Annotated in this window: 48 protein-coding genes and 1 pseudogene (1 of these 49 only partly in view); 13 read left to right on the top strand and 36 right to left on the bottom strand. The window is 64.0% G+C overall.

Annotation, left to right across the window (positions count from 1 at the left end; genetic code table 11):
• The 3 genes and pseudogenes from HNO82_RS13415 to HNO82_RS13425 form a co-directional block, all read left to right on the top strand.
• Positions 1-646: pseudogene (locus HNO82_RS13415) on the top strand (peptidoglycan DD-metalloendopeptidase family protein); the annotation flags it as partial.
• A complete protein-coding gene (locus HNO82_RS22275; RefSeq protein WP_241822716.1) occupies positions 643-1245 on the top strand; it encodes a hypothetical protein in 603 nt (200 codons plus the stop codon). The pseudogene HNO82_RS13415 and the gene HNO82_RS22275, both read left to right, overlap by 4 nt.
• Positions 1246-1341: 96 nt before the next feature.
• A complete protein-coding gene (locus tag HNO82_RS13425) occupies positions 1342-1950 on the top strand; it encodes a hypothetical protein (protein ID WP_241822715.1) in 609 nt (202 codons plus the stop codon).
• 109 nt (positions 1951-2059) lie between these two features.
• Here HNO82_RS13425 and HNO82_RS13430 read toward each other — a convergent pair whose 3' ends face one another.
• From HNO82_RS13430 to HNO82_RS13470, 9 genes are all read right to left on the bottom strand, one after another.
• On the bottom strand, positions 2060-2836 hold the full coding sequence (locus HNO82_RS13430) for a class II aldolase/adducin family protein (protein WP_175344062.1): 777 nt from the start codon (positions 2834-2836) through the stop codon (positions 2060-2062).
• 38 nt (positions 2837-2874) lie between these two features.
• Positions 2875-3957 (bottom strand): ketopantoate reductase family protein, encoded by a 1083-nt coding sequence (locus HNO82_RS13435; RefSeq protein WP_175344063.1) that lies wholly within the window; start codon positions 3955-3957, stop codon positions 2875-2877.
• Between the two features lie 25 nt (positions 3958-3982).
• Positions 3983-4732 carry an ABC transporter ATP-binding protein gene (locus tag HNO82_RS13440; protein WP_175344064.1) on the bottom strand — a complete coding sequence of 250 codons (750 nt, stop codon included), beginning with the start codon at positions 4730-4732 and terminating at the stop codon, positions 3983-3985.
• A complete protein-coding gene (locus HNO82_RS13445) occupies positions 4722-6629 on the bottom strand; it encodes a branched-chain amino acid ABC transporter ATP-binding protein/permease (RefSeq protein ID WP_175344065.1) in 1908 nt (635 codons plus the stop codon). Before HNO82_RS13445 ends, HNO82_RS13440 begins: the two co-directional genes overlap by 11 nt.
• Positions 6626-7660: a branched-chain amino acid ABC transporter permease gene (locus HNO82_RS13450; RefSeq protein ID WP_175344066.1), complete on the bottom strand. Its 1035-nt coding sequence runs from the start codon at positions 7658-7660 to the stop codon at positions 6626-6628. The genes HNO82_RS13445 and HNO82_RS13450 overlap by 4 nt, the downstream gene beginning before the upstream one ends.
• A gap of 132 nt (positions 7661-7792) precedes the next feature.
• Complete coding sequence (locus tag HNO82_RS13455; RefSeq protein WP_008326727.1) at positions 7793-8968, bottom strand: ABC transporter substrate-binding protein; 1176 nt, start codon at positions 8966-8968, stop codon at positions 7793-7795.
• Positions 8969-9062: 94 nt separating this feature from the next.
• The gene (locus HNO82_RS13460; protein ID WP_008326726.1) at positions 9063-9806 is read right to left on the bottom strand and encodes an SDR family NAD(P)-dependent oxidoreductase; all 744 of its coding nucleotides are present in this window, start codon (positions 9804-9806) and stop codon (positions 9063-9065) included.
• Positions 9807-9808: 2 nt separating this feature from the next.
• Positions 9809-10180, bottom strand: a complete 372-nt coding sequence (locus HNO82_RS13465; protein ID WP_008326725.1) for a hypothetical protein — start codon at positions 10178-10180, stop codon at positions 9809-9811.
• 50 nt (positions 10181-10230) lie between these two features.
• Entirely contained in the window at positions 10231-11391 is a 1161-nt protein-coding gene (locus HNO82_RS13470; RefSeq protein ID WP_008326724.1) for an acyl-CoA dehydrogenase family protein, read from the bottom strand.
• A gap of 227 nt (positions 11392-11618) precedes the next feature.
• On the opposite strand from HNO82_RS13470, the gene HNO82_RS13475 reads away from it, so the two are divergent.
• Together HNO82_RS13475 and HNO82_RS13480 are read left to right on the top strand one after the other, a co-directional pair.
• Entirely contained in the window at positions 11619-13196 is a 1578-nt protein-coding gene (locus HNO82_RS13475) for a PAS domain-containing sensor histidine kinase (protein WP_175344067.1), read from the top strand.
• A gap of 338 nt (positions 13197-13534) precedes the next feature.
• Positions 13535-14593 (top strand): porin, encoded by a 1059-nt coding sequence (locus HNO82_RS13480; RefSeq protein ID WP_175344068.1) that lies wholly within the window; start codon positions 13535-13537, stop codon positions 14591-14593.
• Positions 14594-14717: 124 nt separating this feature from the next.
• Here HNO82_RS13480 and HNO82_RS13485 read toward each other — a convergent pair whose 3' ends face one another.
• Positions 14718-15647, bottom strand: coding sequence for a LysR family transcriptional regulator (locus tag HNO82_RS13485; protein WP_008326720.1), 930 nt, complete (start codon positions 15645-15647; stop codon positions 14718-14720).
• A gap of 349 nt (positions 15648-15996) precedes the next feature.
• On the opposite strand from HNO82_RS13485, the gene HNO82_RS13490 reads away from it, so the two are divergent.
• The 4 genes from HNO82_RS13490 (at position 15997) to HNO82_RS13505 (ending at position 20037) form a co-directional block, all read left to right on the top strand.
• A complete protein-coding gene (locus tag HNO82_RS13490; protein ID WP_175344069.1) occupies positions 15997-17163 on the top strand; it encodes an amidase family protein in 1167 nt (388 codons plus the stop codon).
• A gap of 67 nt (positions 17164-17230) precedes the next feature.
• Positions 17231-18517, top strand: a complete 1287-nt coding sequence (locus HNO82_RS13495) for an aromatic ring-hydroxylating oxygenase subunit alpha (protein WP_175344070.1) — start codon at positions 17231-17233, stop codon at positions 18515-18517.
• A 5-nt stretch (positions 18518-18522) separates the two neighbouring features.
• Entirely contained in the window at positions 18523-19023 is a 501-nt protein-coding gene (locus HNO82_RS13500; protein WP_034349976.1) for an aromatic-ring-hydroxylating dioxygenase subunit beta, read from the top strand.
• Positions 19024-19074: 51 nt separating this feature from the next.
• Complete coding sequence (locus tag HNO82_RS13505) at positions 19075-20037, top strand: PDR/VanB family oxidoreductase (RefSeq protein ID WP_008326711.1); 963 nt, start codon at positions 19075-19077, stop codon at positions 20035-20037.
• A 143-nt stretch (positions 20038-20180) separates the two neighbouring features.
• On the opposite strand, the gene hpaC is transcribed toward HNO82_RS13505, so the two are convergent.
• On the bottom strand, positions 20181-20738 hold the full coding sequence (hpaC, locus tag HNO82_RS13510) for a 4-hydroxyphenylacetate 3-monooxygenase, reductase component (protein WP_175344071.1): 558 nt from the start codon (positions 20736-20738) through the stop codon (positions 20181-20183).
• 316 nt (positions 20739-21054) lie between these two features.
• On the opposite strand from hpaC, the gene HNO82_RS13515 reads away from it, so the two are divergent.
• The gene (locus HNO82_RS13515; RefSeq protein ID WP_008326707.1) at positions 21055-21687 is read left to right on the top strand and encodes a response regulator transcription factor; all 633 of its coding nucleotides are present in this window, start codon (positions 21055-21057) and stop codon (positions 21685-21687) included.
• Positions 21688-21811: 124 nt separating this feature from the next.
• Here HNO82_RS13515 and HNO82_RS13520 read toward each other — a convergent pair whose 3' ends face one another.
• From HNO82_RS13520 to HNO82_RS13580, 13 genes are all read right to left on the bottom strand, one after another.
• On the bottom strand, positions 21812-23359 hold the full coding sequence (locus HNO82_RS13520) for a methyl-accepting chemotaxis protein (protein WP_175344072.1): 1548 nt from the start codon (positions 23357-23359) through the stop codon (positions 21812-21814).
• A 545-nt stretch (positions 23360-23904) separates the two neighbouring features.
• Complete coding sequence (locus tag HNO82_RS13525) at positions 23905-24318, bottom strand: hypothetical protein (protein WP_175344073.1); 414 nt, start codon at positions 24316-24318, stop codon at positions 23905-23907.
• 172 nt (positions 24319-24490) lie between these two features.
• On the bottom strand, positions 24491-26038 hold the full coding sequence (locus tag HNO82_RS13530) for a dynamin family protein (protein ID WP_175344074.1): 1548 nt from the start codon (positions 26036-26038) through the stop codon (positions 24491-24493).
• Positions 26035-27306 carry a GTPase gene (locus HNO82_RS13535; protein ID WP_175344075.1) on the bottom strand — a complete coding sequence of 424 codons (1272 nt, stop codon included), beginning with the start codon at positions 27304-27306 and terminating at the stop codon, positions 26035-26037. Before HNO82_RS13535 ends, HNO82_RS13530 begins: the two co-directional genes overlap by 4 nt.
• A gap of 17 nt (positions 27307-27323) precedes the next feature.
• Positions 27324-28493 (bottom strand): benzoate/H(+) symporter BenE family transporter, encoded by a 1170-nt coding sequence (locus HNO82_RS13540; protein WP_175344076.1) that lies wholly within the window; start codon positions 28491-28493, stop codon positions 27324-27326.
• Between the two features lie 104 nt (positions 28494-28597).
• Entirely contained in the window at positions 28598-29965 is a 1368-nt protein-coding gene (locus tag HNO82_RS13545) for an MFS transporter (protein ID WP_008326697.1), read from the bottom strand.
• Between the two features lie 110 nt (positions 29966-30075).
• Positions 30076-30486, bottom strand: coding sequence for a RidA family protein (locus tag HNO82_RS13550; protein ID WP_175344077.1), 411 nt, complete (start codon positions 30484-30486; stop codon positions 30076-30078).
• 34 nt (positions 30487-30520) lie between these two features.
• Positions 30521-31309: a benzoate diol dehydrogenase BenD gene (benD, locus tag HNO82_RS13555; protein WP_008326695.1), complete on the bottom strand. Its 789-nt coding sequence runs from the start codon at positions 31307-31309 to the stop codon at positions 30521-30523.
• The gene (gene benC / locus HNO82_RS13560; RefSeq protein WP_175344078.1) at positions 31306-32331 is read right to left on the bottom strand and encodes a benzoate 1,2-dioxygenase electron transfer component BenC; all 1026 of its coding nucleotides are present in this window, start codon (positions 32329-32331) and stop codon (positions 31306-31308) included. Before benC ends, benD begins: the two co-directional genes overlap by 4 nt.
• A gap of 21 nt (positions 32332-32352) precedes the next feature.
• Positions 32353-32847: a benzoate 1,2-dioxygenase small subunit gene (gene benB / locus HNO82_RS13565; protein ID WP_175344079.1), complete on the bottom strand. Its 495-nt coding sequence runs from the start codon at positions 32845-32847 to the stop codon at positions 32353-32355.
• Complete coding sequence (locus HNO82_RS13570) at positions 32844-34220, bottom strand: Rieske 2Fe-2S domain-containing protein (RefSeq protein WP_175344080.1); 1377 nt, start codon at positions 34218-34220, stop codon at positions 32844-32846. Before HNO82_RS13570 ends, benB begins: the two co-directional genes overlap by 4 nt.
• A 114-nt stretch (positions 34221-34334) precedes the next feature.
• Entirely contained in the window at positions 34335-35270 is a 936-nt protein-coding gene (gene catA, locus HNO82_RS13575) for a catechol 1,2-dioxygenase (RefSeq protein ID WP_175344081.1), read from the bottom strand.
• Positions 35271-35319: 49 nt separating this feature from the next.
• On the bottom strand, positions 35320-36513 hold the full coding sequence (locus tag HNO82_RS13580) for a muconate/chloromuconate family cycloisomerase (protein ID WP_175344082.1): 1194 nt from the start codon (positions 36511-36513) through the stop codon (positions 35320-35322).
• A 144-nt stretch (positions 36514-36657) separates the two neighbouring features.
• Here HNO82_RS13580 and HNO82_RS13585 point away from each other — a divergent pair, with 144 nt between their 5' ends.
• The 3 genes from HNO82_RS13585 to pcaD all read left to right on the top strand — a co-directional run bounded on the left by HNO82_RS13585 (position 36658) and on the right by pcaD (position 38936).
• Positions 36658-37611: a LysR family transcriptional regulator gene (locus tag HNO82_RS13585; protein WP_008326689.1), complete on the top strand. Its 954-nt coding sequence runs from the start codon at positions 36658-36660 to the stop codon at positions 37609-37611.
• A 174-nt stretch (positions 37612-37785) separates the two neighbouring features.
• A complete protein-coding gene (gene catC, locus HNO82_RS13590) occupies positions 37786-38073 on the top strand; it encodes a muconolactone Delta-isomerase (RefSeq protein ID WP_008326688.1) in 288 nt (95 codons plus the stop codon).
• A gap of 77 nt (positions 38074-38150) precedes the next feature.
• The gene (gene pcaD / locus HNO82_RS13595) at positions 38151-38936 is read left to right on the top strand and encodes a 3-oxoadipate enol-lactonase (protein WP_175344083.1); all 786 of its coding nucleotides are present in this window, start codon (positions 38151-38153) and stop codon (positions 38934-38936) included.
• Between the two features lie 37 nt (positions 38937-38973).
• On the opposite strand, the gene HNO82_RS13600 is transcribed toward pcaD, so the two are convergent.
• From HNO82_RS13600 to bcsA, 12 genes are all read right to left on the bottom strand, one after another.
• Entirely contained in the window at positions 38974-40233 is a 1260-nt protein-coding gene (locus tag HNO82_RS13600) for a toprim domain-containing protein (protein WP_249777003.1), read from the bottom strand.
• Between the two features lie 11 nt (positions 40234-40244).
• Positions 40245-43058, bottom strand: a complete 2814-nt coding sequence (locus HNO82_RS13605; RefSeq protein ID WP_175344085.1) for an ATP-binding protein — start codon at positions 43056-43058, stop codon at positions 40245-40247.
• Positions 43058-43771 carry a DUF4194 domain-containing protein gene (locus HNO82_RS13610; RefSeq protein ID WP_175344086.1) on the bottom strand — a complete coding sequence of 238 codons (714 nt, stop codon included), beginning with the start codon at positions 43769-43771 and terminating at the stop codon, positions 43058-43060. The genes HNO82_RS13605 and HNO82_RS13610 overlap by 1 nt, the downstream gene beginning before the upstream one ends.
• On the bottom strand, positions 43764-45101 hold the full coding sequence (locus HNO82_RS13615) for a hypothetical protein (RefSeq protein WP_175344133.1): 1338 nt from the start codon (positions 45099-45101) through the stop codon (positions 43764-43766). The genes HNO82_RS13610 and HNO82_RS13615 overlap by 8 nt, the downstream gene beginning before the upstream one ends.
• A gap of 191 nt (positions 45102-45292) precedes the next feature.
• Entirely contained in the window at positions 45293-46480 is a 1188-nt protein-coding gene (locus tag HNO82_RS13620; protein ID WP_249777004.1) for an alginate O-acetyltransferase AlgX-related protein, read from the bottom strand.
• Between the two features lie 7 nt (positions 46481-46487).
• Positions 46488-47906 carry an MBOAT family O-acyltransferase gene (locus tag HNO82_RS13625; protein ID WP_175344087.1) on the bottom strand — a complete coding sequence of 473 codons (1419 nt, stop codon included), beginning with the start codon at positions 47904-47906 and terminating at the stop codon, positions 46488-46490.
• A 30-nt stretch (positions 47907-47936) separates the two neighbouring features.
• A complete protein-coding gene (locus HNO82_RS13630) occupies positions 47937-48605 on the bottom strand; it encodes an alginate O-acetyltransferase AlgF (RefSeq protein ID WP_008326664.1) in 669 nt (222 codons plus the stop codon).
• Positions 48602-49273: an SGNH/GDSL hydrolase family protein gene (locus HNO82_RS13635; protein WP_008326661.1), complete on the bottom strand. Its 672-nt coding sequence runs from the start codon at positions 49271-49273 to the stop codon at positions 48602-48604. The genes HNO82_RS13630 and HNO82_RS13635 overlap by 4 nt, the downstream gene beginning before the upstream one ends.
• 33 nt (positions 49274-49306) lie before the next feature.
• Positions 49307-53347 carry a cellulose biosynthesis protein BcsC gene (locus HNO82_RS13640; protein ID WP_175344088.1) on the bottom strand — a complete coding sequence of 1347 codons (4041 nt, stop codon included), beginning with the start codon at positions 53345-53347 and terminating at the stop codon, positions 49307-49309.
• Complete coding sequence (gene bcsZ, locus HNO82_RS13645) at positions 53323-54546, bottom strand: cellulose synthase complex periplasmic endoglucanase BcsZ (protein ID WP_175344089.1); 1224 nt, start codon at positions 54544-54546, stop codon at positions 53323-53325. The genes HNO82_RS13640 and bcsZ overlap by 25 nt, the downstream gene beginning before the upstream one ends.
• On the bottom strand, positions 54539-56851 hold the full coding sequence (gene bcsB, locus HNO82_RS13650) for a cellulose biosynthesis cyclic di-GMP-binding regulatory protein BcsB (RefSeq protein WP_175344090.1): 2313 nt from the start codon (positions 56849-56851) through the stop codon (positions 54539-54541). The genes bcsZ and bcsB overlap by 8 nt, the downstream gene beginning before the upstream one ends.
• Positions 56851-57408, bottom strand: the end of a protein-coding gene (gene bcsA, locus HNO82_RS13655; protein ID WP_249777005.1) for a UDP-forming cellulose synthase catalytic subunit. The gene runs 1737 nt beyond the window's last position; the window shows 558 of its 2295 coding nt (coding positions 1738-2295); its start codon lies beyond the right edge, outside the window; the stop codon is at positions 56851-56853. The genes bcsB and bcsA overlap by 1 nt, the downstream gene beginning before the upstream one ends.

A 57408-nucleotide genomic window follows, 5' to 3' on the forward strand; every position in this document is an offset into this window, starting at 1 on the left:
CAACAAGGTGATGCGCAAGTACCTGATCAATTCACCGGTGCGGATGACGCATTTTCTGGGTGAGGCGGCGGTTGAATGCAACTTTCTCGTGATGATGGCGGAGGGATCGGTGAGCTTCGCCAGGAATCCAACGCATGAAAGTTTTCAGCCGGAGGATGCGGGGTTCTACACGCCCAAGGCCAAGACGGATTATCTCTATTACCTCACCGGAAGGCTTGGGAATATCGAGGAACATGACGGGCCGAAGTTCAGGGGGCGGGGGATCAAGCAGCTTAGTGGGCGGGAGAATTATGGGAAGTATTGGGTGTATCGCGGATGGATATCTCCTACCTCATTTGAGTCAACCTGGTGGCATCCTTCTAATCCGGCGAAGGCACCCAAAGTCACGGATCCGCAGTGGCTTTCGATCAATATCTACAACGCAATTGATTCGGGCGGATGGTATTGGACGGCTGGTGCACAGGACAACAAATTCAAGACCATCAACTTAAGAATAACATCATCAATTATTGATCAGGCCACGGTACAAGCGGTAGCGACGGCGATCAACGGAATTAATAGAACCACTGGAAAACCCAATCATCTGGACGAACGCTTGAAGGAGACTCTCTGGGCACAGAACATACTATTGGATGACAAAAAATGATCAGAATTCGAATTCAGTTCTTCACCCTCTTCGCAGTTCTTGCTCCGTTCGCTTCGGCAACCGAAATTTCCACGAAGGAGTTAGCCACACTATCGCAAGACCTTCATATTCCTGCCGCATGGCGCATTCAAAAAAATATGAAACCGCTAGGAAAAGACTTTCCTAAAACATACTGCACTGTCTTTTATTCACGCAAGACAAATCAATGGCTCGGAGAACTCTGCATTTCTTCAAATAAGAATTTCATCAGGACGATGGGGATCCGGGACGAAGTACCTGAAGAGGAGGACTGGGCCGATCGTAGCAAATATGAGGTCGGCTACTGGAGCGTCACGCCACTTTTCATCTACCCAATGACGCCATTTATTTTGAAACCTATAAAGAACTACGCCGCCGAACCGGACTGCTATATGGAAGACGGTCCGGTGTATCGCGCCACCAGCATGTGCCACACCGCACTGTATGAGTTGCGCACCGGCGTCTTCATTTATAGCGTCTTTCACTTCTTTGACAACGTGAAGCGCAAACAGAAGACCCAACTCAGGGACATCAGGAATTTATGGATTGAGGTGGGAAAAAAGATCGACAAAAAAAGATAAACCCTAGATGGGGAGGTCGACAGAAAAAAACCTCTGCGCTAGAAAAAAATTCCTAACTCCGGCGCAAAGACCAACACCGACATCGGAAAAACTTATATGCAAGCGATCAGAATATTACTCTTTGCCTTTCTACCGATATTTGCAGACCCTGCTTTTTCGCAAGTCCTTTCCAGAAATGAGGCAATCGCGCTTACCCGGGATTTACGCTTTCCCAAAGCGTGGCACATGTCCAAAAACATGAAACCAGTTAGCAAAGATTATCCAGATAGCTACTGCACCGTCTTCCACTCTACAAAAACGAAGAAGTGGCTAGGCGAACTATGTATCTCGTCTAACAAGGACTATATTTGGGCGATGGGTTTCGCCGAGACAGTCCCCGACGAAGAACGTTGGGGCGATCGGGATGAGCAGCAGATCGGCTATTACACATTTACCCCCCTCTTCACTTATCCAATGACACCCCTAATGGCCGATCCGATAAAAATTTACGCTGCCGAGTCAGACTGTTATCTCGACGACGGCCCGGTGTATCGAGCTACCAGCATGTGCCATACGGCGCTTTATGAGCTGCGTCCCGGCGTCTTCATCTTCAGCGCCTTTGACTTCTTCGACAACGTCAAGCGCAAGCAAAAAGCGCAGCTATCAGACATCAAAGACCTATGGATTCAAGTAGGAAACAGGATCAAAAAAGAATCAAGGTACTGAAACACTGCAATACCCCACTGTTTTCTCCGACTGGCCCGTCGCTAGGCTCCGGGCCATATTGGGCGGCACCCGCTCCCCCCCGGACCAGTCCCATTAATCTCTCGCAAGATCAACCCACCTGATAAACCCCCTTCAACATCTTGCGCACAATCGCCTCAAAGAAAATCACCGCAAACCCGTCATTGCGAATGAGCTGCTGCGTCAGGTCCGCGCATTTCTGCCTTACCTCATCCGGCAACAGCTGATCCTCACCCGCCATCGACCGTCCCGCCACCTGGATCTCGGCCGCCCGCTGCACCGTCCACAACAGGAAGAAGGCGCGCTGGATATCGCTCTCGCACACCGCCACCCCGTGATTGCGCAAGACCAGGATGTGCTTGTCCCCGAGGCTCTGCAGCATGCGCTCCTTCTCCTCCGCAAACAGCGTAATGCCCTCGAACTCGTGATACCCGATGCGCCCGAACAGTTGCGCGCCGTAGAAATCATTGTGCTCGAAGCCGCTCTTCTTCATCGTCACCGCCGAGATCGGCGTGGTATGCGTATGGATCACGCAGCGCAAGTCATCGCGTGCACCATGGATGGCACTGTGCAGCGCAAACCCCGCCGGATTGGCCTTGTAGTCCGAGGGTTCGGCCAGTTGCCCATCCAGCCCTACCTTGAGCAGATTGGCCGGCGTCACTTCGTTGTAGTTCAGCGCAAAGGGATTGACCAGGTAATGATGCTCCGGCCCCGGCACGCGCACCGAGATATGGTTGAAGATCATCTCCGTCCAGCCCAGGTAATCCACCAGCCGGTAACAGTGCGCCAGCTGGATGCGCAGCGCCCATTCCTCGTCGCTGCAGTGGGATGGCTTATCTGCGCCATAGCTGAATTGCATGATATTCATCGATTTGACTCCTGAATCCGTAAATGAGGTGATCGCGCTCAGGCGGCCCGTGCCGCCGGCTGCGGTTGTTGTGTCTGCTGCGCTCTCTGTTGTCCTGTCTGCTCTTTATGCTGCTGCGCCGCCTCGCCGCGAAAACGCGCCAGCGACACGATGGCGCGCGTGATCGGCATCGGGATGCCATAACGCTCGGCCATCTCCAGCACCGCATCGCCAATGGCCGCCAGTTCCAATGGCCGGCCCCGTTCCAGATCCTGCAGCATCGAGGTACGGAACGCCCCCATGGCCTCGCCCAGTTGCACGAAGGTGAGCGGATCGATATCCACCCGTGCACCATGGCTGGAGGCCACCAGCAGGGTCTCGCGCATGATCTGGCTGACTACCTCGCGCAATTCCGGCAAGCCGTACAGTTGCTGCAAGGTGCCTTGCGTGATGACCGATAAAGGATTGGTGCTGATGTTGGCGATGATCTTGGTCCACAGCTTGTCGCGGATGCGATCCGTAGCGCGGGCTTCAATACCGGCGGCCTCCACCGCCGCACGCACGCGCATAAGCCGCTCACTCATCTCGCCGGAAGGCTCGCCCAGCACCATCAGGTGCGGATTGACACAACGGATCACGCCCGGGCTCTCGACCTCGGCCGTGATGAAGAGCACGCTGCCAATCAAGCGGTCCAGCGCAACGGCGCGCGCAAGAGCCCCGTCGGGATCAACCGCCTTGATGGTCTCGCCCTCGAAGCGCCCGCCCTCGCGATGGAAATACCACCACGGCACGCCATTGCTGGTCGGGATCACTACCGTTTCTTCGCCCACCATGGACGCGATCCGGGGCAGCAAGGCTGACATGTCCTGACTCTTGGCACACAGGAAAATCACGTCCTGCCGGCCAAACTCCGGGACGTCACTGGCAACCGGACGGGCGTGCGTGGTGCCGTGCAGGTCATGCAGGCTCAGGCCACGCTCGCGGATGGCCTGCAGCGTCTGGCCGCGCGCCAAGACGCTGACCTGATGGCCGGCTGCCGACAGGCGCACGGCCAGGGTGCCGCCGATGGCGCCGGCACCGGCGATGCAGATGCGCAAGGGCGCAACAGGTGATGCAGCAGAGGGTAAAGTTGCATTGCTCATGGCAATCACTCAATCAGGAAGATGTTCAACCAGCCAGCTTGTCCTGATGCTTGCCGGACAAGCCCAGGTAAGCCTCGATCACGCGACGGTCGTTGGCCAGCTGGCTGGCCGGTCCGTGCATGCGGATCTCGCCGTTTTCCAGCACGTAGCCGTAATCGGCCACCTGCAGCGCAGCCCGTGCGTTCTGTTCCACCAGCAGAATGGAGACGCCACGCCGGCGCAGCTCGGCGATGATGCGGAAGATCTCGCGCACGATCAGCGGCGCCAGACCCAGGCTCGGTTCATCCAGCATCAACAGGCGCGGCTTGGCCATCAGTGCACGGCCCACCGCCAGCATCTGGCGCTCACCGCCGGAGAGCGTGCCGGCCTGCTGGCTACGGCGCTCGCGCAGGCGCGGAAAGAGCGAATAGACTTCTTCCAGCGTGGCCGCGTGATCGCGCTGGCCGGTGCGGTAGCGCTGGAAAGCGCCCAGCATCAGGTTGTCCTCGATGTTCATCTCCGCGAACAGCTCACGCTTCTCCGGCACCAGGGTCATGCCGGCAGCCACCATCTCTTCCACTTCCGGCGAATGGCGGATGGTCCCGTCAAAGGCCATCGCGCCGCGCGAGGGGAGCACCCCCATGATGGCCGAGAGCAGCGTGGTCTTGCCCGCGCCATTGGGGCCGATCACGGTGACGATCTTGCCCTGCTCCACCGACAGGTCGATCCCGGTCAGTACCTGCACCCGGCCATAGGCGGCCGACAGATCGCGCACTTCCAATACCTTATTGCCCATGATGTGCTCCTGCTGCAATGGCCTGGCCCATGGCCGTGTCGGCGGGCGCAGCCTGTTCCTCGTCGGCCACGCCCAGATAGGCTTCCAGCACGGCGCGGTTGTTCTGGATCTCTTCCGGCAGGCCCTCGGCGATCTTCTGGCCGAAGTCCATCACCACGATGCGGTCCACCAGTTCCATGACGAAATCCATGTCGTGCTCCACCAGCAGGATGGCCATACCCTCGCCGCGCAACTTGCGCAGCAGCTCGCCCAGCGCCTGCTTCTCTCCCAGGCGCAGGCCGGCAGCGGGCTCATCGAGCAGCAGCAGGCAGGGATCGGCGGCCAGGGCACGGGCGATTTCCAGGATGCGCTGCTGACCCAGCGAGAGCGCACCCGCCTGTTCGAACATCTGCGCCTTCAGGCCGACCCGCTCGATCTGGCGGGCGGCTTCGGCAAGGATGCGGGCTTCTTCCTGGCGATCCAGGCGCAGCATGGAGGCAAGCACCCCACGCTGGCCGCGCAGGTAGGCACCGATGGCAACGTTCTCCAGCACCGTCATGCGCGGCATCAGGCGCACGTGCTGGAAACTGCGGCTCATGCCCAGCCCGGCGATATGACGCGAACCGCGACCGGTGACCTCATGGCCACGGAACTGCACGCTGCCCGAGGTCGGTGTATCGACACCGGAAATCTGGTTGAAGAGCGTGGACTTGCCCGCGCCATTGGGGCCGATCAGGGCCAGCACTTCACCGGCCATTACCTTCAGGCTCATGTTGTTGTTGGCCACCAGGCCGCCGAACTTGCGGGTCACCTCCCGCACATCCAGCACCACCTCCTGCGGTGCAGGCATGGGGCGGCGCGGCAGCGCTTCGGCTTGCGGATCGATCTCCAGCCGCCGGCTGCGCACCGGCACCAGCCGCGCCAGATAAGGCCAAAGGCCATCGCGCGAACGCTGCAGCAGCACCACGATCAAGAGCCCGAAGACGATGGTCTCGAAGTTGCCAGAGCGCCCCAGCACCACCGGCAGGATGCCCTGCAGCCACTCCTTGAGTACCACGATGAGGGTGGAACCCAGCACCGCACCCCAGACATGGCTGGCCCCGCCCAGCACCGCCATGAAGAGGTAGTCGATGCCAAAGCCCAGGCCGAAGGGAGACGGATTGACGAAGCGCTGCATGTGCACGTACAGCCAGCCCGAGAGCGCCGCCAGCACGGCCGCGATGACGAACACCACGATACGCATGCGCGCCGTATCGATGCCCATGGCCTCGGCCATCACGATGCCACCCTTGAGCGCGCGGATGGCACGGCCCTCGCGCGAATCCAGCAAATTGCTCAAGGCCGCCACGCCCGACAGCACGGCCACCCAGATCAGACCGAACATGGCGCGGTCGGAACTGAGCACGATGCCGAAGAAGCTGATGGAGGGAATGCCGGACATGCCGGTCTGGCCGCCCATGCTCTCCAGCGTACCGAAGATGAAATACAGGCTGATGCCCCACGCGATGGTGCCCAGCGGCAGGTAGTGGCCGGAGAGCTTGAGCGTGACGCTGCCCACGGCATAGGCCAGCAAGGCGGTGAGCACCAGTGCCACCACCAGGGCCACCCAGGGCGACTGCATCCACAACAGGGCCGCGGGCAGCGGCAGGATCTTGGCCGACAGCGCCGCCGAGAAGTAGGCACCGAGACCGACGAAAGCCGCCTGCCCGAAGCTGGTCAGGCCGGCCACACCGGTCAGCAGCACCAGTCCCAGCACCACCAGCGAGGCCAGGCCGATGTTGTTCAACAAGGTCATGGTGAACGGCGGCAGCACGAACGGGGCGGTCGCCAGCAGGACCACGAACAGGCCCAGCGCCATGCGCGAGGACAAGCGTGCCTGCGGACGTTTGGAAGAAGAGGCGGAAGCAGCGGGTTTCATTCTTCTTCCTCCACGTGACGGGTCGACAGAGAACGCCATAGCAGGATCGGGATGATCAGCACGAAGACGATGATTTCCTTGTAGGCACTGGCCCAGAAGGTGGAGAAGGATTCGATCAGACCGATGGCCAGCGCACCGAGGGCTGCCACCGGATAGCTGACCAGCCCGCCGATGATGGACCCGACGAAGCCCTTGAGGCTGATCAGGAAGCCCGAGTCATAGTAGATCGTGGTGATGGGGGCAATCAGCACACCGGACATTACGCCAATGAGCGAGGCCAGCAGGAACATGGCCTTGCCCGCGAACACCGGGGAAATACCCATGAGGCGCGCGCCCATCCGGTTCAGCGCTGCGGCGCGCAGAGCCTTGCCATAGAGCGTGCGCTCGAACATGAGGAACAGCCCGACGATCAACAGCAGCGATACGCAGATCACCCACAGCGCCTGGCTGGACAAGCGCAGGCTGCCCACTTCCAGACTGGCGTCGGTGAAGGGAGCAGTGCGTGCGCCTTCGGGGCCGAACACCAGCAGCGCCACCCCGACCAGGGCCACATGCACGGCAATGGAGACGATCAGCAGCACCAGCGGCGAGGCTGAGGCGATGGGCTGGAAGGCCATGCGGTACATGAGCGGCCCCATCGGCACCAGCAGCAGCAGGGTCATGACGATCTGCGCCAGCATGGGCAGGGTGGAGAAGTTGACATTGAGGGCGACACCCGCCACGACCAGGGCATAGACCAGCTTGGCCGGCAGCCACAGACCGGGCCGACGGCGGCTGGTGCGCCACATGTCGTAGAGATCGAAGGCGCAGGCGCCCAGGCACATGGCCACCAGCAGCCAGGCCACGGTCAGCGGCTGGCCGTTCTGCATCATGCCCATGGTCAGCGCGCCGAAGGAGACAAACTCTCCCTGCGGGATCAGCAGAATACGGGTGACGGTGAAGACCAGGACAATGGACAGCGCCAGGAGCGCATAGATGGCGCCGTTGGTGATGCCGTCCTGTCCCAGCAGCGCCACGATTTGGAGATTCATTGCGACTTCCTTGTGGAGCCGGCGCGCGCTGCCATCCAGCGGAAACGACGCGCCAGGTTCGGGATGCGTGTGGAGGTGAAACGCTCCGGCGGTCCGGCGTGGAGGCCGGGGCCGACGGAGCAGGCAAGGTCCTTATGGCTTGAGCAGGGTCCAGTTGCCACCCTTGACGGTGATCAGTTCGCGTCCGCGCTCATCGAACCCGCTGTGGTCGGCCGGGCTCATGTTGTAGACGCCCTGGGTGCCTACCACTTCCCTGGTATTCTCCAGTGCATCACGCAGGGCGGCCCGGAATTCCCTGCTGCCCGGCTTGGCCTTTTTGGCGGCGACGGGAATGGCCTTCTCCAGCAGCAGGCCGGCGTCATACACGTTGGCGCCGAAGGTGGCGGGCACGGCGTTGTACATCTTCTTGTAGGCGTCGATGTAGTCGGTGGCGACCTTCTTGGAGGGATTGCTGTCCGGGATCTCCGGCAGCACCAGCATCAGGCTGGCCGCCAGGATGGTGCCCTCGACCTTGTTCTTGCCCAGTTGCAGGAAGGCCGGCAAGGCCGCGCCGTGGGTCTGGTACATCTTGCCCTTGTAGCCCTGGTCATACAGCGTGGTCTGCGGCAGGACCGTGGCGGCACCCGGTGCGGCCACCAGCACCGCATCGGGATTGGCCGCGAGGATCTTCAGGGTCTGCGCGGTCACCGAGGTATCGGTACGCTGATAGCGCTCGTTGGCGACGATCTTGATGTTGTTCTTGGCGGCCAGCTCACTGAAGACCTTGGCCCAGTTCTCACCGAAGGGATCGTTGATGGTGATGAAACCCACCGTCCTGATCTTGCTCTTGACCATCTGCGCCACCAGCGCGCTGGCAATCAGATCATCGTTCTGGGTGGTCTTGAAGACCCACTTCTTCTGCTCCGTCATCGGCAGGACCACGGCGGCGGTACCGACCGGGGCCAGCAGGGGTACGCCCGCCTCGGCGACAAAGGAGATCACGCCCATGGCATTGGGCGAACCGCTGGGGCCGATGATGGCATCGACGTTGTATTCGGAGATCAGCTTCTTGACTTCGGTGACCGACTTGGTCGGATCGCTGGCATCGTCCAGCGAGATGTATTCGATCTTGAGATCACCGGCCTTGGTCGGCAGCAGCGGCACGGTATTCTTTTGCGGAATACCCACCAGCGAAACCGGCCCGGTCGAGGAGGTCACGACCCCGATCCTGACCTGGGCAAAGGCAGCATTGCCGGCGACGCTGGCGAGGGTTCCGGCAGCGGCCAGGACGGCAGTGGCGGCGGTGGCAATCAGACGTTTGTGCAGCATGTGTTTCTCCCTTGTTGGTTGAGATGATGGCGGGCTTTCCCACTACGCCACCGATCTGGGACAGCAATCTGACATCGGCGCAGGGCCGCTCCGCTCAACGCATGTAGAGCCCGCCATTGATGTCGAGGCAGGCACCGGTGGCCGAGCCCGCCTCGGGCGACGCCAGCAGCAGGACCGCGTCGGCGATGAAGTCGGGTTCGCCCAGCGTCTTGACCGGAATGGTGGCGATGGTGGCGGCCAGCTTGTCGGCCGGGACGATCTCGCGCACGATGGGCAAATCCAGCGGACCCGGCGAGATGGCGTTGACGGTCACCCCCGCCCCCGCCAGTTCCCGTGCAAAGACCTTGGTCAGCGTCAGCACCGCTCCCTTGGCCGCGGCATAGTGCGCACCGGTGGCGGTACCGCCGTTCTGTCCGGCCAGCGAGGCGATGTTGATGATGCGTCCGTAGCCGCGATCGGCAAAGCGTTTGCCGAACACCTGGCACGCAAGAAACGTGCCTTTCATGTTGATGGCCGTGACCTCGTCCCACTCCTCGGGAGTGATCTCCATGAGTGGTGCCACGCGCGAGCGGCCGGCATTGTTGACCAGCACCGCCGCCCCGCCCCAGCGCAGTTCGATGGCATCGCAGGCGGCGATGAAGTCGGGCTTGCGGCGCACATCCAGCGCCAGCGGCATGGCGGTGGCGCCGCTTGCGTCGAGACTGGCGGCCACTGCCGAGACCTGCTCCAGGTCGATGTCGGCCAGCGCCACCTTGTAGCCGGCCGCGTGCATCTTGCGCGCGATGCTTTCACCGAGCCCGCGTGCGGCGCCGGTGACCAGGGCAATCTTCTTGTCCATGATCAGCCGCCCTGAATGATCAGGGCACGACCCACGCGGGCTTCGATCTTGCCGTACTTCCACAGACGGTGTTCACCGACCATGGTGGTGCGGAACAGGTTGCAGGCAGCCACCACCGTATCGAGGTCGACCACGTCGGCCATGATGTAGAAGGTCCAGGGAGCGTCGTCGGACTTGCCCACCATCAGGCGATCGTCATCCATGGTGCCCAGCACCTTGATGCCATCCATGGTGGCCAGGGCGGTCATCATCTGGCCATAGGCCTGCCACACCGGACCGGTCTCGGTGGCGGGCAGGTCGAAGAAGTTTTGCGTCACGCCGACACAGAAGAGGACGCGCAGCGGTTCTTTGTCATTGTCTGGAATTTGGCTCATGGAGGCTCCGGGCTGAAAACGTGAGAATAAAAATGCGAGAAGGCAGCGGCTTACAGGAAGCCCGGCATCGGCGGCACGCCCAGCGTGACCGCACCGGCACCGTCATAGATGCCCTCGCCCAGGAAGGCGTGCTGCTTGACCACGGCGGCATCGCGCAGGTAGCGCTGCAGCGGGTGGTTGCTGTAGATGGCAGTGGTGCCGGCCAGACCGAACATGGCCTGCGTGACTTCATTGCCGACCTTGGCAATTTCCACGGCGGTCAGGCGCAGCAGGCTGACCTGCTCGGGCGTGACGGGGTTGCCTGCGAGGATGCAATTCCAGACTTCGCTGGTGGCGTCATAGAGGAAGGCGCGCGCCGAACGCAATTTCGCTTCGGCCTTGGCGACCTCGATGCGCACATAGGAACGGTCGGCCAGCTTGGGCGCACCGGTGATGGCCACACGACCGCCGGACATCTGGTTGATCTCGTCGATGGCGGCGCGTCCCACGCCCAGGTTCACCACCGCCAGCACCTGGGCGGCATAGGCGATGGTCGGATAACGGTACAGCGGTTCATCGATGGTGGCAGCACCGCCACGGATGAAGGTCCACTCATCCGCAACGAATTGCTGGCTGACCTTGAGGTCATGGCTGCCGGTGCCGACCAGTCCCATCACATCCCAGTTGTCGATGATCTCGACCTGCTCCGGCGGCAGCACGGCGGTGCGCGGCTTGGAGCCGGCCTGACCGGGCATGGCCGCTCCGATACCCACGCCCAGGACATCGGCGCCCTTGCAGCCGCTGCCGAATTTCCAGGTGCCATTGACCATCCAGCCGCCGTCGACCTGGGTCGCTGGCTGCAGCGGGAACAGGCCACCGGCGAAGGTGAGGTCCGGGCCGTTGGCGTAGAGCCTGGCCTGCGTTTGCTTGGGCAGGGCGGCCAGGTAGACCGAGGCCGAACCGAAACTGGCGACCCAGCCCACAGACGCATCGGCCACCGAGATCCGTTCGATCAGCTGCAGGAAATCCATGGGCGACATGCCGCTGCCGCCAAAGCACTGCGGGGTGGCGGCGCGATAGACCCCGACCTTCTTCAACTGCGCGATGAAATCCCTGGGCACGAAGCGCTGCGCGGCGAATTCGTCGCGGCGAGCGCGGATCTCGGCCAGCAGCGGGACCAGGGCATCTTCTTCACGGACCGCCAGCGCGGCCGGGTTTTCCATCACGGACATTGCATTCTCCAGGTGGCTTGCATCAGAATGAAGTCGAGTGTAGGGAGCGGCCCCTCCCGGTTCAATCGGGAGCGCTGCAGTTTTTTTTAGGGGAATAGGTGAAGTCTTCTAAAGAAAACCCCTAGGCCTGTTCCCGAACTGCGAAGCCGGTGTGCCCTTGTTTGCGTGAACGCATCCATGGAGCAAACACCCTCCGGCAGATCATGAAGCGATGACCGAGAGAAGCGATGTCCGAACAATCCGCCGCCCCACCTTCCCCTGCTCTGCCCGAGGACACCATCCGCTTCGGGCTCGACGATTTCCGCCGCATGATGGAGGCGCTGCCCATGTGCATCATCCTGCATGACGCCCGCACCAAGTCCATCCTCTGGGCCAATCCCTCGGCCTGCCAGGTGCTGGGATTCACGCTGGAAGAACTGCTGCCCCTGAAGGCCCCGGACATGAGCCGGCAGTCGCACGAATACCGTCGCGAGATCGGCCGCAAGTGGCTGCACGATGCCGTGCTCCATGGCAGCAACATGGTCGAGTGGTGCTACCGCGCCAAGAACGGTGACGAGATCCTGTCGGAAGCCATTGCCACGCTGGTGCCGCTGACCGAGCGCGACGTCATCATGGTGCAGTTCCGCGATATTGCGCGCGAGGAACAGATACGGCGCGAGATGAAGAAGCTCGAGAGTCGCCTCAAGGAATTCATGCAGGACTCCGACGAGGGCGTGACGGTCCTGCGTTCCGACGGCGGCATCGAATACCTGAGCGACGCCGGGCGCAAGCTGCTGGGGGTGCGGCCGGGCCAGAATCCGCCCAAGAACTTCGTCGAGCAATGCCTGCCGGAGTCGCGCGAGGAATTGCTGGAGTTGCTCACGCTGTCGCTGCCGGACGCGATCAGCTTCCCGCTGCGCTACCAGATCCTGCGCAAGGATGGGCTGGTGCGCTGGCATCATGCGGTGTGCCGCTACATCGAGATCGAAAACGACCTCAAGGGCCATCTGCTGCACTTCCATGACATCACGGACCAGGTGGAGGCCGAGGAGGCGCGACGCCGCGACCAGGCCGCGCTGGAATACCTGGCGCGTCACAATGCCATGGGCGAGATGGCGACGGCCATCGCGCATGAGCTGTCTCAGCCGCTGGCGGCGATCCGCAACTTCCTCGAAGGCTCGGTCCTGCGCATCCGCCACAGCCAGGCTCTGGGCGAACAGGCCGGGCAGATCGTGTGGGGACTGGAAAGCGCCAGCCGCCAGGTTGACCACGCGGCCACCATCATCAAGAGCGTGCGCGAATACGTGGTTCGACTGGAGCAGAGCGAGGGGCTCATCGACCTCAACGCGGTCCTCGAGGAGGTGCGCTGGTTCATCGAAATGAAGGCCGCTGAAAGCAAGGTACACCTGCACATCGAAACGCAGACGCAGCCCTTGATGGTGAGTTGCGAGAAGGTGCTGATCGGCCAGGTGATCTTGAATCTCGCCTTCAATGCCATCGAGGAGATGACGGCATTCCCCGAGGGTGCGCGCCATGTACGCATCGGTACTGCCCGTAGCGGCGGCAATGCCTTGCTGACCGTGGCCGACGAAGGACGCGGTATCGATGCCGGTCATCGCGAGCGGCTCTTCGATGGCTTCTTCTCTTCCAAGGTCAGCGGCAACGGCATCGGCCTGGCACTGTGCAAGAACATCATTGCCCGCCATCGCGGCGACATCTGGGCACAACCCGGAGAGGTGCAGGGTGCAGCAGCGCACGTGCAAGAGGAGAAGCCACGCGGCACTCGCTTCTGCTTCACGCTGCCGTTGGTCCAACGCCACACCTAAAGATAGCTTTAGGGTTCACAAGCGACGCGCCGGCTTGGTGATTGCGCGCACTTGCATGGTGAGGTTCTGCACGATTGTCCCGCCTGAAGGCCGATTCATGCACCGGATTCGAGAGTCGATGCCACATCGGCCGCGTGCATGAATGACGCTTATTCCCGCTATCGGCTGCATCAATTTGATCTGACGCAAATGCGCTTCCTATGATGGCTGCACATGACGAGATGTCATGCACGCCACGCAGACCTCCACCACTACAGGCTGCGTTCGTCGCTGCGGATCGGCTTGCTCCGACACGCAGCGCGACCATCACACCGCAACACCACAGGGAGCCTTGTCACATGAAGAAGAAACTACTGGCCGCCGCCTTGCTCGCGGCCGGCACGGAGATGGCACATGCACAGAGCAGCGTCTCCATCTATGGCCTGATCGATCTGGGCCTGACCTACTACTCCAACGCCACCAAGTCCGGCGGCGGCAGCGCTTCGCTGCTGCGCATGGATAGCGGCATCGCCCAGGGCAGCCGCATCGGCTTCAAGGGCACAGAAGATCTGGGCGGGGGGCTCAACGCCTTCTTCACGCTGGAGACCGGCTTCGGTGCCGATGACGGCAGTCTCGGCCAGGGTGGCCTGCTGTTCGGCCGCCAGTCCTTCGTCGGCCTGGGCAGCAAGCAATGGGGATCGATCAGCGTGGGCCGCCAGTATGACTTCATGGCCAATATCGGTGGTCAGTACGCAATGGGCGCCTTGTCGCCGGCCGGCTCCCTGGGCTGGGGCCTGCATGCCGATGCCGCCCACGGCACGGCCTTGAACAACCACATCTATGGCGGCGACCGCACCAACAACTCGATCAAGTACAACAGCGCCAAGTTCGGTGGCCTGAGCTTCGGTGCCATGGTCGGTCTGGGCGAAACGGCTGGCAACAACAATGCGGGCCGCACCGTCAGCGCCGTGGGCCAGTACGACAGCGGCGCCTTCAGCGGTGCACTGGCCTACACCGACGTCAAGGACAGCACCGGCAGCTTCTCCACGCGCATCTACGGCGGCGGCGCGCGCTACCAGATCGGTGCCTTCACACCCTTCGGCGTCATCACTCAGGTCAAGAACACCAGCACCAGTGCCAAGGCCACCACCTATGAACTGGGCACGGTCTATGCGTTGACGCCGCTGTGGGATCTGGCAGCGGCCTACCAGTTCCAGAAGCGCAACCAGGCCGTGGGCAATGCCCAGGCGCTGGTGGCGACGGTGGACTACAAGATCTCCAGGCGCACCGACCTGTACCTGAGCGCCGTGTATGACCGCGACAAGGGCTACAACGCCTATCCGGTCTTCGGTGGCGGCATCCAGTCATCGACCGGCAACCAGAGCGCAGTGCGCCTGGGCATTCGTCATCGCTTCTGAAACGAGCGACGACGGACGACGACGGACGACTTGAGGAGGGAAGACCGCGGCCGACATCCGGCGGTCTTCCCGCAGGAGAACGGCCCGCCGCACTGGCGGGCCTTCTGCCTTGCACGGGAGGCGATCAGCTGCTGCGACCGTAGCTCTGCAGCATGTCGATGACGATCTGGCGCAACCAGCTGTTGCCGGCATCGGCATCGAAGGCCGGGTGCCAGTGCAGGGTGATGTCCACCGCCGGCAGTTTGACCGGCAGTTCGTAGGAGAGGAATACATCCGGGTGTTCGCTGTGAAAGAGCCTGGCGATACGCGCCGGGACGGTCGCCACCAGATCGGACTTGCCGAGGATGCGCGGCAGCACCGTGAAGTGCGGGATCGACAGGCTGATCTTGCGCTGCACCCCGAGATTGCGGAAGGAGTTCTCGACCTGGTGATGACTGCTCTCGGCGGACTCCACCAGCACGTGCGAGAGCGACAGGAATTCGTCCAGCTGCAACTGTTCCCGCGCAGGCAGCGCAGGCCGCTTGCGCATCATGCAGACATAGGTTTCGCGAAACAGCAGTTCGTGGCAGGTCACCGCCTTCAGGGCCGGCAGGTTGCCGAAGGCGAAATCGAGCTGTCCCGTGCGCAGGGCTTCTTCCAGATGCGCCGGCGACACCTGCTCCACCTGCAGTCGCGTGTGCGGTGCCTGCGCCGTCAGCAGTTCGCACAGCTGCGGCAGGAACATCATTTCGGCCACGTCGGTCATCGAGGCGCGAAAGACGCGCGTACTGGCGGCCGGATCGAAGCGCTCGGTATAGCGCAACGCATCCTGCACTGCCTGCAGCGCGCGATTGATGGGCTTGGACAGTTCCAGCGCGGCGGGGGTGGGCTGCATGCCCTCCTTGGTGCGAATGAAGAGCGGGTCATCGAAGATCTGGCGCAGCCGTCCCAGGGCGTAGCTCACCGCTGGCTGTGACAGGTGCAGGCGATTGCCGGCCAGGGTCAGGCTGCGTTCGTCGGCGATGGCCTGGAAGACCCGCAGCAGGTTCAGGTCCATGTTGTTGAAGGTCGCCATAGCAGTCTCCGGAAGGGGTCGCGCAGGGCCTGGGGCCGATCAGCGATATCAAGGAAAAGCGGCCATCACTATCCATGCCGCTTATGTGAAAAATATTTTACATCAATTTGATCTATTTTAAGGCGACTTTTAGAATGCTTCATATCAGCCAAGGAACCCGCCTGCATCCCGCTTCCCGCGTGGATTGCCAGCCTGTACGCCCCCATTTGAACGGCAGCGCCATGAACCCTCAGCCCATGTCTTCCTCTCCCCGGCAGACGACAGTGTCAGCCCCTGTTTCGGCCCGCAAGCGCCGCGAGCAGTCCACCCTGCAAGAACAGGCCCGCATCGTCTGCCTGGGAGCCGCAGGATGAGCAACGCCACCCCGCGCACCGTCCCCGGCACCGGCAACGCCCTGCTCTCGCGCTTCCACCTGGGGGGCAGCGGCCCGACGGTGGCCATCAAGGATTGCATCGACATCGCCGGCCAACCCACCTGCGGCGGCAGCGCCGCGCTGGCCGACGCACCACCGGCCACGGCCCACGCCGATGTGGTCCGCAAGTTGCTGGAGGCCGACTGGCAAATCACCGCCCGCGCCAACATGCACGAACTGGCCTATGGCATGACCGGCATCAATGACTGGAACGGCACCGCCGTCAATCCACAGGACGCAAGCCGCATGACCGGTGGCTCCTCCAGCGGCTCGGCCTCGGCCGTGGGCGCGGGGCTGGTGGATATGTCCATCGGCAGCGATACCGGCGGCTCGATCCGCCTGCCCGCAGCCTGCTGCGGCGTGATCGGATTGAAGCCGACCTTTGGACGCGTCAGCCGCGCCGGGGCGTATCCGGCGGTGAGCAGTCTGGATTGCGTGGGCCCGTTTGCGCGCAGCATGGACCTCATCATCAGCGCCATGGCCAGCATCGCCCCCGGTTTCGACCGCGCTGCCGCTACCGCAGCGGTAGCACAGGCCGGCGTAAAACTGGTGACGGTACAGGCCGATCCCGAGATCGCAGAGGCCGTCGCCGCCGCCTTCGCCGCCAGCGGCTGGCAAGGCGCTGCCTGGACCCCGCACCACATGCACGCCGCCTTTGAAGCCGGCATGACCCTCATCAACCGCGAGACCCATGATGCCTTCGGTCATCTGCTGGGCCTGGGCAAGCTGGGGGCGGATATCGAGAAACGCCTCTCGGCGGCGGCCACCACCAGCGATCAAGCCGTGGCCCAGGCCGAAGCCGTGCGCGCCGCCTTCAGCGCCGAAGTCGATGCTGCGCTGGCTGACGCCGATGCGCTGCTGCTGCCGACGCTGCCGGCCCTGCCACCGACGCTGGCGGCGATCGGCCAGGGCGCCTCGGTGCTGATGCTGTCTTCGCTGGTGCGGCCCTTCAACCTGTCCGGCCATCCGGCCCTGAGCATTCCGGTGCCCATCGCCGGCAGCCCGCTCAAGGCCGGGCTGCAACTGGTGGGCCGCAAGGGCGATGACGAACGCATCTGCGCGCTCGGCCTGCACCTGGAGCGCGTGCTCAGTCAGCAGGCATGAGCATCACCGATCACATCAGCTCGCCAAGATCAACACTGACAACGACTGCAAGCCACTGGAGAAAGCCATGAATGCACCGCTACGCTTCCACCCGCGCAAGACCGATTCCTCCTATGCCGATCTGGTACAGGATGCGGTGGTGGATCCTTCGCTCTACACCGATCCGGCCATCTTCGAAGCGGAGATGGACAAGATCTTCTACAAGACCTGGATCTGGGTCGCCCATGAAAGCGAGATCAGGAATCCGGGCGACTTCAAGACTGCCCAGATCGGCCGTCAGCCGGTCATCGTAGTACGCGACAAGACCGGCAAGATCAACGTGCTGGAAAACCGCTGCCGCCACCGCGGCGCCACCGTGTGCGAAAAGCACAAGGGCAATGCCACCGGTTTCACCTGCCCGTATCACAGCTGGTCTTATGGCCTGGATGGCAAGCTGCGCGGCCTGCCCTATCCGGAAGGCTATGAAGAGGTCATCGAAAAGGCCGACCTGCCCCTGCAGAGCCTGCGTGCGGAGAGCTACAACGGCATGATCTTCGCCTCCTTCAACCAGGAGATCGAACCGCTGTCGGACTTTCTCGGCCATGCCAAGAAATGGATCGACCTGTTCATGAAGCAAGGGGCCGGATTCCCCATCAAGGTCCAGGGCGAGCACAAGTTCAGCTTCAAGGGCAACTGGAAGATCCAGCTGGAAAACACCACTGACGGCTATCACTTCCCGGTGGTGCACAAGACCTTCCTGTCGTCGGTCGATGAAGAAACTTCCGAGATGCTCTCCTTCATGACCGATGACCAGTCCATCACCCGCTCGCTGGGCAATGGCCACAGCGTCATGATCATGGTGCCGGAACACGTGGACCTGGATGTGGACGATGGCAGCGAACAACTGCAGGAGCGCTTCGCCCACGTCACCGAAGAACTCTCCAGGACCATGCCGCCCGAACAGGTGCGCCGCATCGTGCGCTCGCTGCACGGCGCCGGCTTCAACCTGAACCTGTTCCCCAATGTGGCCATGTCGATGTCCTTCTTCCGGGTGCTGCATCCGGTGTCGGTGGGCGAGACACAGATCCGCCACGTGGCCCTGGGCATGGACGGCGGCCCCGAAATCGCCAACCGCGAACGCCTGCGCATCCACGAACACTTCCAGGGTCCGTTCGGCTTTGGCAGCCCCGATGACGCCGAAGCCTGGGAACGCGTACAGACCGGCTCCTACGCCGGTCGCAATGCGCCCATCCTGGTCAATCGCGGCCTGAACCGCGAATGGGTGGACGACAACGGCGACAAGGTGTCGCACTCGACCGATGAAACCGGCATGCGCGAAGCCTATGCCATGTGGAAAAAGATGATGGAGAAATGATCGATATGAACCAACAAGACACTCTGCAAGGCATCCCCGCGCCCATGGCGCGTGCCATCGCCTTCATCTGGAAGGAAGCTGAACTATTGGACCGAAAGGACTATGCCGCCTGGCAGTCCCTGTGGACCGAGGATGGTTACTACGTGGTGCCCATCGATCCCGAGACCACCGACTATGCGGCCACGCTGAACTACGCCTACGACAATGCCCACATGCGCAAGATCCGCATCGAACGCCTGACCTCGGGCCACGCGATGTCGGCCGTGGATGCGGCGGCGACCGTGCGCACGGTGTCGCGCTTCGTCCCGGTGCACCTGTCGGAGGAACTGGTCGAAATCACCTCGGCCCAGGTGCTGGTGGGCTACAAGCGCCAGCAGCACACGATGTTCGTGGCCAACCTCACGCATCGCCTGCGCTTCACGCCCCAGGGTCCGAAGATCGAGCAGAAGGTGATCCGCCTCATCAACTCCATGGACAGCCTCAACGCCCTGGGCTTCCTGCTCTGAGCCTGCGCACCGCACATTCGCAATTGAAATGAACCGACGAGTATTGGCCTCATGAAACTGATCGTAGACACCCTCACCGATGAAACCGGCGACATCCGTTCCTTCCGCCTGGTGCGCGCCGATGGCGCCCCGCTGCCAGCCTACGAGCCGGGGGCCCACATCGACGTCACCGGGCCGACCGGGATCATGCGCCAATACTCGCTGTGTGGCCCGCTGGAAGACCGCTGCGGCTATACCATCGCGGTCAAGCGTGAAGCGGCTTCGCGCGGCGGCTCGGCGGCCTTGCATGATGCCGTCAAGCCGGGCATGGAACTGGAAGTGGGTACGCCGCGCAACCTCTTCGCGCTCGACACCAGCGCACCGGAACATCTGCTCTTCGGTGCAGGCATCGGTGTGACCCCTCTGCTGGCGATGGCCTATCGCCTCTGGGCTGACCAGAAGCCCTTCACACTGCATTACTTCGTGCGGGCACGCGAGCATGCGGCCTTTGCCGATCTGCTGGACAATGCCCCCTTCGCCGCGCAGGTGCGTTTCCACTATGCGGTGATGCCGGCGCAGATGGCGCACTACCTCACGGCTTGCCTGGAAGCCGGCAGCAAGGAAGCCCATGTCTACACCTGTGGCCCGGCGCCCTTCATGGAGGCGGTGGTCAAGTGCGCAGCGGCCAGCCGCAGCGAAGAGGCGATCCACCTTGAACACTTCGCCGCACCGGCGGCCCCGGCCACTTCTGCCGAAGTCGGTGGTGATGCTGCCTTCGAAGTCAAGCTGGCCAGCTCGGGCAAGGTGGTGCAGATTCCGGTAGGTATTCCCATCGTCGATATCCTGGCGCGCGAGGGCATCGTCATCGATACCTCCTGCCGCGAAGGCATCTGCGGCACCTGCGTGGTACCGCTGCTGGAGGGCGAGCCGGATCATCGCGACAATTGCCTGTCCAGGAAGGAAAAGGCGGCCAATGACCAGATCTGCACCTGTGTCTCGCGGGCCAGGTCGGGGATGCTGGTGCTGGATCTTTGACGCACACACTGGCGTCTGTCCTGGTCAGAACGGTTTTTCGCACACTCTGCGCGCACACTGTTCTCAAATAGCCGGACGCAAAAGCATGAATGCCATTCAGCATTGTGCTGAATGGCATTCATCTTTGATGACGGGTAAAGAATTTACAGCGCCGTACGCTTGACCTTGTGGAACAGCCGGTTGAAGTAGATGAGGCTGTCCTTCTTCTCATTGACCTTGACCTCGGCCAGCTCCACGAACATCACCGAGTGCGTGCCCACCTCCTTGAACTCGCGGATGCGTCCCTGCAGCTTGACCAGCGCGTCGGCCAGCACCGGCTGCCCCAGTTCGCCGGGTTCTTCCCAGATATCCCAGCCGAAGCGCTCTTCCATCGGGACCTTGGTGGCACCGGAGAAGTGCATGGCCAGTTGTTCCAGCTCGTCGGAGAGCACGTTCACGCACAGGCGACCATTCTTCTTGAACACGTCGTGCATGGCACTGCCGCGATTGATGCAGACCAGGATCGTGGGCGGGGTATCGGTGACCGAACAGACCGCCGACGCAGTGATGCCGCAACGGCCTCCCTCGCCATCGGTGGTGATGATGGACACCGCCGCCGGCAGATGCGCCATGGCATTGCGAAATTCCAGTTGCTCGGGCGCAAGGGCGGCGCGGGCGATGGGTGCGGCGGTTTTTTCTTTCTGGATGGCGGTGCTGTGCATGGAATCTCCCTGTGATGCACGCCGATGAAGCACGGCGCTCGATGACAGCAGGTTAAGGCATGAGCATGGTGCAGACAATCCGGGCCACACGCCCGCCCCACAGGGGATTGCGGCAAAAGATCTAGGTAAAAATACCTAGACCATCGTCAGGAGGAGGGTGTTACAGTGGCGCTGACCCCAAGAATTTCAGGCCTGTTTTTTGCATAAGTCAAAGCGCAAGGATTTGATTTGTGCCGACCAGACCATCAAGACATCGAGAGGGTCGGAAATAGTGCCGGTGCAAGCCGGCTCCATTTTGACGAGACGAGGAGTGCAGATGGAAACCAACCCGCCGGTGGTCTACATCGTCGACGATGACGAGGCCGTTCGGACCTCGCTGGCCTGGCTGCTGAGCTCGGTCAATATCCGGACCGAATGCTTCGAGGGTCCCGAGGCCTTTCTCAAGGCCTATGACGCCAACAGCCTGTCCTGCCTGATTCTGGATGTGCGCATGCCCGAGATCAGCGGCTTCCAGCTGCAGGATCGCCTCAAGGAAATCGGGGCCGACATCCCCGTGATCTTCGTCTCGGGGCATGGCGACATCCCCATGTCGGTGCGCGCCCTGCACAATGGCGCGGTCGACTTCCTGGAAAAGCCCTACAACTCGCAGCAGATGCTCGAACGCATCCAGATGACGCTCAAGCACGTGGCCGGCAACATGCAGGCGCGCGAGCGCCGCCAGCTACTGAAGGCGCGCCTGAAAACGCTCACGGCACGCGAGCGCGAGATCCTGGAGAAGGTCATCATGGGCCAGTCCAGCAAGCTCATCGCGCGCGACCTCAACATCAGCGTCAAGACGGTGGACGTGCATCGCGCCAGCGTCAAGGACAAGCTCGGCTGCCAGAGCACGGCAACGCTGGTGCGCGATGTGCTGATGGACTTCGGGCCTGAATTTCTCAGGGCGGCCTGATCGCTGCTGAACTGTCCTGATCTTCCCTCTTCCCTCGACCCTCTACCCTATTTCCTGAGCCTGCATGACAAGGGCCGCAGCATGCTGCGGCCCTTGTCGGTGTTTCCTGTTGCCTGCGATTGGCTTACGCGGCCTGCAAGGCAAAGAAAGCCACCGCCCGCTTCAGTTGCGCCGCCTGGTCTTCCAGCGACTTGGCCGCGGCCGCAGCCTGCTCCACCAGCGCCGCATTCTGCTGGGTCACGCCATCCATCTGGGCCACTGCCTGGTTGACCTGGTGGATGCCTTCGGCCTGTTCGCGGCTGGCGGTGCTGATGTCGCCCACCAGGGTATGCGCGCCCTTCACGCTGCCCACCACTTCCTGCATGGTCTTGCCCGCGCGCTCCACCAGGCCGCTGCCGGCATCGACCTTGGAGACCGAGTCATCGATCAACTGCTTGATCTCCTTGGCGGCCGAGGCCGAACGCTGCGCCAGCGCGCGCACTTCGGATGCCACCACGGCAAAGCCGCGTCCCTGTTCGCCTGCACGCGCCGCTTCCACGGCGGCATTGAGCGCGAGGATGTTGGTCTGGAAGGCGATGCCATCGATGACACCGATGATGTCGACGATCTTGCGCGACGACGTATTGATGTTGCCCATGGTATCGATGAGCTCCTGCATCACCTGCCCGCCCTGGCCGGCGATGGACGCAGCGGTCTTGACGAGGTCATTGGCCTGATGCGCGTTCTCGGAATTGGTACGCACGCTGGAGGTGAGCTGCTCGATGGAGGCGGCCGTTTCTTCCAGCGCACCGGCCTGCTCTTCGGTGCGCGCCGACAGGTCCAGGTTGCCATTGGCGATCTGCCCCGAGGCCACGGCGATGCTGTCGGCCCCCAGGCGCACCGTGGAGACCACGCCATGCAGTCGCTCGCTCATGCCTTGCAGCGAAGCTACCAGCTGGCCCAGTTCGTCGCGGCCCATGGGGGCGGCGCGCGAGGTCAGGTCACCGGCGGCCACGCGTTGCGAGATGGCCAGCGCCGCATGTACCGGCCGGGTGATGCTGCGTGTGAGCAGCAGCGCAAAGGCGATACCGCAGATCAGGATCACGACTTCCAGCGCGAAGATCTGCCATTGACTGCTGGCGGCATCGCGGGCGATGTCGGCGGAGATCTCATCGATGCGCGCCCGTTCGAAATCCAGCAAGGCGCGCATGGCGGCCTGGGTATGGTTGGCAATGCCCACGTATTGCTGCTGGTAGAGCTCCTCCACCTTGGCCGCATCGCCCAGCTTCTTGGCCGCATAGATCTGGTCGCGGATGGTGAGGAACTGCTTGCGCGCCACGTTGATGGTTGAGAAGAGTTTTTTCTCGTCCTCGCTGTTGAGCAGTTGCTCGACGCTCTTCAAGGTTTGCGCGGACTCTTTGCTGGAGGCGGCGGCTTCCTTGGCCAGGAAGGCTTCAAGCTCGGGATCATGGCTCTTGACCACGGTGGTGGTGCGCTGGATGGCGATGAGCAGCAAGGTATTCCATTGCGACACCAGCCGTTCCGTCTTCAGCGGCACATCCATCATCTCCTGCGTCTGGTAGGCCACCGTCTTGAGGCGCCAGATGCCCACCGCCGCAACCACCATGGAAAACACCAGCACCACGGCAAAGCCCGCCCCCAGACGCGAGCCGATACGTATGTTCTTGATCATGCTTCTTTCCATCCCAACCATGTTGACTATGGCGCCCCGAAAGACGGACTTTCCCTGACCGTCCGGCTTGCCCCCTGATGCGTACCAGCAAGACTGGTGCCAACCCCTTGGCCTTCCAGTGACCGCCGCCCTGCATGCGGTCGATTCTAGGAGTGCGCTGGCCTGGCGACCAGTTCAAAATGAAGAAACATGGTATGCCGAAACGGCAACGCAAGCCCGCAAACCCTTGCCAGGCAAGGATATCCCAAACTGGCCGGGTGGAAACATTATGAAATGTAAAACATTAATTTTTTTGGGTGCGGAGGGGATGCCGGGCGTTTCAGCCGCTGCCTTGTTGGCGTTCCATCAATAGTCCTGGTCTTGCTTGGCCGCATGTCGGCCCAAAGTTGGGCACAATGACGCCTTGCCTCCCCGTTTCCGGATCCTTGCCGCACCATGACCACGCCGACCAGGCGCGAGCACCGCCACCGCGCTCATGGCGCAGGGTGGCGGCGTTCAGGCAGGTATTGAGGGGTGGCCGAGGCTGGCCAAGGGGGAAGGCGGACTCAGTTATCCTGATGCACCCAGTTGAAGCTCAAGGAGACGGGCTTTTCACCCACGCTGACCTTGCTGGTCTTCTTGACGCCGTTGTAGATGGCGGTGACCTGGTACTGTCCCGCTGGCAGCTTGAGGTTGGTCATGGGGCCGGCACTGGGCAGATGAAAGACGCTCTTGTCGTGATGATCGGTGATATCGAGCTTGACGTTGCTGACGTAGGCGCCATCCTTGGCTTCGGAAAACAGCAGGCGCAGGTTGTAGTCCTTGGCCGCCTCGCGCAGCTTGGCCTGCTCGCCGGCACCGATGCCGCCGTTCATGTAGGCGACCGTGCCCTGCATGTCCTGGGCGTAGGTCAATGGCGCAGCCATGCCGGCGAGGCCGAAGACGATGGCACTGATGGCGGTGATCTTGGTGATGTCCATGATGGCTCCTTGTCGTGGTTCAGGATGAAAGTGCTGCCGCTCCATGGCGCAGCGTCGGGGCCAGCCCACTGCTGAGCTGACCGTCGATGCTTTACTGTAGGTCGACAAAATTAAGCGATCCTTAACACGCCAAAAGATTCCAGGCGAGCCGCCATCTCGCCAGACAGCGACGTCAGCGCGCCGCCATGGCCTGTGGCTGACGCAGATCTTCTTCCAGCTGCGCCAGCCGCCGCGCATGCTCTTCGATCAGCGCCCGCTGCACGGACACTGCATCAGACAGTGCGGCCATCCTGGCAGTACAGTAGCTGGCCACTTCATCGGCCAGTTCCTCCAGCACGGCCAGTACACTTTGTCCGATCGCCTCATACAGTTTTTCGTAGGACGGCGGCAGATCCTCGGCCACGCGTTCATAGCCGCTTCCGGCAGGCAGAACCAATGCCACCGGTACCGGTGCCGGAAGCACATGGCTGTCCAGTACCGCGCGCGCGTGGCGTTCGAAGGCGTACATCAGTTGCGCTTGCAGGCTGGCCAGTACAGCGTCCACCTCATCGCTGGCGGCATGCTGCTCCAGCAGGGCCGGCAGACCCGGCATCACCTCGCGCCAGGCCAGTTGCACGATGCGTACACGCCGGGCCGGCAGTGCATCCAGTTCATCCTGCACCAGCTGCTGCAAGCCCTGCAGCGCGGGCAGAGTCTGCGCTTGCAGGGGCGCCAGCACATCCTCCTGCAGATGATGCAGCAGGACCTCTGCCGGCTTGCGGTCGCGATAGGCCAGGGCAGGCGCCAGCAACTCGGCGAGCGCCGCATACAGGCGCTCGAAGCCGGCCCCCTGCATCGCCTGGGCATCGGCACCGGCGGTCCTGGCCACATGCGCGGAGACCGACACCGGCGTCTTCAACTGATGCACCGCCACGCCCAGCGATTGCAGCTTGTCGGCAGCGCGGGCGCGCACGTCGGCTTCCTGGTCGGCGCGGTTGGCGTCGGATTTGTTGCGCAGGATCTTGACGATCTGCCCGTCCACCTCATCCTCATCGATCACGTCGCTGCGCGTGAGCACCGGCAGCAGCGGCTTGCCACGGCGCAGTTCGCGCGCCAGTTCATCGAGCTCCTGGACTTGTCCTGGCGAAGTCGAACTGGTCAGCCACAGTACGGCATCGGCACTGTCGAGGAAACGCTGCGTCAGCGCCGCATTCTCGTCGGTGGCCGAGTGCAGGCCGGGGGTGTCGAGCAGTACCAGGCCCTGGCCCAGGCAAACGCCCTGCAGGCGTGCCGTGGTTTCGGTGGCGCCTTCAGGGAAAGGAACTTCACTCTCCACCAATAGCCCGCCTTGCAGATGGAAATACTGCACCGTCTGGTGGCGCTGGCCGAAGCGCTGCGCGAGAAAGTTGCATAGCGAGCTTTTACCGGCATTGAACTTGCCGAACACCAGCAGCATGAGCTTGCCCTCGAAGCGCTGGGCCAGCGCGCGTGCGGGGGCGAGCGCAATCCATTGTTCTTCACGGCGGCGTGCCTGCCGTATCCGGTCTTCCTGCAAGGCGGCGATGCGGCGCGCCATGGGGCAGACAGACTGCAAGCCGCCGCCGGGCAGCGCCGCTTGCGCCAGTGCCTGGCCCAGCGCGGCCAGCCAGTCGCGCAGCGCCGTCAGCAGCGGCTGCAGGTCGGCCTCGCCCTGGCCGGTGCGGCCGATGGCATCGATGAAACGCTGTTCTTCGCGGCTCATGCGCCCTCCCCGTCTTGCAGCCGCGCCAGGGCCTGCCGCGCGCGGGCGTGCGCGTGCAGATCGGACTGGCTGTTGGCGATCTGCTGCTGCAGGGCCTGGCGATCTTCGGACAGTTCGTAGTAATGCAGGAAGGATTGCGCAAGTTGCGCCTGCCCTGCCGGTTCGCAGAAACGGCGGCGCAGGTCGGCCCGGTATTTGATGGAGATGCCCAGCACGGCCACCATCACCGTATCCAGACTGGCCACCGAGGTCTGCTGACTGGCCGGCAGACCTTCCACGCCATGCTGGATCAGGTGCGCACGAATGGCGATGCAGGCGCGGGAATAGGCGACATGGATGCGCGCCCGTTCACGCTTGCCTGCGGTGAGCTTGAATTCGTCGGCGGCGGTATCGGGCACCAGGGCAGGATCATCCCCTTGAAATTCGACGACCGGCAGCAGGTCCTGATGCACTTTTTCCAGCACGGCCTGCAGTCCCTGTTCAAAATCCTGGCGTTGTTGTTGCTGGCGCTGGCACAGTGTCTGCAGCCCGCTCTCCAGCGCAGCCTGCTGCTGCAGCAGCTGCTGGCCGATCTCCGTGAAGAGCAAGCTGCGTTCATGTTGGCGAGCGCCCGGGACCTGCTCCACCACCTCCCGCAGCAGTGCCTGCAGTGCAGGGATGCCGCTACGTTGCAGCAGCAGGGATTTTCCGCCTTCCACGCCGCTGCGATGGCGTGTCGAGGATACCGGATGCAGGGTGAGCCCCGGCGCCTGCGCAACAATGGCGGCGCTGACCTTGGTCAGTTGGTCTTCGTCGCTCATCTGGTCCACTTGCGTGAGCACGAACAGGGTCTGTCGCCGCGTGCGCTGCTGGTCCGCGCGCAGAGCCTGCAACAGCTGACGTTCGGCCGCATCGAGTTCGCCCTCCTTGGCCGCATGCACGAACAGACGCACGTCGGCCTGCAGCCAGGTGGCTTCCTGGGCGTGGTTGTCATCCTGCAGGGCGACATCGGCATCCAGTCCCGGTGCATCCAGCCAGCGCAGTTCGGCATGATGATGCTCGGACAGCGTGACCGTCTCGCGCCGGTCGGCCACGGCAAAGACGTCGCGCCCCATCAGTTCGTTGAGCAGTCGGCTCTTGCCGTGGTTGTACTTGCCGACCACCGTCACGGTCGGCGCAGCGTGAACGTGCGCCAGCAAGCGCAGGCGCGCCAGGTCATGCGCGCGGCCCGGCGCCACGGCCAGCACCTCGCGGGCCAGCGGATCGAAGACATCATGCGGCGATTTCATCGGGGGTCTCCTTGTGTTCATTTTTTCTGTGTGGGGCGGCCGATCAGCCAGTGCGCAGCCATGCCGATGACCACGCCCCAGAAGGCCGCACCCAGTCCGAACAGGGTCATGCCGGACGCGGTAGCGAGGAAGGTGATGACGGCGGGCTCGGCGTGGATGCCGTCCTCGCTCATCAGGCGGATGTTGGACACGATGGCGCCGATCAGTGCCAGCCCGGCCAGGGCTGCAATCAGTTCCTTGGGGAAGGCGGCAAAGAGCGTCACGATGGATGCCGCGAAGGTGCCGCCGATGAGATAGAAGACGCCGTTGGCGATGCCGGCCACGTAGCGTCTGCCGGGCTCGGGATGGGCATCCTTGCCGGTACAGAGCGCCGCCGTGATGGCGGCAAGCACGATGGTGATGCCGCCGAAGCAGGCCGTCACCAGCGAGGCCAGCGCGGTCCCGGTGACCACGACGCGCGTGGGCGGATGGTAGCCCGCCAGTTGCAGCACCGCCATGCCCGGCAGGAACTGGCCGGTCAGGCTCACCAGCACGAGCGGCACCGTCAGGCTGAAGAACACGCCCACGCTGAAGTGCGGGGCGATGAAGACGGGCCGCGCCAGTTCCAGGTGCAACACGCCGAGTTCGGTCCTGCCGCTGGCGAAGGCCACCGCAAAACCGGTCAACGCCACCACCACGATGCCGTAGCGCGGCCACCAGCGGCGTCCCGCGAGATAGGCGCCCAGCATGGCCGAAACCATCAGCGGGGCATTGGTGCTGGAGCGAAAGGCCTGTACCCCGAACTGGAACAGGATGCCGGCCATCATGCCGGCGGCGATGCCCTTGGGGATGACGGCGAGGATTTTTTCAAAGTAGCCGGTCACGCCGATGACGATCAAGATCACGGCGGCCATCAGGTAGGCGCCGACTACTTCCGGCATGCCGATGGCGGGAAACAGACTCAGCAAGAGCGCCGTGCCCGGGGCCGACCAGGCCGTGATGATGGGCATCTTGAACCACCAGCTGAGCAGCAACCCGCTCACGCCCGCCCCCATGGAAATCCCCCACACCCAGGACACCAGTTGCGCCTGCGGCACCTGGCCGGCATGGGCGGCCTGCACGAAGATCACCAGCGGGCCGGCATAGGAGATCAGTACTGCCAGAAACCCCGCCACCCAGGCGGTGAGCGAGCCTTGTCGTTGAACCATTGAAGCTTCCTTGCAGAGGCAACCGCACCAGCGTACAAAAGGGAAAAGGTCCGGCGCCCGATGGAGCGATGCTCCGGGGCGCCGAACCGGCTTGAATGACTAGCTTAAACGCTGCGCGAGATCGTGGCAGCCGACACGGTCGATGTCGCCTCGGCCGCCACGGCGCGCTGCCCGTGACGATAGCGCAGCAGGAAGATGCCGAAGGCCAGCGCCGCCACCAGGCCGGGAATCGCAAAGACCAGGAAATTCATGCTCAGCGGCAGCGCCGCCGCCATCAGTGCGCCCCCCAGCAAGGGGCCGACGATGGCACCCGAGCGACCCACACCGGAAGCCCAGCCCAGACCGGTGGAACGGATCGCCAGCGGATAGAACTGGGCGGTATTGGCATACAACAGGATCTGGGTACCGATGGTGGTCGCGCCCGCCACGATGATGAGCAGGTACAGCACCGGCGTGGGGCTGTTGAACCCCAGCAGGGCGATGGCGACGGTGCCGACCGCGAAGAAGCTCACCACCACCTTGGGCAGGGTGAAGCGGTCACCCAGCCAGCCGCCGCCGATGGCGCCGACCACGCCACCGAAGTTGAGCGCCAGCAGGAAGGACAGCGACGAACCCAGGCTGTAACCGGCGCTGGCCATGAGCTTGGGCAGCCAGGAGCCGAGTGCATAGACCATCAGCAGGCAGCAGAAGAAGGCGATCCAGATCATCAGCGTGCCCACGGTGCGGTCCTGCTTGAAGAGCTCCAGCATCGGTGCGCCAGAGGGCTTGGCCTCCCCTTGCACCAGTTGTACATCGGCACCAGGCGCGGCGTGCGGCGCCACCTGCGCCAGCATGGCGCGCGCCTGCTCCTGCTTGCCGGCACGCAGCAGGAAGCCGACCGATTCCGGCAGCTTCCACAGGATCAGCGGCAGCAGCACCAGCGGCACGGCCGCAGCGAAGAACATCGATTGCCAGCCGAAACGGGGCAGCATCCAGATGCCCAGGCCCGCACACAACACGCCACCCAGCGAATAGCCGCTGAACATGATGGCCACCAGGGTGCTGCGCAGGCGCTTGGGGGCGTATTCATTCATCAGGGCCACGGCATTGGGCATCAGACCGCCGCAACCCAGCCCGGCCAGGAAGCGGAAGATGCCGAACTCGTTGGGCGAACTGGCAAAGCCGCTGGCGAAGGTGGAAAGGCTGAAGAGCACGAAGCTGATCGCCACGCCCTTCTTGCGGCCGATGCGGTCGGCCAGGGGGCCGAAGATGAAGGCACCGAACATCATGCCGAACAGTGCATAGCTGCCCAATGCACCTGCCTGCACGGGTGACAAGGTCCACTCTTTCATCAATACCGGCAGCACGGCGCCGTAGATGAACAGGTCATAACCGTCGAACACCAGCAGCAATGCGCACAGGCACATCACCATCCAGTGGAATTGCGTGAAACGCGCGCCATCGATGATCTGGCTCACTTCCTGGGTTTTCATGGGGTCTCCTCCGTTGTCGTTTGTCTTGCAGGATTGGCGTTGTTATGTGTCGTTATGCCTTGCTTTTTTCTTGCGATTTCCAGCGTTGCCTTGCCGTTTTTCGATGTCGATCAGGCAGTTCCCTTCTTGCGCAGATGCGCCACCGCCTTGATCTCGATGAGGTAGCCCGGCCCACCGCCCAGCATGTGGGCACCGGTCGCGGTCCAGGCAGGCAGTGGATAGCTTCTCAGGTACTGGTTGCGGACCTTGATGAACAAGGGCAGGTCGCGCATGTCGGTATGGAAGGTGGAGAGGTCGACGATGTCGTCCAGGGTGCCGCCGGCGGTTTCCACCACCCGTTTCAGATTCTCGAAGGCCTGCACGATCTGCGCCTCGCGCGGCTCCACCAGCTGCATGTCGGGACCGCGTCCGATCTGGCCGGAAACGTAGAGCACATCGCCGACCAATACGCCGGGTGCATAACCGATTTTTTCGTAGACATCTTCCATTCCCTTGGGAATGATGGCCTGGCGTTCAGACATGGTTTCTCCGTTTCAGTGTAGAGGGACAAGCGGCTCAGCCGTTGTCACCACCGGCCACCGGCAGCACCGCCCCGGTGATATAGCTGGCCTCATCGGAGGCCATGAAGAGGATGGGCGCGACCTGCTCCTGCAACGTGGCGTAGCGCTTGAAGAAGGTGGAATCGGTGACCTGCTGCACGGCCTGCTGCATCCACGCCTGTTCCTGTACGCTGTCGCCTTCCGCATTGCGCGGTACGCGGCGCGGCGGTGCTTGCGTGCCACCGGGCGCGGTCGCCACCACGCGGATGCCCTGTTCACCGTATTCCATCGCCAGTGCCATGGTCATGGCATTCACACCGCCCTTGGCCGCCGAATAGGGTACCCGGCGTATGCCGCGCGTGGCATTGGAAGAGACATTGACGATGGTGCCCCGCCCCTGCCGCAGCATGTGCGGCAGCACGGCATGGCAGCCGTAGAGGGTGGGCATGAGCGAACGGCGGATCTCGGCATCGATCTGGGCGGCCTCGAATTCGGCAAAGGGCCGCATGCGGATGGCACCACCCACGCCGTTGACCAGCAGGTCGATGCGACCATGCAGCTGGATCGCACGCGCCATCGCGGCCTGTGCGCCGGCATAGGTTTCGAGGTCGGCGACCCAGCCGGTAGCCCGTCCGTCCGGTGCCTGCATCGCAACGTCATGGATGAAGTCGGCCCGGTCCACCATCACGACCTGGCCGCCTTCAGCGGCGATGCCCATGGCCACGCCCTGCAGGATGCCTTGGGCCGCGCCGGTGACGACGGCCACCTTGCCCGCGAAGCGTCCACGCGTGAGCGCTGCGCTCATGCCGCCACCGCCACCGGCTGGCTGGTGACGAACTTCTCGTAATGGAAGCTGGCCGGGGCGAAGCCCTGCGACTGGAAGTGCTTCTGCACCGCCTCCACCATCGGCGGCGGACCGCACAGGTAGACATCGACTGCGCCATCGTGCAGTACCTCGGCCGGCATGTGCTGGGTCACGTAACCCTGGCGCGGATGCGTGGTCGCGGCATCGGCCACACAGGTGGTGAAACTGAACCCGGGCAAGCGCTTGGCCAGGTCTTCAAGACGATCCACCAGTACCAGGTCCTGGTCGCGCGTGACGCCATAGATCAGGTGGACCGGATGCTGCACACCCTGCTGCACCATCTCCTCCAGCATTGCCAGGAACGGCGCCAGACCGGTACCACCGGCCAGCATCAGCACGGGCTTGTTGACCGGACGCAGGTAGAAACTGCCCAGCGGGCCGGTCATCTCCAGCGCGTCACCGGCGCCGGCCTTGTTCAGCCAGCCGCTCATCAGGCCCCCCGGTACGTTCTTGATGAGAAAGCTCATGCGCGTGGCGCCCGAGGGCGAACTGAACGAATACGAGCGATGCTGGCCACTGCCCGGCACCGCGATATTGACGTATTGCCCCGGCAGGAAAGCCGGTGCGTCGGCCGCCACCTCCAGCACCAGTTCGAAGGCCGCCTCACCGAAGGCGGTGACCTCGGCCACCTTGCCGTTGAACTTGGCACTGCCGGTCTTGCAGGCGGTGGAGGCCACCGGCACGGCGACCACGCAATCGGATTGCGGGATCATCTGGCAGGTCAGCACCAGGCCTTGCTCGGCTTCGTCGCTACTGAGCGCATCATCGATGTAGTCGTCGCCCAGGTCGTACTGCCCGCTTTCGGCGCGGCACTTGCAGGTGCCGCACACGCCGTCGGAACAATCCATGGGCAGGTTGATGCGTTGACGGAACGCCGCGTCCAGGACTTTTTCCTTGGGACCGCAGTCGATGATGCGGGTCACCCCGTCTTCGAAGTTGAGGGCGATGCGATAGCTGCTCATGTCATGTCTCCTGCGCTCTGGTCAGACGTGGTAGACGTCGATGACCTGGCGGATGTAGTCGTTCTTCAGGGCGATCTTCTTGCGCGCGATCCGCAGGCCATCCTCGGTCTTGCGCAAGCTCACCAGGGTGGTGCCGAAGAACTGGTCGGTGATCTTGTAGCGGTGCGACAGCGTATGGAAGTTGTAGCGCACCTCCAGCGCGTCATCGGTCTCCTCCAGGATCTCCACGTTGGCGATCATGTGGCTGGTGCGCGGCTCCGGCATGGAGGCGCTGGAACGCTCGGTCTTGATGCGGAAAACGCGGTCTTCCAGACCATCGCGGTTGGCGTAGTAGATCAGCGAAATCTCGCGCTGCGGGTCTTCGGTGAGCTGGTCGTCGTCGTCCCAGGCCGGCATCCAGTATTCGACGTCCGCGGCGTACAGTTCCAGCCAGGATTCCCACTGGCGTTCGTCGAGATAGCGCGCCTCGCGATAGAGGAAGGCGCAGACGGCATCGAGTCGGGTCGGCTGGCTCATGCTTGTTCTCCTTGCCCTGCGGCTGCGCGTTCCTTGCTGACGGCCTTGCGCATCTGCTCGGTCCAGTAGTGGTGCTGGCAGACGAAGAGACCTTCGTCCTCGCTGCGCTCACCGCTCAGTTTGGGGTTCATGCCCATCTTCTTCGCATTCTCGTCCGGGCCCTGCTTCCACAGCGGCGCACCCCGGCTCATGTCGTTGTAGCGCACGGCCGAACCGGCATAGCCGGCCTGGCAGGCGCGGAACTCTTCCAGGTCGTCGGCGGTACCCATGCCGGAGACATTGAAGAAATCCTCATACTGGCGAATCCGCACGCGGCGGTCTTCATCGCTCTCGCCCTTGGGGCCGAAGCAGAAGATGCTGATCTCGGTCTGGTTCACGCTGATCGGACGGGCCACGCGGATCTGCGTACCGAACTGGTCCATCAGGAACACGTTGGGATACAGGCACAGGTTGCGCGTCTGTGCCACGATGGTATCGGCGCGCGCCTGTCCCACGCGGGCGGCCAGTTCTTCGCGCTGGTTCCAGATCGGGCGCACTTCCGGGTTCAGGGTATTGGTCCACAGCAGGATGTGACCGTTCTCGAAACCATATACCCCGGCCACCGCCTTGCTCCAGTTGTTGGCGTCGGTGGCCTTGGTGCCGCCTTCCTTGCGGCGGCTCATGGTGGCAGCGTAGTTCCAGTGCACCGAGCTGACATGGTAACCATCGCAACCATTTTCCATCTGCATCTTCCAGTTGCCGTCATAGAGGTAGCTGGAATTGCCGCGCAGGACTTCCAGGCCGTTGGGGGCCTGGTCAACGATCTGGTCGATGATGACGCGGGTCTCGCCCAGGTACTCTTCCAGCGGCTGCACGTCTTCCGAGAGGCTGCCGAAGAGGAAGCCGCGATAGTTCTGGAAGCGCGCCACGCGGGTCAGGTCATGCGAGCCGTTCTTGTTGAAGGAGACCGGATATTCGGTGGTCTTCTCGTCCTTGACCTTCAACAGCTTGCCGCTGTTGGAGAAAGTCCAGCCGTGGAAGGGGCAAGTGAAGCTGCTCTTGTTGCCATGCTTGCGACGGCACAGCATGGCCCCCTTGTGGGCGCAGGCATTGATGACGGCATGCAGTTCGCCGTTCTTGTCACGGGTGACCACCACCGGCTGGCGGCCGATCCAGGTGCTGTAGTAATCGTTGATCTCGGGGACCTGGCTCTCATGGGCCAGGTAGACCCAGTTCGATTCGAACAGGTGCTTCATCTCCAGCTCGAACAGGTCGGCATTGGTGAAGATGTCGCGGCGGCAGCGGAAGATGCCGTTGGTGGCGTCTTCGTCCAGGGCGGTGTCGAGCAGGCGTTCGACCTCTTCGTACTTGTCGGCGGCGGCAAGGGTGGTCATGTCAGGTTCTCCAGGGTGCACCCCGCCTGCCGCGCTGCAAGGCATCGCGGCAAGTCTGTCGGCGGGGAGGGGACAGTCGTGCGCCAGCCCGGCTGGCGCAGAACGATCAGGGGATCAGGCGGCCAGGCGCGGACGGTCCACGACCTGGTTGTCGGCACCGTTGACCAGTGCGGTCAGGCTGATGTCGAAGACGATCTCGGCGAACGGACCTTCCAGTCCTTCGGCCTTGATGCTGGCCGCATCGGTGCGCTCGACCAGCGGCGGCACCAGGCCCTCGCGGGTGGCATAGGCGAAGTCGTCATAGATCAGCGGATCACCGTCGATGTTGATCTGCGTGGTCAGCTTGCGATGGCCGTCCGCCGTGACGAAGAAGTGAATGTGCGCCGGACGGTTGCCGTGGCGGCCCAGCTGGTTCAGCAGGCCCTGGGTGGGGCCGGCCGGCGGGCAGCCATAGGCGGCCGGCATGATGCTGCGGAATTTGTAGCGGCCCTGGGCATCGGTGATGATGGTGCGGCGCATGTTGAAGGGCTTCTGCTCACCGGTCGGATCGAAGTGCGAATAGAAACCCTTGGTGTTGGCGTGCCAGACTTCGACCTGCGCGCCCGCCATGGGCTTGCCGTCAGCGCCGTAGACGGTGCCGTGCATGATGATGGTCTGGCCGCTCTGGTCGCTGCCGTCGTCGAGGCGCGCGAAGCCCTGCGTCACCGGCGCGCCGGCCACGTACAGCGGTCCTTCGATGGTGCGCGGGGTACCGCCGGTGATGCCCAGGGCAGCGTCTTCGGCATCCATGCGCATGTCCAGGAAGCGATCCAGGCCCAGGCCGGGCGAGAGCAGACCGGCTTCGCTGGCCGCGCCCAGACGGTTGATGTAGGCCACGCCAGCCCAGTATTCGTCGGAGGTAATCTCCAGGTCTTCGATGGTCTTGAACAAATCGGACAGGATGCGATGCACGATCTGCTTGGTGCGCGGGCTGCCGCCTTCGGTATCGAGGCCGCTAGCCAGACGCAGGAAGTCCTGAACTTCGGGGGTGCTGAAAATCTTGGCTGCCATGTTGAGTCTCCTAATTGATCTTGTTGATGGGGAAAGTGCTTTTCTTGTTTTATCCGGCCAGGGTGGCCGGCCTCACTGCTGTCACTGTCGCCCCTTGCCTGCGGTCGCGCCGGAAGTATTGCACACGCTCTTCGTCCAGCACGATGCCCAGGCCAGGGCGGTTGGGAATGGCCAGTTCGAAATCCTGATAGCGCAAAGGCTCGGCCAGGATTTCCTCGGTCAGCAGCAGCGGGCCGAACAATTCCGTCCCCCACTGCAATTCACGGAAGGTGGCAAAAGCATGCGCCGAGGCGATGGTGCCGATGGCCCCTTCCAGCATGGTGCCGCCGTAGAGCTCGATGCCGGCCGCGTCGCCGATGGCGGCCACCTGCTGGGCCGCACGCAGGCCACCGGATTGTTCGATCTTGATCGCAAACACGTCCGCCCCGCCGATGCGCGCCAGCGCAAAGGCCGAGGCCGGACCGGTGAGCGACTCATCGGCCATGATGGCGATGGCGTGCTTGCCCTTCAGGCGCGCCAGCGCCTGGGCCGAAGCCACCGGTTGCTCCACCAGTTCGCAGCCGGCATCGACCAGACCGGCCAGACCGCGCTGGGCCTCCAGTTCGCTCCAGGCCATGTTCACATCCACCCGCACCGCGCCACGATCACCGAGCGCCTTCTTGATGGCGGCCACATGGGCCACATCGGCATCGACGTCGCGGCGACCGATCTTGAGCTTGAAAATCCTGTGACGACGCGCGGCCAGCATGCGTTCGGCTTCGTCGATATCTTTGGCGGTGTCGCCCGAGGCCAGGGTCCAGGCGACCGGCAGGCTTTCGCGGGCACGGCCGCCGAGCAGCTGCGAGACCGGCAGGCCGGTGCGCTGGCCCAGCGCATCGAAGAGCGCAGTCTCGATGGCGCACTTGGCAAAGCGGTTGTCGCAAATGGCCTTGTTCAGGCGCGCCATGATGGCCGGGATCAGGCCGGCGTCGGCCCCCAGCAGCAGCGGCGCGAAGTAGGTATCGATGGCCAGCTTCATGCCCTCGGGCGATTCGGCACCATAGGCCAGGCCACCAATGGTGGTGCCCTCCCCCACGCCGACGGTACCGTCGGAGCAGTACAGACGTACCAGCATCAGGGTCTGGCCGTTCATCGTCGCCATGGACAATTGATGCGGGCGGATGGTCGGCAGATCGACCAGGAAGGTCTCGACCCGGTCGATCAGGGCCGGGGCCGCAGCGTGAAGGTGTTGTGGGGTATCCATGGACTGCATTGAACACCCGGAAGCCCTGCCATTGCCAACACTAAATTCGTCTAGTTTCATACCTTTTTTATATAGTTTCCAACGCCTCCTATAAAAATCAAAGAATTAGACATCATTAGTTTCTGTGAGATATGATTTTCCGCCATGGACATCAGACAACTGAAATACTTCGTGGCCGTGGCCAATACGCGCAACTTCACCCGCGCCTCGGAACAACTGCACATCGCGCAACCGCCGCTGTCGCGCCAGATCCAGCTGCTGGAGGAAGAACTGGGGGTGCAGCTGATCTTGCGCAACAGCCGTCCGCTGCGCCTGACCGAAGCCGGTCGGGTGTTCTATGAGCAGGCGTTGCAGATCCTCAATCGCCTGGAACAACTCAAGAACGCCACCCAGCAGATCGGCCTGAACCAGCGCCAGACGCTGTCCATCGGCTTCGTCGCCTCGACCCTCTATGGCGGCCTGCCGGTGCTGGTGCGCAAGCTGCGCCAGCACTACCCGGAGGTGGACATCCAGTTGCTGGAGCTGACCTCGATGCAGCAGTTTGCCGCCCTCAAGTCGGGCCGCATCGACGTCGGCTTCGGGCGTATCCGCAGCAATGACGCGACGGTGGCGCGCATCGTCCTGCGCGAGGAAAAACTGGTGCTGGCGATCCCGCCCTCCTTCCCGCTGGCGGCCAGCCAGCAGCGCGTGAACCTCAAGGAAGTCCACGGGCAGAAGCTGATCGTCTATCCGAAGGAGCCGCGCCCCAGTTTCGCCGACCACATCCTGAGTCTGCTCAACGACCAGGACATCCACCCGGCCGAAGTGCATGAAGTGCGCGAGATCCAGACCGCGCTGGGCCTGGTGGCGGCCGAATCGGGGCTGTGCCTGATCCCGGCCTCGGCACGGCTGCGCAATGACCTGCATTACCGGCTCATCGACGATCCCCGCGCGACCTCGCCCATCATCCTGACCCACCGCATCAACGACAATGCCTGGTACATCGAGGCCATCAAGCAACTGGTGGCCGACATGTATGCCGAGCGCCCGGCCTGGCTCGATATCGAGACCAGCTCCTTCCCGGCCACCGGCTTTCCGATTCCCGAACGACGCGACTGAGCCGCATGGAGACGGCGCCGCAGCGACAGGCGGATCGCTGTTGACGCGGAGAAACCGTCTGCCCAAGTTGACAGGTCCAAGCACGGACGCCTACACTGGTTTGTGCGAATAAAGGATTTATGTTCGACTATCGAACATCGCAACATCCCCTATAACGACAACGGAGCAAACATCATGCTGTTCATGGTTCAAATGCAGGTCAACATTCCCGCCACGCTCGACAAGGCCGTGGCCGACCAGTTGAAGAAGGATGAGAAGGAGATGTCACAGAAGCTGCAGCGTGAAGGCAAGTGGCGCGATCTGTGGCGCGTGGTCGGTCAGTATGCCAACGTGAGCATCTTCGATGTGTCCGGCAATGATGAGCTGCACAACATCCTCTCGGCCCTGCCGCTCTACCCGTTCATGACCATTTCGGTCACACCGCTGACCCAGCATCCCTCGGCCATCGCGCAGATTGGCTGATTCCCGGCGCATCTGACGCTTTTTGATTCACACACGCCCGCACCCACCGTCCGGTGGCGCGGGCCAAGGATTTACTCATGCCCTTCGCAACCCTGAACGGAATCAAACTGCATTACCAGCTCGACGGCGACGCCGCCCTGCCGGTGCTGGTGCTGTCCAACTCGCTGGGCACCTCGCTGGCGATGTGGAATCCGCAGATTGCCGAACTGAGCAAGCACTTCCGCGTGCTGCGCTACGACACGCGTGGTCACGGCCAGTCCGAGGTCACGCCCGGCCCTTACACCATCACCCAGTTGGGCAGCGACGTGATCGCCCTGCTGGACCAGCTGGAGATTGCGCAAGCGCACTTCTGCGGACTCTCCATGGGCGGCAGCACCTTCATGTGGCTGGCGGTGCATCATCCCGAGCGTGTGAACAAACTGATCCTCTGCAACACGGGCGCCAGGATCGGCACGGCGGACGCCTGGAACAGTCGCATCGAGACGGTGCAGCGTGATGGCCTCTCTGCCATTGCCGCCGCCGTGGTCTCGCGCTGGCTGACGCCCGAGTATGCAGCGCAGCATCCGCAGCAGGTCCAGGACCTGACCGCCATGCTGCTGGCCACCCCGGCCGCAGGCTACGCAGGCGCCTGTGCCGCGGTGCGCGACAATGATCTGAGAGAAGCGATTGCAGGCATCCGTGCGCCCACGCTGGTCATTGCCGGCAGTGGCGACGTGCCGACGCCCCCGGCCGATGCACAGTTCATGCGCGCCAGCATCCCCGGAGCGCTGTATGTGGAATTCGATGCGGCCCACATTTCCAACCAGCAACAGCCCCGTGCCTTCACGCAGGCGGTGGTGCAGTTCCTGACGGAAGGAATGTGAGAAGGTGAAGCGGGGGCTCCAGTCCCCCGATAAAAACTTAAAGCCAGGCTTCCTGCTCGGCCTTGCGGTCTTCGCGTTGCATGGTTTCGCACAAGGTGCGCAGTGTGGCCGGCAGTGTTTCACGTGCCAGCAAGTTTTGCAGCAGCAAGCGATCTCGTGGCGTCAAGTCCCACTTCTGTTTGGTCTGTGTCAACTCGACACTGCTCATCTGATGCGCTTCCCAGGTCAGGCCGGCTTGCTCCCACAGACGACCGACCGCACACGCGATATCCACGCCAGCCGGATCGGCATCAGCGCTGATCCAGGCCGGGCATGGCGCCTTGGTCAGCAAATGGGCCATCATCGCCTGCCATCCCAACGAGGGGCGTCCCGGCATCCAGAGCAGAAGCGTACCGTGAGGAAGCTTGCGCGCATTGCGTTCAAAACTGGTCCGGTTCTCGATCAGCCACCATTGCTGCACCCCCTCAAGCCGCTCCAGGTGCTGCATGTCCTTGAGGGGAATGCCCAGAAAATGGACGGCGGACAATTCCATCTTGCGATTTGACCAGCACAGCTCCACCTCCCCTGCCAGCCATGCGGTCTGGGCAAAGCGGCTGATACCCAGGCGTTCAAGATCGAAGACCGTATCCAGCCACTTCCATTCATTGGCCTCGATGGCCTTGGTCCCATCCCGCACGGACAAGGCAAAGTCCTGACGCATCCCCTGCTGACCACTATCGCGCCAGTGCGCCACCTGGAACATCAGATCCAGGCGTCGCTTCAAGGCATCGGGCGTGAGCGTCTTGGCTTTTTCCAGCTCTTCAATGGCCTGGGCCAACTCATCGTTAAGGTAAGGATCGGTATCGCCTTGCGCAAAACTGTCGAGACGGGCGATGAGCTGCTCTTTGGCTTGAGACAGATGCGTCTGGCGTTGTTGCTGGCGTCCGAGGGTGCCACTCACCCCCAACAAGGACTGCAGTTTGGTCAAGTCGCGCCAGGCAAGACTCACCCATTGCCAGTCACGCTTTGGTTTTCTGATCTCAGTGCAGATCACCCAGCCATCTTGCAAAAGATGCTCGACCAACAGATCGCCGTCTTCAAGTCTAAAACCGTCGATCTTCTTCATGGCAATCTTCAGCAAGCTCTCTCGCTTGTGCGGCTTGGAGTCATCTTCGTCCACCCACAGGCGCAGTGCAGCCATTTGATTCGGCTCGAAATGTCTCAGCACCGAGGGAACCGCTCCTGATGCCTCCCGCACCTGAAACTCTGTACCGTCTCGACGTCTTTTACCGATGGGCCTCGCGACCAAATGACTCATGCTGCCCCCTCTTACGCATCCAACCGCAAGCGCCGCTGCAACACGCCAATGGGCGGCGCCCAGCGCGCCTCGCGCGGTTTCTTCGACGTGACCAGCGTGATATCGGCCGGCTCGAAGACTTCGACGTTGTGCGTGATCGGCGTGGTGAGCACGTATTGCGCACGGGTCGATTTGAGGAAGTTGCCGACCAGCTGGATGTTGCGCACGTCCAGGTGGGCGAAGGGTTCGTCGATGAAGACGAAACCACCCGGCATGTCGTCGTCCTTCAACAAGCCCACCAGAAGGATCAGCGACTTGATGACCTGCTGGCCACCCGAGGCTTCACCGTCGTTCAGGCCGATCTCGCCCTTGCCGTCGAAGTTGAAACTGACCTTCAGTTCGGCCTGGCGCAGGATGGTGTCGTCATTGTCCAGATGCGGCAGGTCGGCGCTGACCACCACCCCGGCCAGCGCGCCCAGGTCGACGATGTTCTTGCGATAGCGACGCACGGTGGCGCGCAGCACGTCGATGTAGCGTTCGCGGGCATTGCCCACGGCTTCCTCGGCCTGGTGATTGCTGATCTTGCGCGCATCCAGTTCATTGCGCTGGTTGCCCACCGTGCCCTGCATGATGAGGTGCTTGTCCTCGACCGTACCGTCCTTCTCCCACTGGCCGCTCTCCAGTTCGTTCTCCACCGAAGCCATGCGCAACTCGGCCTGCTTGGCGTTGGTGTATTTCTCGTACAAAGCCTGCACCGTCGCCGCGACAATCCAGTGCGCCGGGAAGCGGCTCTTCTGTGCGCGCGAGGCCAGCGCACGTGCGCGCTGCTCATCGTGACGTGCACGCCATTCACGCTCCTGCCCGGCAAGATCCCCTTCGCTGTCGCGCAGGCGGCGTTGCAGGGCATCGAGCTTGCCATCGAGGATGGTGCGCTGTTCGATGGCCTCGGCGTGCCGGGCATCCAGCTGACCCCAACGTTCACTGGCAGCCACCCGCGCCTGACGCAGGGCCGGCAACTGGCGGCGTGCCTGTTCGAATTCTTCACTTCGCTTCGCCAGCGCCTCTGCGGCGAGGTGGCCCTCGGTGGCTTTCTTGGCGGCGTCGAGCTGGCGCTTGATGTCGCTCTGCTTCAGGACCACGTCCGTCAATTGCTCGTCCAGCGTGGCCAGGCGTTTCTGGATGGAGGTCTGACGCGCCGCCAGTGCCGCCGCGCCGAACTGGTAGTCGCCCGGGTCGCGCCACACGCTGCGCCCGCCGCGGCCATCGCGCCAGTAGGCTTGCGGCGTGATCCATTCGCCGCCGTTGCGCGCACCTTCCACGGTATCGGCCACGCGGCGGATCTGCGCCAGCTGGCGCAGCAGCCAGGACGGTGCCTTGGCCGAGAAACGCAGCACCGCCAGGAGACTCTCTGCCGGCGGCTGCGCGCTGGCCGTGGCGGCGTCGGCTACGACGTAGTGACGATAGCGCTCGCGCTCGGCCAGGGCCATGGCGGCAGCTTCATCCTTGGGATCGTCCAGCACCACTACCCAGCACGAGGCGCGCAAGACGCCTTCGGCTGCGGCACGCCAGTGGTCGTCGGCAATCTCGATCACGTCGGCCAGCAGATGATGGGCGATACCGGCCTGACGCAAGGCCCGTGTGAACTGCTGCACGTCGTTCGGGCGCGGGGCCTGGCGTTGTCCGGTCAGGCGCTCCAGCGCGCCGCTGGCGTCCTTGCGCTGCTGCTCCAGATCGCGCCAGCGGTCGTGCAGCGTGTTCTTCTGCTGTTCCAGTTCATCCACGCGCGCCAGCAGTTGCGTGGCATCACCTTCCACGGCAGACAGGGCCAGCAGTTCATCGGCCTGCTTGACCAGTTCTTCCACGGGTTTTTCGGCGTCGCGCGCCTTTTGCTGGGCCTGCTGGGCATCGGCCTTGTCGCGCTCCAGCGTGGCGACCTTCTCGCGCGCAGCCTGTTGCTGTGTCAGCAGCGAGGACAGCAGCAGGGTGTCACTGCTGCGCTGGCGGCGCAGATGATGGTGGTGCAGGCGCTGGCGATGCAGTTCGCGCAGGCGCGTGGCCGTGCCCTGCCGCTCCTCGTGCCAGCGCAATACCGGAATGACTTCGGTGGACAGCATCTCGCGTTCGCGCAGCTTGCCCTGGTATTGGCGATACAGGGTCACGCGGCTGTCCAGCTGTGCCAGTTGCGCTTCGCTGTAGGCCAGTTCCTGTTCGGCCAGCGTGACCTCGGCGGCCAGGTCGCGTTGATGGCGACGGGCTTCTTCGTAGCGGTCCAGCACTTCCTGGTCACCAAAGACTTCAAAGACCAGGCGCAATAATTCCTTGGGAGAGAATTCGCACAGGCGGTCGGTCTGGCCCTGCTCCAGCGCCAGCACGCGGGCAATCGCGCGCGACAGGCCGGCTCCTTCCAGACGCTTGCGCCAGTGGTCCAGGCCCAGCCAATCCTTCTCGGGCAATTGCGCCAGGGTTTCGATGGCGACGTCGCCATCGCTCATGCAGTAGCGACGCTGCCAGTCGCCGCCGTTGCGTTCGATGCGGCAGGCCAGCGTGACCTGGTCCGCATAGAGCAGGTTGCGCGCGAACGGGCGGGTCGAGCTCTGGCGGCCATGCGGGCGGTTGTCCACCGTCGCGCGCAGCCAGGTGGTATCGGCATTGGCGTGGCGGGCATAGGTCTTGTAGCTGCGCCCGCCCGAGCAATCCAGGCCCAGCAGGGTGCGCATGGCATCGAGCAGCGTGGTCTTGCCGGACCCGTTGGGCCCGGCGATGGTGATGATGGAACCGTCCAGGGGCAGCGTCAGGCGCTGGCAATAATCCCACTGCAACAGTTCCAGCGATTGCAGGTGGAACATCAGGCGTCTCCCTCTTCGGATGATTCATCGGCAGCATCGGCCTCGGCCTGCGCGGCACCACTCTCGTCGCGCACCGTGGCGCGGGCCAGCACGTCGCCTAAGGCACCGTCAAGAATGCGTGGGGCCAGGGCATCGTAGTCCAGCAGCAGGTCCAGCAAGGGACCTTCGGCGATGTCCACGCCACGGCGCACGATGAAGCCGTGGGCTTCCAGGCGACGCAGGTTGGTGTCCATGCGCGTCTTCTTGCCGAGCTGGTTGCCGAAGTCGGCCAGCAGTGCCGTATAGGACACCACCGGGCTGACCTCGGCGGCGCTGGGCATGGGCTTTTCAGTCTGGAACATCTCGTCCTGCTGCTGGGCGTCGTCGCCGGCGGCGCGCGCCGACTGGCGCTCGCGCTTGGGCAATACGATCAGTGCCCACAGCACTACCAAGAGCGAGATGGCGTCACGCGGCAGATCGAGGTTGTTGTTGGCATTCATGCCGGCTTCGCCGAAGACGGCGGATTCGGCCGGACGCACCAGCACCACGCTGATGTGGTCGGCGTGGATGTTGTCCACCAGGCGCAGGCCGACCTGGGCCAGGCGGTCCTGCAGGGCTTGCCACAGGTCGGCATCGACCAGGGCGCGGCGCACGCGCGGGTGCTTGCGGGGCAGCCAGCGGCGCGCCAGCAGTTCGGCGGCCAACAGGCCGGCCTCGTCTAGGGTCTCACTCATTCGGTCTTTCCCGGGATGGATCTGGATGGACGGCCCCGGCGCTCATGGCGGCGACATCGGGGTCATCGACTTTATCGACACGCGGCAGGAAACCGGCTTGCCACGGCAGGCGTGCCAGGTCGCCGGTCTGCCCTTGCAGGGTGCGCGCCTGGGCGTCGCCCAGGAGCGGCAGCAGTTGCAGGCGATAGGCCGCCTTGCCGAAACTGCCGCCCAGCACCACCGTGCTCAGCGGCTGCGGTTGCAGCTCGGCGGCCTCCTCGCCTTCCGGCAGGACGCCCAGGCGCGTGAGTTGTCCAATCAGCTCGCCCAGCTCGGCGGGCATGCGCAGGGCCTCGATCTTGCCTTCCACGGCCTGGGCCGGAGGCGGCAAACCTTGCGAGCGTTGGGCATCGGGGCGGTCGCGCTCGAACTCGCCTTCGGCCACGTCCAGCAATTCATGGCCACTGACGAAGACCGGTTTTACGCCCATGGAGAGCGCCTCCCCCATCAGCGAGGACAAGTCCGCATGCGCCTGCAGCCAGCGCCGCACATCCGAACTGGTCACGCCGGTGCTGCCCAGGGTGACGCGCTGACGGTCAGCCTGTTGCAGGGCGCGGGTGAACTGGCTGGCCATGGTCAAGAGGCGCGCCTGGCCATTGCCGAGGGCGCGCGCTTCGCGCTCCAGACGGGCGTCGGCATGCTCGCTGCGGATGAGCGCAGTCAGCGCTTCACCGGCGCGGTTGACCAGTTTCAAGGCCCGCTCGAAACGCGGCTGAGCCTGGCGCAGCAGGGCTTCCGAACCGCTGGCGATGGCATCGGCGAACTGATCGTGCAGGCGCGCCAGCTGGGCATGCAGGTGACGGATCTGGCTGGCGTCAGACAGGCCCAGTGCCTGCGCACCGGCGACCTGAGAGAGCAGCGCGGCCATCTCGTCATCCTCGCCGACGGCGCGCGTGAGCGGAGCCAGCAGGGCTTGCACCTGCTGGGCGATGGGCGAGAGCTGGTAATCCTGGCCGGTGGCATCCCAGACCAGGAGGTCCAGGTCGCGCAGGCGCTTCAAGGCCGCTTCCATGGCCTCGGGCTTCAAGGCATAGAAGAGCTGGTTCAGGTCCTCGCGCTGCAGGCGGCCCTGCGGCTGCGCCGCCAGTTCGAGGAACATCCAGATGCGCAGGCGCGCCGCCGCCTGGCCGCCGGAGACCAGGCCGCGCAGCGCGTCCAGCACGTCCAGCCGCTGGCCCAGGCCCCAGGCCAGGGGCGCTTCGGCGGCTTGCGAAGGATCGCGGAAGTAGCTCTCGAAGGAGCCGGATTCATGCTCGTCCGCAAGGGGAGCGGGGTCGAATTCTTCTGTCAATTTGTCGTGGCGGTTGACCAGGCACAAGCCTGGGTCCTGGCCCGGTCAGTGGGCGGACCGGCAAGTTTAGCAGGCCCGCGGGGCAGCCTCCAGCAAAGCGGACGATGGGGCAACGGAAAATGCAGCGGAAAGGAAATGATTTATTGCATTAACGCAACATTAATGCCCGTAGTGACAGCATTAAGCCAGGCTTAATGCTGGCTCACGGGGCCAGGTGCCAGGGTGATGGGCTCATAGGGCGTCTGCAGGTCACGCTCGGGGATTTCCCATAGCACCAGCTTGGGCGGGGTCTGGGTAAAGGCCGGGTTGGCGAAGTACTCGCGGGCGCTGCCGGAGAACTTGCCGCCATCCCTGGCGAAGCTGCCGATCTTCGCGCCCAGGGCTTGCTGCAGGAAGCCCAGGAAGTTGGAATTGCGCGAGAAGGAGGTGCCGATCAAGGCCACGTTGGGCAGTTGGCTGTCGCCCAGCAGGTCGTCGAGATCATCGCCGCCCTTGGTGGCAGCGCCCTGCCCGGCCCCTGCACCGGGCACTTCCGTGAAGACCGTGGCGGCCACGCTTTCCGGGGTCGGTTGCCAGCGCAGCGGCAGCCAGTCCAGACCGGCCAGATGCACCAGGTCACCCGGACGACGCGCCATGGGGCCGGGCTGGGCGGAGTAGGCTTGCTCGGGCGTGGCATGGAAACCGGATGCGACGATGCGCGCGGCAATCACCTGGGCCGCCGCGCGGGCACCGGCCTCGTTCCAGTGGGTATCGGTATGCAAATAGGCCGCCGTTCCCAGCGGCGCCAGCGTGGCGGCCAGATCGATGGCGCTCACGCCGGCCTGCTGCAGACCGGCCACCCAGAGCGCTGCGCGGGTATTCAATTCGGGGGGGCGCGTCAGGCCACACAAGGCATTGGCGGCAATGCGACTCTTGTCCGGCACCACTGCCACCAGCAGCCCGATGCCACGACGCGCCAGCGCCTGGCGGATCGCCAGCACGGCGGCGCGCTTGGCCTGGGCATTGGCCTGGGCGTGGTGATTGACCTGCAATTCTTCGGCCAGGAACAGCCAGCCGGGACAGCCCACCCGCACGCGCGGGCCGGTATCGCCCAGCAGCAACCAGCTGCCGGCACGTTCCAGTCTGGCGGCCTGGTCAGGCAGCCAGGCATTGGAGAGCTGCTTGGCCAGCAGATGCGTGAGCTCGCCGTGCAAGGCATCCTCGCGCGTCCAGCGGGCAGGCAGCCAGTCGATCTTGCCGGCATACACCAGCCAGCCGCAGGAGAGCAATCCGGCACACAGCACGGCGGCCAGCGCGCTACCGGCCCAGCGGCTGGCCCGGCGCGCCATGGCGCTGGGCTCAGGGGGCGTATGCGCAGCGGAAACGGGAGGCGTGCTCATCGTGGACTCAGAACTGGAAATAAAGGAAAGGAACGGTCTCGCGGCTGGCGATCAGTGCGAAGGAGAGCAGGAAGGCCGCAATCGGCCACAGCTGCACGAACCAGAGATAGAGCGCGCGCCTGCCCCAGCGTGCCTCCAGCGCCGACTGCCACAGCGGTGCCACGATCCAGAACAGGCCCAGCAGTACAGCCAGCGCCTGTACCGGACGCAGCATCACGGCCAGCGCATCGCTCAGGCCATGTCCATGCAGGCCGAACTGGCCCGCATACATGGCCAGGGCGGTGTCGAAATCGGGGGCGCGGAACAGAGTCCAGGCCAGGCACACGAACAGCAGCGTGAGCGCATGGCCCAGCCAGGAGGGGATGGCCGGCAGCGACGAGCGCGACCAGGCGCGATCGATGCACAGCGCCACACCGTGGGCCGAGCCCCACAGCAGGTAGTTCCAGCTGTCGCCACCGTGCCAGAGTCCGGCGATGGCCATGGTCAGGAACAGGTTGCGATAGGTCTTCCAGACCCCGTGGCGGTTGCCGCCCAGGCCGATGTAGAGATAATCGCGCAGCCAGCTGGAGAGCGAGATGTGCCAGCGCCGCCAGAAATCCTGGATGCTGCCGGCCAGATAAGGATGGTTGAAGTTTTCGGGAAAGTGGAAGCCCAGCATCAGGCCCAGGCCGATGGCCATGGCGCTGTAACCGGAGAAATCGAAGAACAGCTGCATCGAATACGCCAGGCAGCCGATCCAGGCATCCACCAGCGCCGGATGTTCCAGGTGGAAGGCGGCATCGACCAGCGGCGAGAGGGTATCGGCCACCAGCACCTTCATGGCCATGCCGACCATGAAGCGGCGCGCACCCAGGGAGAAATTCTCCCGGTTGAACCAGCGCTGGCGCAACTCGCGCTGTACCCAGTCATAACGGATGATGGGTCCGGCAATGGAGTGCCCGAACATGGAAATGTAGGTGGCGTAATTGATGAAGCTGCGCTCCACCGCCACCGTGCGGCGCTGCACGTCCACCAGGTAGGAGATGGCCTGCAGCACGATGAAGGACAGTCCGGCCGGCAGCGCCACCTTCTGCCAGGCCAGCGGCAGGGCACCGTAATGCTGCATCACCTCGCTCAGGGTGGCGGCGACGATGTTGGCGTACTTGTACCAGACCAGCACGGCCGTATTGAAGACCACCAGAGCGATCAGCAGCACGGGACGGCGCTGGCCGCCCTGCTCCCGGGCCCGATCGACGCACAGCCCGCCGACCCAGGCCACGATGGTCAGCACCACGTGCAGCGACAGGAACAGCGGGCTCAGCCAGCCGTAGAACAGCCAGCTGCCCGCCAGCAGCACGCCATTGCGTGCGCGCTGCGGCGCCAGTGCATAGACCAGCAGGAACAGCGGCAGGAACAGCGTGAGGAATTCAAGCGAGGCAAAGACCATGGCGTGGCGCAGTCAACGTCGATGAATCACTCAATTGGCCAGCTTGTCGGTGGTCGCCAGCAATCGCGGACCACTGGCCGAGGGCAGCAGCAGCACGCTGTAGCGCTCGCCCGCCTTGAGCTCGCCCAGATCCAGGGCAGGACCGGTGTTGCTGCCGCCGCAGACCAGTTGCACCGCAAGCTTGACCGGATTGATGGAGCGCCGCTGCAGGCTGCCTTGCGCCACGCCCTTGAACAGGTCGGCAGTACGGCCAGCCGGACGCAATGCGGCACCGCTGCAGGAGGCGTCGAGGTTGAAGAAGGCCAGCGAGGCCTTGAGGCCATTGAAGTCATCCGGATTGTCCTGGACCGTCACCTGGCGGATGCCCTTGGCGTCAGGCAGCACCACCACGGTGGCGAACTCGCCCGGCTTGGCTTGCACGCCCAGCTCGAGGCTCCTGGCACCGACGGTGAGCGTGCCCTTGATGGTGGACTTGGCCTGCACCGGGAAGAACGACGAGACCGGCTTGGCGGCCTCCAGCTTCAAGGGCGGCTGGCCCTTGCGGGCCACCACTTGCAGCGGCTCGCTGGTGGCGTTGATGAAGCGGATGAAGGCGGCATCCTCGGCCGGGCCGGTCGGATACAAGGGAATATCGGCTGCCATCGCTACGCCGCAGCCCAGCAGGGCGATGCTGGCCGCCAGTACGCGCAGCGCGCTCATTTCTTGCCGCCCTTGGCACTCACGGCAGCGGCCGGCAGCTTGCCCAGCGCATCGCCGATGGCTGCGCCCCAGGACTTGTAGCCGGCCACGGTGAAGTGCTGGCCATCGGTGGTGATCCACTGGCCGGGCTTGGACATGGTCAGCGAATCGATGTAGGTGCAGGGCGCCACGTTGGCCGCCAGGAAGCGCGACATCAGTTCGGTACGCGCATCGTTCTTGTGGTACATGCCGCCGGCCTTGCCCCAGGCCGGGCCGACCCAGGCGCACTTGGTGCCGGTGGCGGCGATGGCCTTGGTCAGGCTGGTCACGCTTTGCCAGGCCCAGGCCTTGGGGAAGTCGGGCTTGTCGTAGGAGGCCATGGTGTCGCCGATGACCAGCACGACCAGGTCCGGCTTGTCCTTGGCGATGAGCTCGGTGATGGGCGTGGTGGTGGCATCGCGCCCCTTGATCTGGATCTTGCCGTTGTCGATCTGCTCGGCGCCGCAATCGACCTTCTTGGTGGTCAGCCAGTCGCCGGCGCTGGCGCCGCAGGCGCCGATGGAATGGACCTTGGCGCCCATCTGGACCAGCTTGGCGTTGAGGGGTTCGGTGAGGTGGTCGGCCAGGCTCATGTGGCTTTCGCCCAGGACCAGGATACTCAGACCAGCGAGGATGGATGCAGCTGCCATGGCGATCTCTCTATCAAAAAGTGTTCAGTCAAATCAGTTGGAATACGGCGAACGATACGGGCTGACCGGCAAGGTCAGGAAACTGCCCTGCATGTCCTCCAGGGTATAACGCAGGTACATGGCGACATTGAGTTCGCGGAAGTCGCTCGAATTGTTCAGGCGCAGCGTGCCGCCCACGAACAGGCGCGGCGCGAAGCGGTATTCGCCGCTGCCTTCCAGGCTGTAGCCGATGCCGGTCTTGGTCTGCTGGGCGTAGCTCTTGCCGCTGGCCGCTTGCAGGGCGGCATCGGTGGGGAAGTAATCGGCACCATCCTGGCGGAAGTACTGCACCCCAGCCGAGCCCTTGAGCTGGAAGCTGAAGCGGTCGGTGCGCTTGGCCCAGGTCACCGGCACGCCCAGTCCCAGGTAGGCTTGCGGACTGAAGTAACCGCCGTGACCATAGGTGTAGAAGTTCTGGTTGTTGGCGTAGCTGATGAGGGTGGCCGAGACGCCTGCCGTCATCTTCTCGTCGTTGCCGTTGGTCAGGTACTGGTAGGCGCCGCCGCCCAGTTCCACGCGCGTGTTCGATTCCACGTTGTGGCCCTGCAGGCTGTGCAGGGCGCCATAGGCGTAGACGCCGGTGCGGGCATCGTCCGAACTCATCTCGGCACGTCCGCCGTTGGCGGTCACGCCGCCCCAGGAGCGGCCCACGCGCGTATCGGTGCTGCCGGCAAAGGACGTGATGCTGTCATTGACGGCACGCCGCGAGACCGTCACGCCGAAACGGTTGGTGCTGCTGCCGCCCAGCGGCTGCTCCACACTGACGCCACCGACCACGTTGGAATACTTGAAACCGCTGGGCGTGGTGCCGATGTCGGCCTTGATGCCATCGTCGGGACGCTCATAGGCCACCGCCACGCCTACCCCGCTGGCGCTCTGCTTGCCCACTCCGGTAGCACTGGAGCCGCCGCCGCCAAAGCGGCTGGCCGCCTCATCGGTCATGGCGCCGGCATCCAGCGAGACCGGGGTCACGCGCACGGCCACGCGGCCGTTACCGACGGGCATGTTGGCCTCCAGCGGGGCTTCGATGTCGTTGATGCGGCTCAGACCGGATTCGCTGGCATTGCCGCGCACCACCACGCCTTGCGTGACGTAGGGACTGCGGGCCTGCAGGATGTCGTTGAGTGCACGCTGTGCCGGGCTCAGGTTGTCAGTGGGCTGGTCGCCCTGCCCCTGCAGTGCCAGCAAAGCGCGCTGGGCTGCACTGGCCGCGCCGGGCAAGGCGGTGCCAGTGGCCGCGGCTTGCACCGGCGGCTGTGCGTAGCCGCGCATCGCGGCAGGCTGGGTGGTCTGGGCCATCTGGGCCGGTGCTGCATTGCTGAACACCGGACCGAGCGTCTGGCCATAGGCCACCGCCGGCGCTGCCGTGGACGTGCTGGCGCGCGCCGCTGCGGGAGTGGGCAGTACATCGCTGGCAGCCGGGGCTGCAGCCGCCATCATGGCCGGGCGCAGCAGGGTTTCCGCCGGCGGCGGAATGGCAGCCACGTTCTCGTTGCCCGGCAGAGTGCGTCGGGTACGGAAGGGATTGACAGCCGGGTCGAAGCCATTGCCGCGCGCGGCCAGGGTGCGCTGGCGCGCGCCGTTTTCGATGGCCACCGCCCGGCGCAACAGCGCCGTGGCTTCACCGACCTTGCCCAGCGCCCGATAGATGCGCGCGGCTTCGGTCAGCGTGGCGGGGTCGGTGCTGTCGAGCTTGCCGACCTGCTCCAGCAGACTGATCGCATAGTCGTTCTCGCGCGCCTGCATGGCTGTATCCGCCGCGCCCAGCAAGACATTGACGTCGCGCGGATTGCGCGCGGCCAGCGGCTTGTAGAGCGCCAGGGCACGGGCGTTGTCGCCGGCGGCATTGAACATGCGGGCCAGCGCCGAGACGGCACCGACATCGCTGGGGCGCTGCGAGAGGGCCGGGGCCAGCGTGTCGTAGGCTGCGGCCAGGTCGCCGCCCTCGCGCAGGCGTTCGGCCTGGCGCACACGGTACAGGAAGCGCAGGTCGTCGTATTGCTTGCGGGTGGCCACGTCCATGTTCTGGTTCTGCAAGGCCGTCAGTACGCCGTAGACCTGGGCATCCTCACCGGCCTTGAGCAGAACCGAGGCGTATTGCAGGCGGGTGCCGATGGTCGGCGTGGCCGGTGGCGCGATGAGCGGCTGCATCAGCGCCAGCGCGCGCGGGGTGTCACCGGCATCGACATAGGCCGAGGCCAGCGTGCCGGTACGTTCGGCATTGCCGGCTGCATCGGGCTGCACGCGGTCCAGCAGGGCCAGGGCTTCCTGACGCTGACCGGTCTTGACCAGCTCGGTGGCATGGCCGACCTGGATGGTCAGCGTGACCTGGCGCATCAGCTCGGTCATGGCGGCGGTGCGACGGGCCTCGGGGATGCGCCTCAGCGTGTCCTGCGCATCTTGCCACTGCGCCATCTCCACCGAGAGCAAGGCACTGGCGTAGAGCGCATCGACGTTGTCGCGATGCGCGCGGGTGAAGTCGTCGATGGTCACGCGTGCCTGGCGCGACTGACCGGACTTGACATAGAGGCGCGCCAGATCGAAGGTGGTCCAGACATTGTCGGGGTCGTTGCGTACGGCTTCGCGCATGGCCTCCAGGGCGGCATTGAGGTCTCCGCGCTGTTCGGCCAGGTTGGCCTGCTGAGTGGCGCGCAGGGCGCGCAGGCGGCCCTGGTCGCCGAACTCGGCCTGCTGCTGCGGGGTGAGCTTGTCGAGCAGGCGCAGCGCTTCGTCGGCACGGCCGCTTTGCGAGAGCACGTTGACCAGCCCGCGAATGGCGCCCACCTGGGCCGGCTGCACCGCCAGCACCTGGCGATAATGGCCGGCGGCAGCCTCCAGTCGGCCGGCCGTGGCTTCGATGTCGGCAATGGCCACCAGGCCGTCGGTATTGTTCGGATCCAGGCGCAGGGCCTGGGTCAGTGCATCTTGCGCCTGGGCGCTCTGGCCGCGTGCCTGCCAGTCGCGGCCGCGCTGGATCAGCAACCAGTAGCGCACGCTCTGCAGCGCCTTCTTCCAGCCGCTGCCGCCCCTGGCGACGGCGCGCGCGAGCAGCGGTTCGGCCTCGGCCAGGCGGTTCTGCTGCTGACGCACCACGCCCAGGCCGCCGAGCGCATCGGCTTCATCGGGATGGGTGGAAAGACGCTCCTGGAAGGCTTTTTCGGCTTCCTGCAGATCCCCCTTCTCGAGCGCCTGCAAGCCGCGCGAGAGCACCGTGGGCGTCTGCGCGGCGGCCACCTGCGCCCGGCCCTTGGCCAGCAGATCACGGATGTCCTTGTCGTCCGGATGCACCTTGAGGAAGTCCTCGAACAGCGGCACCTGCGCCGGTGTCGGCGGCCCCAGCCAGGTCAGTGCCAGACGCCAGCTTTCATCGGCATCACCGGCGATGTCCACCTGCTTGGTCAGGCGCGAAAGTACGCGGATGCCTTCCACCCGGGTGTCTTCATGGCGCGCCAGCTGCTTGCCGTAGAACAGGGCCAGGATGCTGTCGCCCGGTGTCTCGCGCAACAGGCGTTCCATGCCCTTGCGTGCCTCCGGCCAGCTGGCATCGTTGAAGGCCAGGTTGTTGTAATACTCGCGGCCCACCGACCCCGAAGGGGTGAGGCCGTTGAACATCTTGCGGAAGGTATCGGTGGCGCGGTCACGCTCGCCGGCATCGACCAGGCGCCGCGCTTCGGCCAGCAGGGCCTGGTTTTCCGGGCGCGCCAGGGCGATGTCCTGCGCCAGCTGGCGGGCCTGCCAGGGCTGGGGCGAGAGTGCCTGCAGGCGTTCCAGATAGTCGTTGGCCTGCTGTGGTCGGTTCTGCTTGACGCCGATCAGACCCATGCCGTACAGCGCATTGACCTGGGACTTGTCCAGCTGCAGCACCTTCTGCCACACCTCGGCGGCGCGCTGGTTGTTGTTGCGCGCCTGCCAGTACTGGCCCTGCTCCACCAACTGGGCCTCGATCTCCGCGGACTCGGCCAGGACCGGTGCGGCATGGGCCCCCAGCAGCGCGGTCAGCACTCCGATGGCTAGCGTGGTACGGCGCGTGCGCATGACTTCTCCCAGGACAGATTGAGTGTTCCGTCATCGCGGAACTGGTATCGCTTCTCGGCCCATCCGATTCCGAACAGGCCCAGCATGACGTTGTAGTAAAGGATTTCAGGTTGCGCGCTGGGTTGCGCCAGTCCGCTTTCCAGTTGCTGTGCGGCGCGCGCCTGCCATTGCGCGGCCAGGGTGGTTTCCCCCTTGGCCTGCAGGTAGGGGACCAGGGCCGCGCCAAACCCGAAGGGCCCCTGGCCTTCGGCCACGCCGGTGGTCACGGCCACCTTCTCGGGCGCAGCGCCGGTGGCGAGGATGCGTTGGCGCATGCCGTCCAGTGCGGCCAGCAGCGCGGCGGCATCGGGGTCGCGCGGCGAGGTCATGCCGGCCCACAGGTAGACACGAATGGCGTCATAGCTGCCCAGCTCGCCCTTGGCCGGATCGACCATGAACTGACCAGCCTGTACCGCCGTCATCTTGTAGCCGACCCAATCGGCCACGAAACCCTTGGGGCTGGTGGCCTCGATCATGCGCACGGTATTGCTGGCGATCTGCTGCCAGGGCCCCTTGGGGCGCTCCTTGTGCAGTCGGCGCAGCAGCGGCAGCGGCAGATAGCTGGGATTGAGCGTCCAGACCTGGTTGTGCTGGTTGAAGCCCTGCGGTCCCGGCAACACCATCTTGCCCAGGCCCGGCAGGTCCACCACCAGGCGCGCTTCGATGCTGTCGAGCAGGCGCCGGGCATCGCTGCGGTAGGTCGGGCGCTGCCACAGGCGTGCGCCTTCCAGCAGGGCGTAGACGATCCACAGGTCGGCATCGGAAGCCGAATTGGCATCCTGCAATTGCCACCTGCCATCGGCGCCCTGCCCCCACAGCCAGCCCGGCAGGCGGTTGGCGGCATCGGCGCCCATCATGTTGTCGCGGGTCCAGCTCCAGATCTGCTCGAAGCGTTGTGCATCGTTGGCGATCAGCGCCAGCAACAGATTGTAGGACTGACCTTCGGAGGTGGTGTGATTGGGCAGCAGGCTGGAATGCAGGACCCGTCCATCGGGCTGCACGTGGCCGCTGGCCCAGGCTTGCCAGGCCGGCCAGTCCGTGACTGCACACGCGGAGGACGCGGGTGCGGCCTCAACCACGCCGGCTACGCCACCGAGCGCCAGCGCGGCCATGGCCTTGACCAGGCTGCGGCGTCGAAATTGAAACGACAGCTCAGGCATTGAGACGCTTTCTCGCCTTGGCGCGCAGGGTCAGGTAGGCCAGGCCGCCGAGCATCAGGATGCCACCGGCAATGAGCACGAACATGGCCAGGACGTGGCGCGACAGCCACCAGCGCAGCATGCGCAGCGGTGACATGCTGCCCGTGAAATACTGTTCTTCAGCCAGCAGCGGATCGATGGTGGTGCCGCGCACGGCCACCAGGCTGCCCTGGATGGTCTCGGCTTCGGGATCCTTGCTGGCCATGGCCGCGAGGATCTGGTCCAGGCCCGTGGCGTCGCCACCGGCCAGCACCACGACGCTGCGACCACTGTCGAGCGGTGACTCGAAACCGGTCAGATAAGAGGTCGGTTCGCCGCCCGTGAAGGCCAGTGCCAGGCGCGCACGGCGCTTGGCCTGGTCATCGTCGTCGAGCTTGAGCCAGCTGCGTACGCGCAGGGCGAAATCACCCACATCGAAGCGCTGCTTGTCCCCCGTCACCGCCGCCGGCAGATGATCGGCCCACTGCTTGAGCAATGGCTGGTTCTGGCCCGAGGCCAGTACCAGCAGGTCGCGCGAGGCGACCTTGTCGACCTGGGCGGCCTGGGTCACCACCACGCCCGTGGCGGGGTATCCGGTGGCACTGCCGAAGCGGCCCAGCAGCGTCAGGTAGGCAGCGAGATCGTCGGTGCTGGCATTGTCGGGCAACACCACGGCCGACTCCGAGAGATCGGCCATGCGCGTGAAGGGGAAACCGGCATCCTTGAACACGCCCAGGTTGGGCATGGCCATGAAGTGATCGTAACCACGCAGGTCGATGGTGGAATCGGGATCGATGCTGCCGCGCACGTTGTCGATGATGATGTCCTGACATTCGCCCTGCTTGACGAAGTCATACATGTAGCGCAGTTGCAGGCGCGATTGCGGACCGGCCAGGTTCAGCGGCAGGCGCAGATCCATCTCGCGCGTGAGGGCCTCATCCTTGATCGAAGCCAGCAGGCTCTTGTCCAGCTTGTCCTTGGGCAGCAGGATGTCGGACTTGATCAGGCCATCATTGAAGCTGACCAGGAAGGACGAGTTGGTGGACTTGGGCTGGGGCGTATAGCGATAGACCAGTTTCAGCTTCGCGCCATCCTGGCGCCAGTTGGAGAGAGCCGGCGGGAAATTGAGGGGGATGGTGATCTCGCCGGGGTTGTAGCCGGACACGTTGAGGCGCTTGGGATCGATCAGTTCGGAGAGCTTGACCGCGCGATCGGTGGGCAACCAGTTGGGCGCGTCATACGGCTGGCGCGGCGCCAGCGGCTGCAGCTTGTCGATCAATGCCGAGCTGCCCGAGAGGCCCTTGCTGCCCAGCGCCAGCGCGGCGGCAGCCTGCCTGAGTTCGCCCACGTTGCGACCGGACACCACCAGCAGCTTGCCATTGGCATCATTCGGATTGGGCAGCACGGTCAGCGTCGGCCCCTTGGGGGCGGCCACCTCGAGTCCGGCCACACTGGTGGGGGCCTCGCCGGCCACCATCACCACGGCATTGCCGCGCGGCGGCAAGGCATTGATCTGCACCGGGAAACGCGCGCCGCGATAAGCGGCCAGCGCGCCGAACCAGGAAGAAAGCGTACCCGCCGCTTCCAGCGTACCGTTGTCAGGGTTCCCCGCGAAGACGAAGGGCAGACTCAGCATGCGGATGTCGCGCCGGTCGAAGAAGGGCAATGGCATCTGCGCCAGGTCATCCTTCTGCGGCAAGGGCGTGGTCTGCAGGTCCAGCGTGGAGCCATTGGCCACGCGCGCCCACAGGCTGGAATGCAGGGGATCCTCGCAGCCCATGGTGTAGTGGCCGATGAATTGCAGGCTCAGCCGATTGAATTCGGTAATGAGCTTGGGCGGGATGTCGACCTTGGCGGTCTGCATGCTGCCCGAGCCTTCCTTGGGCAGCGGGATGCTGCCGGCCACCACGTCGTTGACCATCACGTTGATCTGCGAGAGGTCCGGCAGCAAGGCCGGGGAATAGGTGTAATACAGCGTCACGTGGGCGCCGGTGGTCACCAGCGAGACCGGCACGTCGAAGTTGAGGCTGTCGGTAGCGTCCACGCCATGCAGGTTCATGGAGCCATTGCGACCCAGCTGCTTGAAGGTGAACACGTAAGGGTCGCCGGCTACCGGAACCGGTGCGGGCAGGCCGGGCGTGGCCGTGGCCGCACTCGCGGGACTGCCAGCAGAGGCCGCCAGCACCGGCAGCGGCAGGCTGCCGGCGGTCATCACCGCCGCCAGCATCAGACACAGGGAGCGTTGGCGCAACAGGGCGCGCTGCGCTTGAGGCTGCTTCGTTTTCATTATTGTTTTTCCAGAGTGTTATCCATGGCAGGTGCGGGAGCTGCCGAAGAGGCGGAGGCTGCTGCTGCCGAGGCAGGCGCGCGTGCTTCGGCGGGCCGGCGGCGCAGCTGGATCGCCAGCGCCTTGAACATTTGCCGGATACCATTCATGCCGATGCCGGCCACTTCGCGCAGGGCCTTGAGCGGGGTATCGGGACGGCTCTTGCCCCAGTTGTTGGCCCAGATGTCGGCGCGCGAAAAGGTCAGGCGCACCAGTTCGCTTTGCTGGCGCAGCGTCAGTTCGTGGAACTGCGCACCGACCATGTCGTTGCGGCTGAACACCACCACTGCCGGGAACACTTTCTCCTGATCATTGCGGAACAGCGTGACCTCGATGCGGGCATTGCGCGCGATGGTCGCCCCGGCCGGCAGGCGCAGGCCGATGCCTTTCTGCGAGAAGTCCAGCGTAGTGCCTTCGATGAGGCTGCCATCATCGCACTTGATGCGCACCGGCAGCTCGGCCGCCACGCGCGGCTCGCTGCGCACCTGGCGGGTTTCGGAGGCGACGGCCATGGCAGC

The sequence above is a fragment of the Herbaspirillum sp. C9C3 genome (assembly GCF_013359625.1).
Lineage (GTDB): Bacteria > Pseudomonadota > Gammaproteobacteria > Burkholderiales > Burkholderiaceae_D > Herbaspirillum.

Bases quoted from the DNA above. Each gene is read 5' to 3' on its own strand.
- HNO82_RS13550 (WP_175344077.1), bottom strand. From the start codon at position 30,486: ATGTCTGAACGCCAGGCCATCATTCCCAAGGGAATGGAAGATGTCTAC.
- HNO82_RS13525 (WP_175344073.1), bottom strand. From the start codon at position 24,318: ATGGACATCACCAAGATCACCGCCATCAGTGCCATCGTCTTCGGCCTC.
- HNO82_RS13460 (WP_008326726.1), bottom strand. From the start codon at position 9,806: ATGGACAAGAAGATTGCCCTGGTCACCGGCGCCGCACGCGGGCTCGGT.
- catA (WP_175344081.1), bottom strand. From the start codon at position 35,270: ATGGCAGCCAAGATTTTCAGCACCCCCGAAGTTCAGGACTTCCTGCGT.
- HNO82_RS13605 (WP_175344085.1), bottom strand. From the start codon at position 43,058: ATGTTCCACCTGCAATCGCTGGAACTGTTGCAGTGGGATTATTGCCAG.
- HNO82_RS22275 (WP_241822716.1), top strand. From the start codon at position 643: ATGATCAGAATTCGAATTCAGTTCTTCACCCTCTTCGCAGTTCTTGCT.
- bcsB (WP_175344090.1), bottom strand. From the start codon at position 56,851: ATGAAAACGAAGCAGCCTCAAGCGCAGCGCGCCCTGTTGCGCCAACGC.
- HNO82_RS13635 (WP_008326661.1), bottom strand. From the start codon at position 49,273: ATGGCAGCTGCATCCATCCTCGCTGGTCTGAGTATCCTGGTCCTGGGC.
- HNO82_RS13465 (WP_008326725.1), bottom strand. From the start codon at position 10,180: ATGAGCCAAATTCCAGACAATGACAAAGAACCGCTGCGCGTCCTCTTC.
- HNO82_RS13515 (WP_008326707.1), top strand. From the start codon at position 21,055: ATGGAAACCAACCCGCCGGTGGTCTACATCGTCGACGATGACGAGGCC.
- HNO82_RS13610 (WP_175344086.1), bottom strand. From the start codon at position 43,771: ATGAGTGAGACCCTAGACGAGGCCGGCCTGTTGGCCGCCGAACTGCTG.
- benD (WP_008326695.1), bottom strand. From the start codon at position 31,309: ATGAGCGCAGCGCTCACGCGTGGACGCTTCGCGGGCAAGGTGGCCGTC.
- HNO82_RS13535 (WP_175344075.1), bottom strand. From the start codon at position 27,306: ATGAAATCGCCGCATGATGTCTTCGATCCGCTGGCCCGCGAGGTGCTG.
- HNO82_RS13640 (WP_175344088.1), bottom strand. From the start codon at position 53,347: ATGCGCACGCGCCGTACCACGCTAGCCATCGGAGTGCTGACCGCGCTG.
- HNO82_RS13430 (WP_175344062.1), bottom strand. From the start codon at position 2,836: ATGAATATCATGCAATTCAGCTATGGCGCAGATAAGCCATCCCACTGC.
- HNO82_RS13475 (WP_175344067.1), top strand. From the start codon at position 11,619: ATGTCCGAACAATCCGCCGCCCCACCTTCCCCTGCTCTGCCCGAGGAC.
- HNO82_RS13445 (WP_175344065.1), bottom strand. From the start codon at position 6,629: ATGAAACCCGCTGCTTCCGCCTCTTCTTCCAAACGTCCGCAGGCACGC.
- HNO82_RS13585 (WP_008326689.1), top strand. From the start codon at position 36,658: ATGGACATCAGACAACTGAAATACTTCGTGGCCGTGGCCAATACGCGC.
- HNO82_RS13470 (WP_008326724.1), bottom strand. From the start codon at position 11,391: ATGTCCGTGATGGAAAACCCGGCCGCGCTGGCGGTCCGTGAAGAAGAT.
- HNO82_RS13520 (WP_175344072.1), bottom strand. From the start codon at position 23,359: ATGATCAAGAACATACGTATCGGCTCGCGTCTGGGGGCGGGCTTTGCC.
- HNO82_RS13630 (WP_008326664.1), bottom strand. From the start codon at position 48,605: ATGAGCGCGCTGCGCGTACTGGCGGCCAGCATCGCCCTGCTGGGCTGC.
- HNO82_RS13505 (WP_008326711.1), top strand. From the start codon at position 19,075: ATGAAACTGATCGTAGACACCCTCACCGATGAAACCGGCGACATCCGT.
- hpaC (WP_175344071.1), bottom strand. From the start codon at position 20,738: ATGCACAGCACCGCCATCCAGAAAGAAAAAACCGCCGCACCCATCGCC.
- HNO82_RS13500 (WP_034349976.1), top strand. From the start codon at position 18,523: ATGAACCAACAAGACACTCTGCAAGGCATCCCCGCGCCCATGGCGCGT.
- HNO82_RS13495 (WP_175344070.1), top strand. From the start codon at position 17,231: ATGAATGCACCGCTACGCTTCCACCCGCGCAAGACCGATTCCTCCTAT.
- HNO82_RS13450 (WP_175344066.1), bottom strand. From the start codon at position 7,660: ATGAATCTCCAAATCGTGGCGCTGCTGGGACAGGACGGCATCACCAAC.
- HNO82_RS13435 (WP_175344063.1), bottom strand. From the start codon at position 3,957: ATGAGCAATGCAACTTTACCCTCTGCTGCATCACCTGTTGCGCCCTTG.
- pcaD (WP_175344083.1), top strand. From the start codon at position 38,151: ATGCCCTTCGCAACCCTGAACGGAATCAAACTGCATTACCAGCTCGAC.
- HNO82_RS13600 (WP_249777003.1), bottom strand. From the start codon at position 40,233: ATGAGTCATTTGGTCGCGAGGCCCATCGGTAAAAGACGTCGAGACGGT.
- HNO82_RS13620 (WP_249777004.1), bottom strand. From the start codon at position 46,480: ATGAGCACGCCTCCCGTTTCCGCTGCGCATACGCCCCCTGAGCCCAGC.
- HNO82_RS13425 (WP_241822715.1), top strand. From the start codon at position 1,342: ATGCAAGCGATCAGAATATTACTCTTTGCCTTTCTACCGATATTTGCA.
- HNO82_RS13580 (WP_175344082.1), bottom strand. From the start codon at position 36,513: ATGGATACCCCACAACACCTTCACGCTGCGGCCCCGGCCCTGATCGAC.
- HNO82_RS13625 (WP_175344087.1), bottom strand. From the start codon at position 47,906: ATGGTCTTTGCCTCGCTTGAATTCCTCACGCTGTTCCTGCCGCTGTTC.
- bcsZ (WP_175344089.1), bottom strand. From the start codon at position 54,546: ATGCCTGAGCTGTCGTTTCAATTTCGACGCCGCAGCCTGGTCAAGGCC.
- benC (WP_175344078.1), bottom strand. From the start codon at position 32,331: ATGAGCAGCTATCGCATCGCCCTCAACTTCGAAGACGGGGTGACCCGC.
- catC (WP_008326688.1), top strand. From the start codon at position 37,786: ATGCTGTTCATGGTTCAAATGCAGGTCAACATTCCCGCCACGCTCGAC.
- HNO82_RS13570 (WP_175344080.1), bottom strand. From the start codon at position 34,220: ATGACCACCCTTGCCGCCGCCGACAAGTACGAAGAGGTCGAACGCCTG.
- HNO82_RS13455 (WP_008326727.1), bottom strand. From the start codon at position 8,968: ATGCTGCACAAACGTCTGATTGCCACCGCCGCCACTGCCGTCCTGGCC.
- HNO82_RS13545 (WP_008326697.1), bottom strand. From the start codon at position 29,965: ATGAAAACCCAGGAAGTGAGCCAGATCATCGATGGCGCGCGTTTCACG.
- HNO82_RS13540 (WP_175344076.1), bottom strand. From the start codon at position 28,493: ATGGTTCAACGACAAGGCTCGCTCACCGCCTGGGTGGCGGGGTTTCTG.
- HNO82_RS13480 (WP_175344068.1), top strand. From the start codon at position 13,535: ATGAAGAAGAAACTACTGGCCGCCGCCTTGCTCGCGGCCGGCACGGAG.
- HNO82_RS13440 (WP_175344064.1), bottom strand. From the start codon at position 4,732: ATGGGCAATAAGGTATTGGAAGTGCGCGATCTGTCGGCCGCCTATGGC.
- HNO82_RS13530 (WP_175344074.1), bottom strand. From the start codon at position 26,038: ATGAGCCGCGAAGAACAGCGTTTCATCGATGCCATCGGCCGCACCGGC.
- HNO82_RS13490 (WP_175344069.1), top strand. From the start codon at position 15,997: ATGAGCAACGCCACCCCGCGCACCGTCCCCGGCACCGGCAACGCCCTG.
- HNO82_RS13485 (WP_008326720.1), bottom strand. From the start codon at position 15,647: ATGGCGACCTTCAACAACATGGACCTGAACCTGCTGCGGGTCTTCCAG.
- benB (WP_175344079.1), bottom strand. From the start codon at position 32,847: ATGAGCCAGCCGACCCGACTCGATGCCGTCTGCGCCTTCCTCTATCGC.